The following is a 55,463-nucleotide window of genomic DNA, read 5'->3' as shown; positions in this document are numbered from 1 at the left end:
GGCCTCGCCGTTGAGGCGTTCGACGATCCACTTCAGGACCCGGCTGTTCTCGCCGAAGCCCGGCCAGACGAAGCGCCCGGCGGCGTCCTTGCGGAACCAGTTGACGTAGTAGATCTTCGGCAGCTTGGCGGCGTCGTGCGTCTTGCCGAGCGAGACCCAGTGGCCGAAGTAGTCGCCCATGTTGTAGCCGCAGAACGGCAGCATCGCGAAGGGGTCGCGGCGCAGTTCGCCGACCTTGCCCTCGGCGGCGGCGGTCTTCTCGCTGGCGACGTTGGCGCCGAGGAAGACGCCGTGCTGCCAGTCGAAGGACTCGGTGACCAGCGGTACGGCCGAGGCGCGGCGTCCGCCGAAGAGGATCGCGGAGATCGGGACGCCGCGCGGGTCCTCCCACTCGGGCGCGATGATCGGGCACTGCGCGGCGGGGACGGTGAAGCGGGCGTTGGGGTGGGCGGCGGGCGTGCCGGACTGCGGCGTCCAGTCCTGGCCCTTCCAGTCCGTGAGGTGCGCGGGCGGCTCCTCGGTCATGCCCTCCCACCACACGTCGCCGTCGTCGGTGAGGGCGACATTGGTGAAGACGGAGTTGCCGTACATCGTCTTCATCGCGTTGGAGTTGGTGTGCTCTCCGGTGCCGGGCGCCACGCCGAAGAAACCGGCCTCGGGGTTGATGGCGTACAGGCGGCCGTCCTCGCCGAAGCGCATCCAGGCGATGTCGTCGCCGATGGTCTCGACGGTCCAGCCGGGGACGGTGGGCTCCAGCATCGCGAGGTTGGTCTTGCCGCAGGCCGAGGGGAACGCGGCGGCGACGTACTTGACGGCCTCGGGTCCCCCCTTGGGCGGGGTGAGCTTGAGGATCAGCATGTGCTCGGCGAGCCAGCCCTCGTCGCGGGCCATGACGGAGGCGATGCGCAGCGCGTAGCACTTCTTGCCGAGCAGGGCGTTGCCGCCGTAGCCGGAGCCGTAGGACCAGATCTCGCGGCTCTCGGGGAAGTGCGAGATGTACTTGGTGGCGTTGCACGGCCACGGCACGTCGGCCTGGCCCTCTTCGAGCGGGGCGCCCAGGGTGTGCACGGCCTTGACGAAGAAGCCGTCGGTGCCCAGTTCGTCCAGCACGGCCTGACCCATCCGGGTCATGGTGCGCATGGAGACGGCGACGTACGCGGAGTCGGTGATCTCCACGCCGATGGCGGACAGCGGTGAGCCGACCGGGCCCATGCAGAAGGGCACGACGTACATCGTGCGGCCCTTCATCGAGCCGCGGAAGACGCCCTTGTCGCCGGTGAAGATCTCCCGCATCTCGGCGGGGGCCTTCCAGTGGTTGGTCGGGCCCGCGTCCGCCTCGTTCTCCGAGCAGATGAAGGTCCGGTCCTCGACCCGCGCCACGTCCGAGGGGTCGGAGGCCGCGTAGTACGAGTTGGGGCGCAGGGTCGGGTCGAGCTTGGTGAAGGTGCCCTTGGCGACGAGTTCTCCGGCCAGGCGGTGGTACTCCGCCTCCGAGCCGTCGCACCACACGATCTCGTCGGGCTGGGTGAGTTCGGCGATCTCGCCGACCCAGCGGGTCAGTTCCTGATGGTTGGTGGGAGCCGCAATACCGCGCGCCACGATCGCTCCGTCCCGCCGGGTCCGCACAGAACCGGCGTCACAAATTGAGGGTTTGGTTCTCGGCCCCTTGGGGGCTGCGGCCCGGACGCGTTCGTGGAGTGCTCATCCGGTACCGACCGCACTCATATGAGTGTGGGCCCCGTCAAATGATTCTGTCCAGGGCGCCGCGAGTGAGCATCACCACTCCGGGAGTGTCCCGCGCCACCTTTGAATCTACTAACAGGTAACTTACGCGACCGTAGGTAGGATTGACGGCATGGCCCTTGACAACGACACTTCAGAGGTGCTCCCCACCGTCGACGGCGTCGACTTGCCGATCCCCGTGAAACCCAAGCTCAGAGGGTGGTTGCACGCGGGGATGTTCCCCGCCGTGCTCGTCTCGGGAGTCGTGCTCACCGCCTTCGCCCAGAGCACCAGGGGACGGATCGCCTGCGGCGTCTTCACCGTGACCGCGTGCGCGCTGTTCGGCGTGAGCGCGCTCTACCACCGGGGCAACTGGGGCCCTCGGGGCGAAGCGATTTTGCGACGACTTGACCATGCGAACATCTTCCTGATCATCGCGGGCACGTACACGCCGCTGGCGATCCTGCTGCTGCCGGGCGACACCTCGAAGGCGCTGCTGTGGGTCGTCTGGGCGGGCGCGCTCGCCGGAATCGCCTTCCGCGTCTTCTGGGTCGGCGCCCCGCGCTGGCTCTACACCCCGTGCTACATCGCGCTCGGCTGGGTCGCGGTCTTCTTCCTGCCGGACTTCCTGCGCACCGGCGGCGTGGCCGTCATGGTCTGCGTCATCGTCGGCGGCCTGCTCTACAGCGGCGGCGCCGTCGTCTACGGCTTCAAGCGGCCGAATCCGTCACCGCGTTGGTTCGGCTTCCACGAGGTCTTCCACTCCTTCACGCTGGTCGCCTTCATCGTCCACTACGTCGGCATCTCGCTGGTCGCCTACCAGCACGCGTAATCCGCCGGGCCGCAGCCGGCCGCCCCTTCACCCACCCGCGCCCGTCCCCACGGGGGCGGGTTTTTTCGTACGCCCGCACGTCGGCGCGCGTCCGCGGGTGAGTGAGGGCGCGTACGCCGGTGCGTACGCGTACGCCGACACCCATCCGCGGACGCGCCCACCCGCACGGGTTCCCATGCGGCGATCTGACAGCTACTCTTTTTTAGGAGTCACTCTCATTTGACACAGACCTTCAGGAGCCGTCATGGCAACCTCTTCCTCCCCGGCCCCGCCCCCGGCGGACGCGCAAGCCCCGCCGCAGGCGGACCCGCGGCGCTGGCTGGCGCTGCTCGCGATCATCGCCAGCGTCCTCGTCCTCAGCTTCGACACGACGATCCTCAACGTGGCGCTGCCGACGATGTCCGCCCAGATCGGCGCCGACACCGGCGACATGCAGTGGATCGTGGACTCGTACACCGTCGTCTTCGCCGCCGCGATGCTCCCGGCGGGCCTGCTGGGCGACCGGTTCGGACGGCGCCGGATGCTGGTCACGGGCCTCGTCGTGTTCCTGGCCGGATCGATGCTCGGCGTGCTGGCGCACAGCCCGGGACCGGTGATCGCCGCCCGTACGGTGATGGGCGTCGGCGGGGCCTTCATCATGCCGCTGGCGCTGTCGGTGCTGCCGTCGATGTTCAGCGGGCAGGAGCGCTCGCGGGCGGTCGCGATCGTGTCCACCGCGATGGCGCTCGGCATGCCGCTCGGCCCGATCATCGGCGGCACGCTGCTCGAACACTTCTGGTGGGGCTCGGTCTTCCTGATCAACATCCCGCTGGTCGGCCTGAGCGTCGTCGCCTGCATGACGCTGCTGCCCGAGACCCGCGACCCCGCCGCGCCCCGGGTGGACGTCCCCAGCACGGTGTTCGCCGCCGGGGGCCTCGGCGCCCTGGTCTTCGGCATCATCGAGGCGCCCGACCGGGGCTGGGGCGACCCGCTGGTGCTGCTGATGCTGTTCGGCGGGGTCGCGCTGATCGCCGGGCTGGTGCTGCGCGAGCGCGGGGTGAGCAGGCCGATGCTCGACCTGACCCTGCTGCGGCAGCGCGGTTTCGTGTGGAACGCGGTCGCCGCCACCCTGGTCACCTTCATCCTCACCGGGCTGCTCTTCGTCCTGCCGTCCTACCTCCAGACCTCCCTGGGCTACGACGCGTTCGGCACCGGTCTGCGGCTGCTGCCGATGATGGGCGGGCTGATGTTCTCCGCCCGCGCGGGCTCCCCGCTGGTCAAGCGGTTCGGCCCGCGGCCGGTGATCGTCGGCGGACTCGCCGTCCTGGCGGGCGCGGCCTTCCTCGGCAGCACCACGCGCGTCGGTGACGGTTACGGCGTCACCGCCCTGTGGCTGTCGATCGCCGGGCTCGGCTTCGGCCTCGCCATCGTGCCCGCCATGGACAGCGCGCTCGGCGCGCTCCCCCGCGAGCGCGCGGGCAGCGGCTCGGGACTGCTCCAGACGCTGCGGCAGACCGGCGGCGCGATCGGCGTCGCCATCCTCGGCAGCGTCCTCGCCGCCGGGTACACCGGACGGCTGGACACCAGCGGCCTGTCCTCGGCCGCCGCGCACACCGCCAAGGACTCCGTCGTCGGCGCCCACGCCGTCGCCGCCTCCCTGGGCGACCGCGCGCTGGCCACCGCGGCCGACGCCGCGTACCTGCACGGCATGAGCGTCGTCCTCACCGTCTGCGGTGTCGCGTCCCTGGTGGCCGCCGCGCTGGTGTCGGCCTTCCTGCCGAATCCGCGCACCGGGAAAGCGACGGACGGGGGCGCGGCCGACGGGGGCGCGAAGGGGTCTGGAGACGGGTCCGGACACGGGTCCGGGTCCGGGAGCGACACCGCGCCCGGCATCGTGACCGGCGCCGTGACCGGCTCCGTGACCGCCTCCGACACCCGCGCCGGGGCATCGCTGCCCGTGGCAGAACGCACCACGGATGCCGGACAATGAGGCCATGTCCCCTCGCTCCAGCGGCATCATCCCGGCGAAGACCGGTCTGCGCGAACGCAAGAAGGCCCAGACCCGCCAGGCCATCCGCGCCGCCGCCTACCGGCTCTTCGCCGAGCAGGGGTACGACGCCACCCCCGTCGACCAGATCGCGGCCGAGGCGGACGTCTCGCCGAGCACCGTCTTCCGGTACTTCCCCACCAAGGAGGACATCGTCCTCACGGACGAGTACGACGCGGGCATGGCCGAGATGCTGCGGTCCCGGCCCGCCGAGGAGTCACCGCTGACGGCGCTGGAAATGGTCATGCACGAATCGCTCAGCCTGCTGCTCCAGGACCCCGAGGGCCAGGCCGAGATGGTTCAGCGCGAGGAACTGGTCCGCGACGTCCCCGCCATCCGCTCCCGCTCGCACGAAACCATGTCGGAGACCGGTCGGCTGCTCGGCGGCATCATCGCCGAGCGGTCCGGCCGCTCGGCCGACGACCTCGAGGTACGCGTCTTCACCGCCGCCGTCTTCAGCGTCATCCACGAGACGACGATGTACTGGGTCGAACAGGGCCGCACCGAAGAACTCCTGCCCCTCCTCGACCGAGCCCTCGGCCTGCTGCGCGGTGGCCTGGAGTTCTGACCCCGCGCGCCTCCCCCGGCACCAAGCCCCCAGCCCCCACCCCCCGGTGACCCGGCCACCACCGAACCGCCGGGACGGGCGGTGACCTGCGGGAGCGTCGTGGCTGAGCGCGCAGTTCCCCGCGCCCCTAAAAAGATCGGCTCGCCGCCCGGACGAAAGACAGTGCGCCCCGTCAGGGGCGCGAGGAACTGCGCGAGCAACCCACCACCGGCCGGTGGTCCGGGAACAACCGAAACGACCCGCCGGGACGGCCGGTGACCCGCGGGAGCGTCGTGGCTGAGCGCGCACCCCCGCAGGGGGGCCGGCTAGCTCGGGCGGGGTCCGGTCCACACGTCGGAGCGGAGCTGCGAGCGCAGGGTGCGGGCGTCGGACGTCGGCGCGTCGCAGACGAAGTTGCGGCAGACGTACGCGGCGGCCTGCCCGGCGCGCGTCGGCCGGGCGTGCAGCAGCGGGAATTCCGTACTGCCCTCCTCGCCGACCGCGACCACGGCGCCGGGCGCGGCGCCGAGCAGCGCGGTGAGGTGGAGTTCGTCGGTCAGGGGATCGCCGACCGCGCCGACGACGGCGACCTCGCGCGGCCCGTCGAGCGCGGCCTCGGCGACGGCCAGACCCCAGCCGACGAACCGCGGCGCGCGGGAGGCGAGCGCGCCGACGACACCCAACGCCCTTTCCGCGGCGGTGCGGTGGGCGTCGGAGCCGGTGTGGGCGGCGTAGGTGAGCAGCGCACCGGCGGCGGCCGTCCAGCCGGACGGCGTCGCGTTGTCGGTGGGGTCCTGCGGGCGGCGGATCAGGGTCTCGGCGTCGTCGGCGGTGTCGTACAGCCCGCCGTCGTCCGCGGTGAAGTGGACGATGACGGAGTCGAGCAGCAGCCCGGCGAAGTCCAGCCAGACGCCCTCGCCGGTCACCGACGCGAGCGCCAGGAAGCCCTCGGCGACGTCGCCGTAGTCCTCCAGCACACCGTCGTTGGCCCCGGCGACGCCGTCGCGCGAGGTGCGCGAGAGCCGTCCGCGCTCGTCCATGTGGACGCGTACGAGCAGGTCGGCGGCGTCGACCGCGGCCTGTACGAGGTCGGGCCTGTCGAAGTAGGCGCCGGTCTCGGCGAGCGCGGCGATGGCCAGGCCGTTCCAGGCGGCGACCACCTTGTCGTCGCGCCCCGGACGGGGGCGCGACGCGCGGGCGGTGAGCAGCCGTTCGCGTACGGAGGCGACCCGGTCGGCGTCCACCACGCCGTTGCCCTGCGGGAGTTGGAGTACGGAGGCGCCCTCCTCGAAGGTGCCCTCCTCGGTGACGCCGAAGTAGCCCGCCGCGAACTCCCCGTCGGCCGCGCCCAGTACCTCGGTGAGCTGCGCGGGCGTCCACGCGTAGTAGGCGCCCTCGGCGTGCTTGCCGGTGCCGTCGTCGCTGTCGGCGTCCAGCGCGGACGCGAACCCGCCCTCGTCCGTGGCCAGTTCGGCGATCATGAAGTCCGCGGTCTCCAGCGCGACGCGGCGCGCGAAGTCGGAGCCGGTGGCCCGCCACAGGTGCGCGTACACGCGGGTGAGCAGCGCGTTGTCGTAAAGCATTTTCTCGAAGTGCGGGACGGTCCAGGTGCGGTCGACCGCGTACCGGGCGAAGCCGCCGCCGAGTTGGTCGTAGATCCCGCCGCGCGCCATCGCCTCGCAGGTGTCGCGGGCCATCTGCAACGCGCCCTCGGCGCCGGTCCGCGCGTGGTGCCGCAGCAGGAACTCCAGCGCCATGGACGGCGGGAACTTCGGCGCCCCGCCGAACCCGCCGCGCCGCGCGTCGTATTCACGGGTCAGCCCGAGCAGCGCCGCCGACAGTTCGCCTTCACCCGGATGGACGGCCGCGCCGTACGCGTCGGCCCGCTCGGCCAGGTCCCGGACGATCCGCGTCGCGACATCCGCGACCTCCTCGCGCCGGTCCCGCCACGCCGCGACGACGCCCTCCAGCACGTCCCGGAAGCCGGGCATCCCCTGCCGCGCGGCCGGCGGGAAGTACGTACCGAAGTAGAACGGCTCGCCCTCCGGCGTCAGAAACACCGTCATCGGCCAGCCGCCCTGACCGGTGGCCGCCTGCACGGCCTCCATGTACACGGCGTCGACGTCCGGCCGCTCCTCGCGGTCCACCTTCACCGACACGAAGTGCTCATTGAGGTACGCGGCCGTCACCTCGTCCTCGAAGGACTCGTGCGCCATCACATGGCACCAGTGGCACGCGCTGTACCCCACGCTCAGCAGCACCGGCACACCGCGCTTGCGCGCCTCCGCGAACGCCTCCGCCCCCCACGGCCACCAGTCCACGGGATTCGCGGCGTGCTGGAGAAGATAGGGCGAGGTCGCGTCGGCCAACCGGTTCACGCGGCCTAGCCTCTCACAAAGCAAGGCCCGCGAGACGATCGCGCGCGGCGGCGGGAGGCTGTCGTTCGGGCATCTCGACGCACCGGGCGGGAGCGGGAGCGGGACCGGTGGGGACGGGGTCCGGCGGGGGGCGGGGCGATCAAGGGGCCGGGGCGGGGCGATCTCGTGGAGGAGGGTCTCGACCAGGGACTTGATCTCGTCGCGGATCGGTCGCACGGCTTCGACGCCCTGGCCGGCCGGGTCGTCGAGCTTCCAGTCGAGGTAGCGCTTGCCGGGGAAGACCGGGCAGGTGTCGCCGCAGCCCATCGTGACGCACACGTCGGACTCGCGTACCGCGTCCACGGTGAGGATCTTCGGGGCCTCGGCGGAGATGTCGATGCCGACCTCGGCCATGGCCCGGACGGCGGCCGGGTTGACGGCGGCGCCCGGGTCGGACCCGGCGGAGCGGACCTCGACGCGGCCTCCGGCCAGGTGGGTGAGCCACGCGGCGGCCATCTGCGAGCGGCCGGCGTTGTGGACGCAGACGAACAGGACGGAAGGCTTGTCGGACATGGGACTTCCCTGTTCCTTCCTCGGTTGAACGGCGTGGTGGGACGGGCGTGATGGGACCGGCGTGATGAGGCGGGCTTGATGCGACGGCTTGGCGGGACGGGTTCGCTGCGGCGACGTGGCGAGGCGAACGAACGATTCAGCCCGCGCTGGTATCAGCGGCGACTGATGTGTGACAGTATCAGTCCATGCTGACATCAGTCGACACTGATCTGATGCGGGTGCTGGCCGATCCGCTCAGGCTCCGGATCGTGACCCTGCTCGCCCGCGAGACCCTGTGCACCACGCACCTGGTCGAGGAGACCGGAGCCAGGCAGACCAATCTCTCCAACCACATGAAGGTCCTGCGCGAGGCGGGCGTGGTGGACACCGAGCCCTGCGGCCGGTTCGTCTACTACAAGCTGCGCCCCGAGGTGCTGGCCGGACTGTCCGAGCGGTTCGCCGCGCTCGCGGAGTCCGCGCGTACCGCCGCCGAGAACAAGCGGGCGTGCCCGTGACCTCGGCGGAACCCCGGCCCGCGCCCTCCGCGCAGCCCCGACCCGTGACCTCGGCGGAACCCCGACCCGCGCCCTCCGCGGAACCCCGGCCCGCGCCCTCCGCGCAGCCCGCCGCCGCCCGCCCACCGGACGGCGGTCCGGCCGCGCGCGACTCGGTCGTCGCGAAGCTCTCCGCCCTGGACCGCTACCTCGCGGTCTGGATTCTGGCCGCGATGGGGGCCGGTCTGGGGCTGGGCCGCGCCGTCCCGGGGCTGAACGACGCGCTCGCGAAGACCGCGATCGGCGGGATCTCGCTGCCGATCGCGCTCGGTCTGCTCGTGATGATGTACCCGGTGCTGGCCAAGGTCCGCTACGACCGGCTCGACCGCGTCACCGGCGACCGGAAGCTGATGGCGTCCTCCCTGCTCCTCAACTGGGTCGTCGGCCCCGCCATCATGTTCGCGCTGGCCTGGCTCTTCCTGCCGGACCTGCCCGAGTACCGCACCGGTCTGATCATCGTGGGACTCGCCCGCTGCATCGCCATGGTCATCATCTGGAACGACCTCGCGTGCGGCGACCGCGAGGCCGCCGCCGTCCTGGTCGCGCTCAACTCGGTGTTCCAGGTGCTCGCGTTCGCGCTGCTGGGCTGGTTCTACCTCGACCTGCTGCCGCGTCTGCTCGACCTCGGCGACGGCCAGGGCCTGGACGTCTCCGCCTGGCACATCGCGCTGAACGTCGTCGTCTTCCTCGGCGTGCCCCTGCTCGCGGGGTTCCTCACGCGCCGCGTCGGCGAGCGGCGCGTGAGGCGCGAGCGGTACGAGAGCGCGTTCCTGCCGAGGATCGGCCCGTGGGCGCTGTACGGGCTGCTGTTCACGATCGTCGTCCTCTTCGCCCTCCAGGGCGGGACGATCACCTCGCGCCCGCTGGACGTCGTACGGATCGCGGCTCCGCTGCTGGTCTACTTCGCGGTCATGTTCTTCGGCGCCTTCCTCCTCGGCAAGGGTGTCGGTCTGGCCTACGACCGCACCGCGACCCTCGCGTTCACCGCGGCGGGCAACAACTTCGAGCTGGCCATCGCGGTCGCCGTCGCCACCTTCGGGGTCACCTCCGGCCAGGCGCTGGCCGGGGTCGTCGGCCCGCTGATCGAGGTCCCCGTCCTGATCGGCCTCGTCCACGTCGCGCTCGCCTGGCGCCGGAGGTTCACCGCCGACGCGCTGACGACGGCTGATTGACGCTGATTGACCTACGCCTTACGCGTCCTGGCCGCGGGGCCAGGTCCTGACGGGGGCGCTGCTGCGGCCGGCCCGGCCGCTCAGCTCGGCGTCGAGGGTCTCCTGGGCCACGCGCATGGCCTCGGCGTACACGGGGTCCTCCAGCCGCTTCCACATGTCGTCCGCGGAGACGTCCTCCACGCGGCTGACCACCCACCAGATGTTGCCGAAGGGGTCCTTGATCCGGCCGCCGCGCTGTCCGAAGGCGTCGTCGGCCAGCTCCGTGACGATACGGCCGCCGGCCGCGACGGCCCGCGCGAACGCCTCGTCGGCGTCGGCGACGAACACCCGCAGCAGGCTCGGCACGACGGGCCAGTCCGCGTGCCGGTCGAAGGCCAGCACCACGGTGTCGCCGATACGGATCTCGCCGTGTCCGATCAGGCCGTCCTCCGTCGCCACCCGCCCGAGTTCCTCACCCCCGAACGCCGCGGCCACGAAGTCGAGGAACGCCCCCGTGTCGTCGGTGACCACCCAGGGCGCCACCGTGGTGTAGCCCTCGGGCGCGGCATTGGTCTTCTCGGGCATCGCGGTCCTTTCGCTGACATCGGTTGTCGACAGCGACGCTAGGCGCGATTGCGGTCAGTTCCGGTCCGCAACGGCGCAGCGGCGGTGCCGCGATCCGCCGATACCCCCGCCCGGGCCCGGTCGGTCACGGCCGGCCGGGGGCCACGGCCGGCTCGGGGCTCGGGGTGAGGTCGCGGCGGGGCAGCAGGAGCGGGGTGGTCAGGATGAGCAGGCCCACGACCGTGAGGGCGGTGCGCGGGCCGGTGACGTCGGCGAGCAGCCCGGCGAGCGCGGTGAGGACGGCGATGGCCGTCTGCTGGCCGATCGACCAGGCCGACAGGGTCCGGGCGACGAGGTGCCGGGGGGTGTGTTCGAGCCGGTAGGTGGCGAGCACCGGTGTGTACAGGCTCATGTTGACGATGATCGCCAGCTCGACGGCGATCACGGTGAGCAGGCCGACGACGCCGGGCCGGACGAAGGCCAGCCCGATCAGCCAGACGGCGCGCAGGGTGCCGACGGTCCGGAAGACCCACTGCTGCCCGTGGCGGGCCACCACCCGGCGGGCCAGCCGCGAGCCGATGAGCCCGCCGACGCAGGGCGCGGCGAAGGCGAGGCCGTACTGCCAGGGCGGGAAGCCGAGTTGGCGCAGCAGGAGCACGGCGAGCAGCGGTTCTGTGGCCATGATCAGACCGCCGACGAGCAGCTGGTTGAGGTAGAGCGCCCGCAGGCCGGGGTGGCCCAGGAGGTGCCGCCAGCCGTCGAGCAGCGTGCCCGCCCGGGTCGTCGGTGTGCCGGTGGGCCGCGGCGCGTCCTCCCGGCCGCGGATCGCGGTGACGCACAGCGCGGAGCACAAGTAGCTGAGCGCGTCGGCCACGACGGTGACGACCGGCCCGAACAGGCCGATGGCCGCTCCGCCGAGCGGCGGCCCGACCGCGATGGAGCTCCAGTTCGTGGACTCGAAGCGGGCGTTGGCCACGAGCAGGTCGTCCGGCCGGACGAGCGCCTTGAGGTAGGCGCCGCTGGAGGCGTTGAAGGCGATCTTGGCCGCGGCGGACACGGCGGAGACCACGAGCAGGTGGACGAAGCTGAGCCAGCCGAGGGCGTACGCGGCCGGGACCGTCGCCATGACCGCGAACCGGGTCAGGTCCATCGCGACCATGACCGGGCGCTTGCGCCGGAACTCCACCCACGGCGCGAGCGGCAGCGCGATCAGCGCTCCCACCGCGGGCCCCACGGCGGACAGCGCGGACACCTCGGCGGGGCCCGCGTGCAGGGCCAGCACCGCGATCAGCGGCAGCGCGCCGAAGCCCAGCCCCGACCCGTATGCGCTCACCGCGTACGCCGCCCACAGCCAGCCGAACGGCCGGCCCAGCGCTCTCCTGCCCCTCATGCGCGGCGCTCCCCCTTCGACGGGCCGACGTGGACCGGTGAGAGCTAAGCGAGCGGCACAACCGCAGGTCAAACAACCGCACCGCCCGCGATCCACAACCATTCGTTGTTCACTAAGGTGAATCGACGTGGACCTCGAAGCCGTACGCACCTTCGTCGCCGTCGCGGACGCGGGCCAGTTCCAGAAGGCCGCCGCCGACCTGTCGATCACCCAGCAGGCGGTCTCCAAGCGGGTCGCCGCGCTGGAACGCGCCCTGGGCATGCGGCTGTTCGCCCGCGCCCCGCGCGGCGCCGAACTCACCATCGACGGCCAGGCGTTCCTGCCCCACGCGCGCGAACTGCTGCGCGTCGCCGAACGCGCGGTCGCGTCCGTACGCCCCGGCCGCCGTCCGCTGCGCGTCGACGTGATGGCCTCGCGCGGCGCGCAGGCGGGCCTGATGCGCGGCTTCCACCGCGCGCACCCCGAGATCGACCTCGACGTGGTGATGCTGCTGGAATTCGGCACGGCCGTCGGCGCCGTCAGGTCCGGTGCGATCGACGCGACCTTCCGCGCCGTCGCCGCGCCCGGCCTGCCGCTTCCCGAGGACGTGGCGTCCGTACGGGTGCTCGACGAGCCGCTCCAGCTCCTCACCGGCCCGGCCCACGCGCTGGCGGGCGCCCGGTCGGTGACCGTCGAGCGGCTCGTGGGGCACCGGATCTGGATGCCCGGCATCGTCCCCGGCTCCGAGTGGGGCGCCTACTACGACGACCTCGTCGACGAGTTCGGCCTCACCATCGAGGCGACCGGCCCCAACTTCGGTTCCGACGCGCTCCTCGACACCCTCGCCGAGACCCCGGCGCTGGCCACCTTCATGGGCGAGCCCACCCGTCTCATCTGGCCCGCGGGCCACGGCCTGCGCCGTATCCCGGTGACCGACCCCACCCCCGTCTACCCGCACGCCCTCCTGTGGCACCGCGACAACCCCCACCCGGCGCTGGCCGTTCTGCGCGCCCACCTCGCCGCCGCGGCGACCGCCCACGACGCCGCCGGGACCTGGCGCCCCGACTGGGTGATCCCCCCGTCTCCGGTGTCACCGCCGACGAACTCCGGGCCGGATGCGCCGGGTGGCGGCTGACGGACGTGACGCCCGGTGCGCGTCCGGTCCGGAAAGCCGGGGGTCGGCGCGTACGCTTATGGGCGGATGTTCCGGAAGTGGCGGAAGTGGTGCCAATGGCACCAGGAGCGCCGACGGGAGCCGACGGGAGCGGTGCCGGGTGAGCGTGAGGGGTGGTCGCGGATGGCGGGGCGGATTCGGGTGCTGCTGACGGCCGTACTGGCGGCCGTGACGGGGATCGTGACGGCGTCGGCACCGGCCTCCGCGGTGATCGGCGGGTCGAAGAGCACGTACGGGCCGTGGGCGGTGCGGATGTTCGTCGACGGGAAGCCGGTGTGCACCGGGGCGGCCGTGACGCGCCGGTGGATTCTGACCGCGTCGCACTGCTTCTTCGAGCAGGCGCGGCCGGTCGCGGACAAGCGGATCACGTTCCGGGTGGGCAGCCTCGACGTCCGCAAGGGCACGACGGTCCGGCCGGTGCCCGGCGGGCGCGTGGGAAGCGCCGTCGCCGACATGATGCTGGTCGAGGTGCCGGCCATGAACGTCCGCACGGCGCGCCTGTCCACCGCGCCCGTCCGCCCCGGCCGGACCGTGCGGGTGTACGGGTGGGGCGCGACGTGCGCCGGGGACGAGAACTCCTGCCAGTCGCCGGTGCTCAAGCAGTCGCGGCTGCGGGTCGTCCGGCCGGACGACCCGCGGTGCGACGGCGCCACCGCGCCGGGCGGCTCGGACTTCTGCATGGTGAAGGTGTCCGGGATTCCCGCGGGCGGGGACTCCGGCGGACCGGTGATGAGCGTCGCCCCGCACGGCGCGGAAACCCTCCTCGGCGTCTTCGACGGCTCCGACCGGGAGAAGGTCGCCGAGGCCGGGGACGTCGGTCAGCAGCTCGCCTGGATCCGCTCGGTCACCCGCCGGTAGCCCCCATCGCACGCCTCGGTCCGCACCGATCCGCACCCGGCGGTGGCCGCCACCGCACGCCCAGGTCCGCCCCGTCACCCGGCGGTACCCGCCACCGCCACCGGGCCTGCTGGGTACGGAACAAGCGGCGACATGGCCTGGAAGTCGGCGGGGCGCGTGGCGGGGGCTTCGGCGAGGGGTCGGACAGCTGACGGACAGGTGCGGGACAACCGCCGTACACCGACCGGATAGACTGCCGCAATTCTGCACCTCACCCGTATGCACCGTTTTTCACGCCAAAGAGGGAGCGTCGTGGCGCTGCTCGACCACACCCGGCCGGCGCCCGCGGCGGAGCCCACCGGCCGGGGAGACGCGCTGCGGCGCGCGACCCGCGCGGCGGCGCCCGCGGTCCTCGGCTATCTGCTGGTGCGGCTCGCGGCGACCGCGATGCTCTGGATGTGGGCGCGGTCGGAACACAAGAGCCTGCTGGGGCTGCTGGGCCGCAAATGGGACTCGCTGTGGTTCCTGGGCATCATCGAGCACGGCTACGACCACGGCACCCCGGCGCAGAGCAACCTCGCGTTCTTCCCGCTCTACCCCCAACTGGTGCGCGGCACCGCCGCGCTGTCCCCCACCGGGCCCGCGACCACCGGCGTCGTCCTCGGCTGGCTCTTCGCGCTGGCCGCCGCCTGGGGCATCTACGCGGTCGGCGCGAAGCTGTACGGCCAGCGCGCCGGGGTGGTGCTCGCCGTGCTGTGGGGCGTCATCCCGCACGCCGTCGTCGAGTCGATGGCGTACACCGAGAGCCTGTTCACGGCGCTGGCCGCCTGGACGCTGTACGCGCTGCTCTGCGAACACTGGCTGACCAGTGCCTTCCTGTGCCTGCTCGCCGGGCTGACCCGGCCGACCGCCTCCGCGCTGGTGCCGGTGGTCTGCCTGGCCGCGCTGTTCGCGATCGTCCGCGCGCCGCGCGCTTGGCGCGCGTGGGCGGCGCTGCTGATCGCGCCCGCCGGCTGGATCGGCTATCTGGTGTGGGTGGGCCTGCGGGTGCACCGGCTGGACGGCTGGTTCCACATCCAGAAGGACGGCTGGGGATCGTCGTGGGACGGCGGCCGGTTCACCGTCGACAGCGCCCGGCACATCCTCAGCACGCCGTCGGCGCTCGACCTGTACGCGGTGACCGTCGTCCTGCTGCTGGCCGTGGCGCTCTTCGTCCTCGGCGTGCTCGACCGGCAGCCCTGGCCGCTGCTGCTCTTCAGCTTCCTGCTGCTGGCCACCTCGATCGGCGGCTCCGGCTACTACCACTCCAAGGCGCGCTTCCTCGTCGCGGCCTTCCCGCTGCTCATCCCGCCCGCCATCGCGCTGGCCAAGGCCAGGACCGGTACGGCCGTCACGGTCGTGACGACGCTGACGCTGGTGTCCGGGTACTTCGGCGGCTATCTCCTGCTGGTCTGGAACCACTCCCCGTGAGCCGGGCGGTTCACAAGCCGTAGCGCCGACGCCGTCGAAGACGCGCGGCATCGCGGACTGCCACGGCGCGCGGGAGAGCTGGGCGCCGACGCCGAGGCGCACGAGATGCTCGACCTCTGCCTCGGCGACAAGGCGCCCTACGGCCTGATCGGCCTGTTCACCGGCGCCGCACCACCGGAACCCGCCTCCCCGCGCGGGCCTGAACCGCGCGCGTGCGCGCGGCGGCGACGGCGGCTCCGCGCCCAGGAGGGGCGCGCGGGGACGGCGCTGTGGGATCCACAGGGCCGCGGGGGCTTGACGCGGGCGCTGGGTGGGCACCAAACCCACTCATGGGTTGTCCGCACGTCGAAGTTGTCGAAGCCGTACGCGGGAGGACATGTGCCGGAGTCACGGGCCGCGCTGCGCGCACCGCACCGGGCCGAGGTGGTGCGCCTGCTGGAGCGGGCGGTGGCCCAGCAGGGGCAGGGCGTGGACGGGAAGGCGCTGCTGGCGCGGGGGTTGGAGCGGCTGGAGGAGATCGCGGCCGCGGCGGACGAGGAGTACGGGGCGTACGTCAGGGCGCTGGAGGCCGGTCAGGCGGCCGGACCGCAGGAGCGCTCGGGGCGCGCCACCGCCGCGGTGCAGGGCCTGGTCGCGGGCGTAACGGCCGCGGTGGCCTTCGGAGTCGACCTCGGCTACGGCCTCGCGGCGGGACCCGCGCTGGTGACCGGCCTCGCGGTCGGCGCGGCGGGAGCGGTGACGCTGACCGGAGCGGGCAAGCAGGGAAAGGCGCGGCGCGCGGGCGCCGGCCAGGGCTTACCGGGCGGTCCGGAACAACTGCGGCTGCTGTGGCTGGCCGCGCTCGACCGCCGCGGCGTACGGCCGTTCATCGAGGCGCAGCGCGCGGTCGTCCCCGCGCCGCCCCGCAAGCAGTCCGCCAAGGTGCCCAACCAGCCCTCCCCGCCGCGCCGTTCGGGCAACGACCGCAGCGCGGCGGCCCGCACACGCGCCGTGCTGGAGCAGTCGTTCGGCCATCTCCCGGACGCGGAAGGCCCGTTCGCCGGGCGCCGCGCCCATGTCGCGCGGATCGCCCAGTGGGTGCACCAGGCCCGGGTGTCCACGGCGGTACGGCCCACCGTGGTCGTCCTGCACGGCCCGGCGGGCAGCGGCCGTACGACGCTGGCGGTGCGTACCGCACGGCAGTTGAAGGACCAGTTCCGCGGCGCGTGCGTGGTGGACCTGCGCGGCGCGAGCGACGGCAGGACGCCGCTGCCCACCAGGGAGGCGCTGCTGCACCTGCTCAACCGGCTCGGCGCGCCCCGCGACCAGCTCCTCTTCCGCGAGCGGCAGAATCAGGAACAGCACCTGCGACGGCTCAGCGAGCAGTACCAGCAGCACCTCAGGGACGTGCCCGTGGTGATCGTGCTGGACGACGCCACCGACGCGGCGCAGATCAGGACGCTGGTCCCCGAGCGGTCCGAGAGCCTGGTGCTGGTCACCAGCCGCGCGCCGTTCGACCCGGAGGAACTGGCGCTGCCCGGCGCCTTCGTGCACAGCCTGGACGTCGGCGCGCTCGACGCGGACGACACCTTGGAGCTGCTGGGCGAACTGGCCGCGGCGGGCGGCGGCGCCGCCCCGCTGCGGGCGGAGGCCGAGCGGCTGCGCGACCTGTGCGCGGGTCTGCCGATAGCCCTGCGGATCGCCGGAGCCGCGCTCCCCGACCACCACGGCGCGACCGAACTCGCCGCAGACCTGGAGGTGTTCGGCCCGCGCGACCCGGTCGACCGCGTCCTCGCACTGCGCTACCACGACCAGCCGGAGCCCAACCGCCGCCTGCTGCGCCGCCTCGCGCTGGCCGGGCGCGCCAGCTTCGGCGCCGCCGCCGCGGCGGCCCTGATGGCCACCGACGAACGCGAGGCCGCCCGCAGGCTCGACGAACTCGCCGCCGCGGGGCTGATCGAGAACGTCCGCGGCAGCCGCTACCGCCCACACGACCTCGTCCGCGCCTTCGCGGGCGAACGGCTGCTGGACGAGGAGGACCCGGTGGAGCGCGGCGCCGCCCACGAGCGGCTGATCCGCTCGTACGCGGACCTCGCGAACACCGTCATCCGGCTGGTCGAGGGCAAGACCTCCACCCGCGCCGGGCGCTTCGGCCAGCACGGCTTCGCCTCACTGGAGCTGGCGCTGCGCTGGCTGGACGAGGAGTCCAGCTTCATCACCGCCGCGCTGCGCGACACCGAGGGCGTCGACCGGGCCGCCGTACAGGCGCTGCTCGGCGCGCTGTGCGACTACTGCCTGCTGCGCGGCGACCTCTACCGGCTCGGCGAGATCAGCGAGATGGCGCAGGCCCAACAGGCCGCCGGGCAGCAGAAGTCGGGCCCCGACGAGGACCGCTCGGTGCTGGTGCGGTCGGTGCAGTGGCGTACGGGCATCGCGGCCCGGCAGCTCGGCGAGCTGGACAAGGCGCGGTCGACGCTGACGTCGGTGGTCGACCTGTACTTCGAGGCGCGGCACCCGTCGGGCGCGGCCCGCGCGCTGGACAGCCTCGGCATCACCCTGCACCACCAGGGCAACCTCAAGGAGGCCGAGCGCAGGCTGCGCGAGGCGCTGGAGATCCAGTCCGCCCCCGAGCTGGACGAGGACCGGGCCTGGACGCTGCACGCGCTGGCCGCCGTGCTGCGCGACATGGGCCAGGTCGGCACGGCGCTGGAGCTGCTGCGCGAGTCGCTGGCGCTGCACCGCGAGAACGAGAGCGTGCAGGGCGAGGCGTGGGCGCACCTCCAGCTCGGCCAGGTGTACCTGCGGCTCGGGCGGCTCGACCTCGGCGAGGCCGAACTGCGCGCCGCCGGGCAGTCGTACGCGCTGGCCCGCGACCCGCGCGGCGGCGCGTGGACCGCGACGCAGCTCGCCCGGGCCCTGCTGCTGCGCGGCGAGGCCCAGCAGGCCGCCCAGGACCTGGACGAGGCGGTGCAGCGGCACCGCGCCTGCGAGGACGCGCGCGGCGAGGCGTGGACGCTGTACTACCTCGGGCACGCGCTGGAGGAGTCCGGCGACACCGACTCGGCGCTGCGCACCCTGGAACGCGCCCGCACGATGTTCTCCCGCATGCGGGACGTCTACGGGCTGGCCTGCGCCCGGCACCACTCCGCGCGGGTCACCCGCGACCAGCGGGCGGCCCGTACCGGCAATCTGCGCAACAGCGGCTTCGCCCGGCAGCTCCTCCAGGACGCCCGCCAGGACTTCCGCCGGATCGGCGTCGAGCACGGCGAGGCGTGGTCGTGCGTCGAGCTGTCCGTCATCGACGCCGGGAACGGGCGGCTGCCCGAGGCCCTCGCCCTCCTCGACGAGGCCGTCGAGCTCTTCCGTGGGCTCGGCGACCGGCGCGGCCACGACTGGGCCGTCTTCCTGCGCGCCACCGTCCAGCCGCTGCTCTCCGAGGACGGCCTGCCCCTGGCCCGCTCAGCCCTCGCCGGGCTCCTCGCCGACGCCTATCCGGGGCGGGACCCGGACCTCGAGGAGTACGTCGAGGCGTACGCCCTCCTCCTGGAGCGCGGCACCGTCGCCCCCGGCGGACCCTGGGACACCTGGCGCCTCGGCATGACCCCCGGCCGCTCCGCCCGCATGGTCATGGCCGTCCCCGTCTGACCGTGCCCTTGCACACGACGTGCCCCGTCGGGGGCGCGGGGAACCGCGCGGCCGGCCACGACGCTCCCGCAGGTCACCACCCGCCCCGGCGGGGCAGATCGGTTGTCTCCGGACCACCGGCCGGTGGCGGGTTGCTCGCGCGGTTCCCCGCGCCCCTGAAAAGCACGCCCTGCGCAAGGGCCGCCCCCCGTCAGGGGCGTGGCGGCTCCGGGGCGGAGGAGGCGGAGGCGGAGGCAGCGGGAGAGGCGGAGGGAGAGGCCGCGGGGGCCTCATGCGGCGGGCGAGCCGCGGGCTCCTCGGTGAAATCGATCTTCTTCATCTGCTTGCCCATGTTCTTCATCAGCAGCCACAGCCCGATGGCGATGGCGGCGAAGATCACGAAACCGAGGAGCCCCGGCGTCACCTTGTCCTGGTTCAGCTCACCGGCGGCGTTCGAGGCGAGCGGGACCAGCGTATTGAATCCGTGGGAGGCGTTCACCCGCCCATTGTCGCCTAGGCCCTCTCGATCCCCGCAAAGAGGTCGTCCTCAGGGATCGAGGTGTCCACGCGGGACTGCGCCAGCTCGTAGTCCTCGGTCGGCCAGACCTCCCGCTGGAGGTCCATCGGGATACGGAACCAGCCGCCGTCCGGGTCGATCTGCGTGGCGTGCGCGAGCAGCGCCTTGTCACGGATCTCGAAGAAGTCCGAGCAGGGCACGTGGGTGGTGAGCTGCCGCTCCGGGCGGTCGAACTCCTCCCAGCGCTTGAGCCACTCGCCGTACGGGGACTCCATGCCGCGCGCGAGCAGCGCCTCGTGCAGCGCGAGGGTGCGCTCCTTGTTGAAGCCCTGGTTGTAGTAGAGCTTCAACGGCGTCCACGGCTCCCCGGCCTCGGGGTAGCGCTCGGGGTCGCCCGCGGCGTCGAAGGCCACCGCCGAGATCTTGTGGGTCATGATGTGGTCCGGGTGCGGATAGCCGCCGTTCTCGTCGTACGTGGTGATGACGTGCGGCCGGAACTCGCGGATCAGCTTCACCAGGGTGCCCGCGGCCACGTCCACGTCCTGGAGGGCGAAGCAGCCCTCGGGCAGCGGCGGCAGCGGGTCGCCCTCGGGCAGTCCCGAGTCGACGTAGCCGAGCCAGGACTGGCGGACGCCCAGGATCTGGCGCGCCTCGTCCATCTCCTTGGCACGTACCTCGTGGATGTTCTCCTCGATGTAGGGGTCGCCCTGGAGTTTGGGGTTGAGCACCGAGCCACGCTCGCCTCCGGTGCAGGTCGCCACCAGTACGTCCACCCCCTCGGACACGTACTTGGCCATGGTGGCCGCGCCCTTGCTCGACTCGTCGTCGGGGTGGGCGTGAACGGCCATCAGTCGAAGCTGCTCAGTCAAGGCTGGGTCCTCAGGTCTTCGGGGTCCGAGCGGCGCCGAGCCCCCGTCTTCTAAGCCCCCTCCGTCGGCCGAGAGGGCGCCTCCTATAGTGACCGAGTGAGGGGACGATTAATTCCGCCGTTCCCGCGCTCGGGAGGAAAAGCCTATGACCGCCGTGCGGCCCGGTGAGCCGGGCGCCCGCCCCGCCCTGCCCGACGGCAGGTACGGTCCGGGCGCCGACGCGCGGGCGGACCGCAAGCTGCGGATCGCCGCCGTCGTGCTGGGCGCGCTGATGGTCGTCGGCGTCGGCTGGTACGGCTGGCACGCCCTCACCGGCACCAAGGTCAGCGGTCAGGTCATCGCCTTCAAGGCCGTGTCGGACCAGGCCGTGGAGATCCACCTGGAGGTCCACAAGGACCCGGGGACCGTCGCCGTCTGCACCCTGCGCTCGGTGGACGTCGACCACAACGAGGTGGGCCGCAAGGACGTCCGCCTCGCGCAGCACGCCCGGCAGGTCGACACCGTCGTCACGGTGCGGACGACCTCGCGCGGTGAGACCGGTGAGCTGGTCAGCTGCCAGACCGCCCCGCGCGGCTGACCCCGGACCCCGGCACCCGCGTTCGTTTCTCGTCCCCTTGACCGACGAGTAATTGTTAGGCTCGTGGTTTCGTCCCGGCGACCGGTGGCAATGGACTTGTTCATCGGGGCGCACCCCGGCACCGGCCGTGGGGACGAGCCGTCGGCCCCACGGGTGCGACGGCACACACCGCCCCGCGGGGAGTCCGCGGGACAGGCACACGGCATGACCAGTACCGACGAGGAGCACCTGTGACCCAGACCAGCGAGAACGTCACCTGGCTGACCCAGGCGGCGTATGACCAGCTCAAGGCCGAGCTGGAGCATCTGTCTGGTCCGGCGCGCGCCGAGATCGTCGCCAAGATCGAGGAAGCCCGCCAGGAAGGCGATCTCAAGGAGAACGCCGGCTATCACGCGGCGCGTGAGGACCAGGGCAAGCTGGAGCTGCGCATCCGCCAGCTCAACCAGATCCTGGAGTCCGCGAAGGTCGGCGAGGCCCCGGCGGACGACGGTGTGGTGGCGCCCGGCATGGTGGTGACCATCGCCTTCGACGGCGACCCCGACGACACCATGACCTTCCTGCTCGGCTCCCGCGAGGGCGTCTCCAGCGACCTGGACACGTACTCGCCGCAGTCGCCGCTCGGCCGCGGTGTGGCGGGCAAGAAGCCGGGCGAGGACGCCACGTACGAACTGCCCAACGGCAAGAGCGCGTCGGTGAAGGTCCTCGACGTGAAGCCGTACCAGGGCTGAGCGGACAGCGGTGTGCCGCCCGTCCCCGTGGCACGGGCGGCACATGTGTGACGCGGCTCTCCGCGAAGGCGTCGGGCGTGACGCGATCGTCGAGCGTGAGGCGGTCGTCCGGCTCTCCGCGGTGACCGGCTGTTAAGCGGTCGCCGAGCGGTACTTGCGGACCGCGAGCGTACGGAAGACCACGATGATGAGCACGGACCAGATCAGCGACGCCCACACCGGGTGCTGCATCGGCCAGGCGCCGGACTGCGAGACGCCCGGGTTGCCGAAGAGCACGCGGCACGCCTGCACGGTGGCGCTGAACGGGTTCCAGTCGGCGACCGCCTGGAGCCAGCCCGGCATGTTGGACGAGTCCACGAAGGCGTTCGACACGAACGTCACCGGGAAGAGCCAGATCAGGCCGCCCGAGGTGGCCGCCTCCGGGGTGCGGACCGACAGGCCGATCAGCGCGCCGATCCAGGAGAAGGCGTAGCCCAGCAGGAGCAGCAGCAGGAACGCGCCGATCATCTTCGGCACGCCGTTGTGGATGCGCCAGCCGACGAGCACGCCGACCACCGCGAGGACGACGACGGTGAGCGTCGTCTGGACGAGGTCGGCGAGGGTGCGGCCGGTGAGCACCGCGCCGCGCGCCATGGGCAGCGACCGGAAGCGGTCGATGAGGCCCTTGTTCATGTCGTCGGCGATGCCCGCGCCCGCGCCGGCGGTGGCGAAGGTGACCGTCTGGGCGAAGATGCCCGCCATCAGGAAGTTGCGGTAGTCCGAGGCGCTGAGGGAGCCGCCGACGGCGACCGAGCCGCCGAAGACGTAGCTGAACAGCACCACGAACATGATCGGCTGGATCAGCCCGAAGATGATCATCTCGGGGATGCGCAGCATCCGGATCAGATTGCGCTTGGCGACGACCAGCGAGTCCCTGACGGACTGGACGACGCCGCCCGCGCCCTTGGGCGCGGCGGTGGTCACGATGTCGGTCGTGGCGCTCACTTGACTGCCTCCTTGCGGGACGCGTCGGCCTTGCGGGCGCCCGGGTCCTCGGTCTCCTCGTCGGCGGCGTTGTCCTGCTCGGCCGCGTGGCCGGTCAGGGAGATGAACACGTCGTCCAGGGTGGGTCGGCGCAGGCCGATGTCGTCGATCTCGATGCCCTGCGCGTCCAGGTCGCGGATCACCTCGGCGAGCAGCTTGGCGCCGCCGGTCACCGGGACGGTGATCTTCCGCTGGTGTTCCTCGATCTTCGCGTCGCCCTTGCCGAATCCGGCGAGCGCGCGGGCGGCGTCGGAGATGCGGTCCCGCTCGTGCACGACGACCTCGACGCGTTCGCCGCCGGTCTGCGCCTTGAGCTGGTCGGAGGTGCCGCGCGCGATGACCTTGCCGTGGTCGATCACGCAGATGTCGTGCGCGAGGTGGTCGGCCTCTTCCAGATACTGGGTGGTGAGCAGCAAGGTGGTGCCGCCCGCGACCAGTTCCTGGATGACCTCCCAGAGCTGCTGGCGGTTGCGCGGGTCGAGTCCGGTGGTCGGCTCGTCCATGAACATCACCGGCGGGCTCACCACGAGCGCGGCGGCGAGGTCCAGGCGGCGGCGCATACCGCCGGAGTAGGTCTTGGAGGGCCGGTTCGCGGCGTCCGCCAGATTGAAGCGCTCCAGCAGTTCGTCAGCCCGCGCGCGGGCCGCCTTGGCGCTCATCTGGTAGAGCTGGCCGACCATTTGGATGTTCTCCCGGCCGGTCAGATACTCGTCGACCGCGGCGAACTGACCCGACAGGCCGATGTGCCTGCGGACCTCGTTGGGGTGCTTCAGTACGTCGATGCCCGCGACGACGGCTCTGCCGCTGTCGGGTTGCAGGAGTGTGGTCAGGACCCGGACGGCGGTGGTCTTTCCCGCGCCGTTCGGCCCGAGCAGCCCGAGGACCGTGCCCTCCGGCACGTCGAGGTCCACTCCCCCCAGTGCCTTGACATCGCCGAAGGTCTTCACAAGACCCTCTGCATAGATGGCGCCCGGCATTTTGTCACTCCGTCCGTTGGTGCGGTGTGCAGCTCTCACGACTGGTGCGGTGTGCGGCTTCATGACTTCGACCGCCCGAACGGCCGAAACTCATCGCTCAGCGCGCGGCGGACCGCGCGGCGAACCGCGATGGAACGCGAGAATGACAGACGCGATATATCGCGTCAAGCCAATTTCGCGTCCGCCACGGAACCTGGTACACGGCGCGCCGCCGCGGGGCTCGGCGGGCGGTTCCCCCGCGGCGGCGGGTCGTACGACGGCGAGCTCCGCCCGCCGGGGCGGTCACCGGATGACGGTGTAACCCGCGTTCTCCAGTGCCTCGCCCACGGCGACACAGTGCTCAGGTCCCTTGGTTTCCAGGTGCACCTCGACCTCGGCCTCGGTGAGGCCGAGCCGCGGGTCGGTGCGCACATGGCTGACATCGAGGACGTTAGCGTCGACCACTGACAACACCCCCAGGAGCGTGGCGAGCGCGCCGGGCCGGTCGGTGAGACGCAGCCGCAGGGACAGGTAACGGCCGGCGGCCGACATGCCGTGCCGCAGGATGCGCTGCATCAGCAGCGGGTCGACATTGCCGCCGGAGAGCACCGCGACGACGGGCCCCCGCAGCGCCTCGGGCGCGGCCAGCAGCGCCGCGACCGGACTGGCCCCGGCCGGTTCCACGACCAGCTTCGCGCGTTCCAGGCAGAGCAGCAGCGCGGAGGAGAGCTGGTCCTCCGTCACCGTCACGACCTCGTCCACCAGGTCCCTGACCAGGGCGAACGGTATGTCGCCCGGACGGCCGACCATGATTCCGTCGGCCATCGTGGCGACCGTGCCGAGCGCCACCGGGCGGCCGACGGCGAGCGAGGGCGGATACGCGGCGGCGCCCGCGGCCTGCACGCCGACGATCTTCACATCGGGCCGCAGCGCCTTGACGGCGACCGCGAGACCGGCGGCGAGACCGCCGCCGCCGATGCCGACCACGATGGTGCCGACCTCGGGGCACTGCTCAAGGATCTCCAGGCCCACCGTGCCCTGCCCGGCGACGATGTCCGGGTGGTCGAAGGGGTGGATGAAGACCGCCCCGGTCTGCTCGGCGTACGCGATGGCCGCCCGCAGCGTCTCGTCGACGACCGCGCCGTGCAGCCGTACCTCGGCGCCGTAGTCACGGGTCGCGGCCACCTTGGGCAGCGGGGCGCCGACGGGCATGAAGACGGTCGAGCGGACACCGAGCAGGGAGGCCGCGAGGGCCACGCCCTGGGCGTGGTTCCCGGCGCTGGCCGCCACCACCCCGGCCGCGCGCTCCTCCGGGCCGAGGCCCGCGATGCGGACGTACGCGCCGCGAATTTTGAACGAACCTGTGCGTTGAAGATTCTCGCATTTGAGGTGCACAGGTGCTCCGACCAGCGACGACAGATGGCGGCTGCCTTCCATCGCGGTGATACGGGCCACCCCGGAGAGCATTTTGTGCGCTCCTCGCACGTCATCGAGGGTGATCGAAGGGGACGCTGCGGGCACCGAACTGTCCATGGGCCCAGTCTCCCAGCTCCGGCGGACCGCCACCGCCGGGGGCCAAGGGTGTCACCGGCGGCCGGAATACGTGTCAGGGCCGGGGCCGCGGCGGGCGGCGTATTGCCGGTGAAGGGTCACGGGGCCTTCCGCGCCGCGTACTCTTCTCCACAACTTCCGCCTTCCCGTTCCCCTTCACAGGACCGACAGAACGCGAGCTTCAAGGTCATGTCCAACCCCACGGAGACCTCGACCGAACTCCTTGAGCGCCTCCAGCACCAGGTCGCACTTTTCGCCCGTCGCGCGGAACAGACGCGGCTCGGCGGAGTCGGCAAGGCCCGCAACTCCATGGACCGCGCCGCCTACCTGCTGCTCAACCGGCTCGACCGCGAAGGCCCGATGGGCGTCAAGGCGCTCGCCGAGGCCATGGGCATCGACTCCTCCACGGTCACCCGTCAGGTCGCCCCGCTCGTCGACACCGGCCTGGTCAAGCGCACCTCGCACCCGGAGGACGGCCGCGCGGTCGTCCTCGCCCTGTCGCCGCGCGGCCGGTCCCGGCTCGACGCGGTACGCGACTCCCGCCGCCGGCTGATGGCCGAGGTCACCGACGAGTGGACCCCGCGGGAGCGGGAGATCTTCACCGAGCTGCTGGCCCGCTTCAACACCTCGCTCGCCGACTGGCACACCGGGGCGGGACAGCGCGAGGAGCCGGAGTCCGACGAGGCCGGTGGGACCGAGGGGACCGGCGGCGCGACGGGGTCGCGGGGAGACACGCAAGGGGCTTGACCCGGAACACCCGGTTGCCGTCCCATGGCCGCGTGGGGAAGCGCCGGGCGGCAGCGGAAAACCGACGGGACGCCGAATTCGCGGCGTTCACCGCGGGCGCGGCGGGCCGTCTGCTGCACGCCGCCACACTGCTGGCGGGCGACCCTGAGGCCGCCGACCGCCTCCTGACCGCGACGCTCGCGCACGTCTACGCCAACTGGCTCACGATGCGCGCGGAGGACCCGTACGAACGGGCCAGGAGCGAGCTGGTACGGCGGTTCGCCTACCGCCCGTGGTGGCGGCGGCCCCGCGGCGGCACCCTGGACCGGCTCAGCGGCCAGGAGCGGCTGATCGTCGTGATGCGGCACTTCGAGGGCGTCGCGGAGGAGCAGACCGCGGCCCAACTCGGCCTGCCCGTCGAGCGGGTGCGCGCCATCTGCGCCCGCGGGACGGCCACGCTGCGCAGCAGGCCCGAAGAGGACGATCCGGCGGCCGCGGCGGCGGCCAGGGCCGTGGCCGCCGCCGCGGCGCGGGCCCGCAGAGCCCCCGGGGAGACCGAACCGGCTTCCGAGGCAGCGGAGTTGGCCGAGTCCAGCGCGGTGGCGCCGTGAGCCGCCTGCCCAACCGCCGCGACGACGAGGTGCGCCGCCTGCTGGACACCCCGCACCCGGTGGTCCCGCTCGATCTCACCGCCCGCGCCGCCGCCCGCGGACGCCGGATCGTACGCCGCCGCCGGGTCGTCCGACTCGCCCTGTGGCTGGTGCTGTTCGCGGCCGTCGTGGCCGGTCTGGTCCTGGCCGCGGTGGCGTGGCCCGACCACTCGGCCCCTACGACGCCGACGGACGGCAGTTGGTGGTCGGCGACGGGCTGACGCCTTCCGTGGGAAAGGCGCCGGGCCCGTACGGTACGCGGCGCGCGCGACCGTACGGGCCCGGGAGTTCACGCTCTCACGACCGTGTCACGACCTCAGCCGAGGGCCTGCGCCAGGTCGGCCAGCAGGTCGTCCGCGGCCTCGATGCCGACCGACAGGCGTACCAGATCGGCGGGCACCTCCAGCGCGGAACCGGCCACCGAGGCGTGCGTCATACGGCCCGGGTGCTCGATCAACGACTCGACGCCGCCGAGGGATTCGCCGAGCGTGAAGAGCTCCGCGCGGTCGCAGACGGCGACCGCCGCGTCCTCGCCGCCCACGACGCGGAAGGACACCATGCCGCCGAACGCCTTCATCTGCTTGGCGGCCACCTCGTGCCCCGCGTGCTCCGGCAGACCGGGGTAGTACACCTGCGCCACCTTCGGGTGCGCGGCCAGCATGCCGGCCACCCGCGTCGCGTTGGCGCTGTGCCGGTCCATCCGTACCGCGAGCGTCTTGACGCCGCGCATCACCAGCCACGCGTCGAACGGCCCGGCGACCGCGCCCATCGCGTTCTGGTGGTACGCCAACTCCTCGCCCAGGCCCGCGTCCGAGGTGACCAGCGCGCCGCCGACCACGTCGGAGTGGCCGCCCATGTACTTGGTCGTGGAGTGCACGACGACGTCCGCGCCGAGCGCCAACGGCTGCTGGAGGTAAGGGCTCGCGAAGGTGTTGTCGACCACCAGCCGCACCCCGGCCTGGCGGGCGACCCCGGCGACCGCCGCGATGTCGGTGATGCCGAGCAGCGGGTTCGAGGGCGTCTCGACCCAGATCAGCTTGGTCTCCGGCCGGAGCGCGTCCCGTACCGCCTGGACGTCGGAGGTGTCGGCCACCGACCAGCGCACGCCCCAGCGCTCCACGACCTTCGCGAAGAGCCGGAAGGTGCCGCCGTACGCGTCGTTCGGGATCACCACGTGGTCGCCCGGCGCGAGCATCGTACGCAGCAGGCAGTCCTCGGCCGCGAGCCCCGAGGCGAAGGCGAGGCCGCGGCTGCCGCCCTCCAGCGCCGCCAGGTTCTCTTCGAGGGCGGTCCTGGTCGGGTTGGCCGACCGGCTGTACTCGTAGCCGCCGCGCAGGCCGCCGACACCGTCCTGCTTGTACGTCGACACCTGGTAAATCGGCGTCACCACGGCCCCGGTCTGCGCGTCCGCGGCCTGGCCGGCGTGGATCGCGAGGGTCTCGAAGTGCTGGTGGCCGATGTCCTGGTGCCCGATGTGCTTGTCGCTCATGGCCCCGAGCGTAGTGCCGCCGTCAGGCCCGCGCCGACAGCCTCGCGCGCAGCACGGCCGCGCTGCGCTCGCACCACTCGGCGTTTCCCCGCTCGAAGGCGAGGCCGCGCAGGCACGTCAGATACGGGCCGATGCGGGTGCCGTGGCGCAGGAAGTCCTCCTCGTCCCGGTCGCCGCGGAGCTTGCCGAGCAGGGTCGTGAACAGCTCGGCCTTCGCCGCCGCGAAGGCGGCGCGCTCCATGAGCTGGGCGATGACGGCCTCGGTGCCGAGGCGGTCGGCGGTCTGAACCTTCACAAGGAGTTCATCACGGATGAAGGACGGTTTCGCGGGCGCCGCCGCGAAGCGTTCCAGTTCGGCGAGGCCGGCGTCGGTCACCTGGAAGAGGCGCTTGTTCGGCCGCGTGTCCTGGACGACCTCCCGGCCGGTGACCAGGCCGTCGCTCTCCAGCCTGGTCAGTTCCGCGTAGAGCTGCTGGGGCAGCGCGTGCCAGAAGTTGGCCACGCCGACGTTGAACGCCTTGGCCAGCTGGTAGCCGCTCAGCTCCTCGTCCAGCAGCGCCGCGAGGACCGCGTGGCGCAAAGCCATCGCCCGGCCTCCTCCCGTCCGCCCGGTCCGTTGTACGCTCGACATGATACTCAAGAAAGTGACTAATCAGATGCACGACTAGGGGGTCCGCCCAGGGCAGCCCTCCAGAACCGAAGGAGCAGCCGCCGTGACCGCGACGGACGCCGTGACCGCAGACCCCTCCGCCTTCCGCGCCGCCGTCGAGTCGGGCGACGTCGAGGCCCTCAGCCGCCTGTTCACCGACGACATCCGGCTCTACAGCCCGGTGAAGTTCACCCCGTTCGAGGGCAAGCCGCTCGTCGTCGGCCTCTTCCACGTCCTGGTGCGCACCTTCGAGGACTTCCGCTACATCGGCCGGTTCGACGGCTCCGCCCGGACCACCGGTGACGGCACCGACGCCCCGTCCGCGATCCTGCTCTTCCGCGCCACCGTCAACGGCAAGGAGATCCACGGCATCGACATGCTCCAGTTCGACCCGGCCGGGCTGATCAAGGAGATCACCGTCATGGTCCGCCCTCAGTCCGCCGTCCAGACCCTCGGCGAAGCCGTCCTCGCCGGCCTCGTCGCCGACGGCCTGGCCCCGGCCCCGGCCCCGCGCTGACGGCCGACGGCTCGGCCCGCACAGGAGGCAGGGGGCAAGGGGTGGATGACGTGACCGGGGAAACGCCGCTCGCGGCGGATGAGGCGTTGCGCCACGTGACCGGGCTGGCGCGGGCCGGGACGCCGGTTGCCGCCGGGGTGCGGGTGAGTGTGAATTTCCATCCGGACCGCGGGGGGATGCTGGAGGCGCTGGGACGGGAGGGCGTGTACCGGTCGCAGTTCGTGACCGGTACGAGCAACGGGGGCCTGACCGCGTATCCGGGCGGAGACCGGTGGCGGTGGGAGAGCCGGATCTTCGGGGGCGCGTACGACCGGGCGGACGGGCGGGCACGGCCGGTGTACGGGGCGTTGAACTTCCGGCGCGAGCGGGTCGGCGCGGCCCCGCGCTTCGGGTCCGCGCACTTCCGGCTGCGCGCCGGGACGCTGGCACGGGCGACCTTCTGCTATCCGGACAGCGCCCGGGAACCGTCCGACTTCGGGGTCGAAGGGACGGTGTCGGCCCTGGTGGAGCTGGCCCGCGCGGACACCGCGGCCGGGCGGGGGGACGCGCTCGACGGCTATGTGGAGGCGCAGGTGCACGGTCCCGTGGTGCTCGCCGAGGACGTGGAGGCGCTGGTGCTCGACCCGAGCCACCGCGGCACCGCCGTGGAGGACGCCGCGCGCCTGCTGCCGTGCCCGCTGGAGTGGCACGCCGGTTTCCGCCTCGCCGTCACGGAGTTGCGCCGCCACCCGGACTACCGGGGGCCGGAATTCGTCGCGCTGGGCGCCGAGATCGCGGAGGGCGGATTCCTCGACCCGCGCGTCATCGGCGACGCCGCCCGCACCGGCCGCCACGACCCGCAGTCGCTCAAGCGCGTCTGGCACTGCGTGGCCCGCTTCGGGGCGCCGTCGGAGGGTCAGGCGGTTGTGGTGGGGGAGGTCGGGGAGGTGGGGAGGCGGTAGTCGGACAGGGAGAGCATGCGGCGGTGCTGGGGGCGCAGACCCGTGATGTGGAGCGGGAGCGCGAAGGCGGTGCAGCGGGCGTGCAGGCTGCTCAGGAAGCGCAGCGCCGTCGTGTCCATGAAGGGGACGGCGTCGAAGTCGAGGTGGACCCCCCGCAGGCCGGGGCGCAGCGCCAGTTGGGCCTGGGTCAGAGCCGGGCGCGCTTCGAGGTCGATGTCCCCGCACGGCCGGAGGGTGAGTATCCCGTCGTCGTCCAGCGCGGTCGGACAGGTGAAGGGAGCCGTGGCGTCCATGGCGGTCTGTGTCCTCTCTCGAATCTCGAAGGGTCTGCACCCTTGGACACCGTGGGCGGACGGACATCACGCGCGGGGACGTACCCGGTGAAAACGGGCGGTCTCAGACGATCGCGGTGACCGTCACCGACACCGTGACCGGCGTGGTCAGCGTCTGCGGATACGTCGCGTAGACCGCCTCGACGACCGCCTCCCGCACGTGCTGGGCGACCCGGGCCGCCTGGTAGCCGGTGCGTACGGCCAGCGAGACCGTGACCGCGCACTGCGCGGGGTCGGTCCGCCACCGCACGGTGACACCGGGGGCGGTACGGGAGCGCAGGCGGTCGGTCAGGCGCGGGCTGAGGTAGGCGACGCCGGGGACGTCGGCCGCGGCGGCGCCCGCCGCGGTCGCGGTCTCGCGCTCTTCCGGTGTGCGGGTCAGCGGGTTCATCGGGTCAGCCCTCCCCGGAGGTCGCGTCGTTGAGCGGGCGGTCGGCCGCCGCCCCGTCGTCCAGGACGTCCACCACCGACACGTCCACCGCGGCGACATCCAGGCCGATCACCGCGTGCGCCGCGTTCATGACGCGTTCGCGGACCGCCGCGGCGGCCTCGGGGACGGTACGGCTGAGGACGACGGCCACTTCCAGGCGGACCCGCAGCGGCACGCGCGGCAGCGGCAGCCCGGGCAGTACGTAGCGCGCGGGCTCGCGGGCCGCGGTGATCCGGCAGCTCCCGGCCACGACACCGGGAACCGCGTCCGCGGCCTGCCGGAAGAGCCGGGCGGCGGCGGTCTCGGTGATCCAGTCGTCGGCCGCGGGGTCGCCGAGCGGTACGAGGCGGCCGGGCCGCAGTTCGGTCCGCACCAGGTCCATCACGCGGGCGGCCAGATCGGGCGCGGGCAGGTCGCGTACCGCCAGCGCCTGGTGCACGGCCTGGTCGAGCTGGGCCAGTTCGGCGAGCGAGTCCCGGCAGTGCGGGCAGTCCTCGTGGCCGGGGGCGGGCTCGCCGCCCTCCCACAGATCGGCCAACGAGGCGTCGCAGGGCAGGAGTTCGTCGTCTAGCGCCATGTGTCCATCGCCTCCGTCAGATAGCGGCGGGCGCGGAAGATCCGTCCCCGGACGGCCGGTTCGCCGATCCCCACGGCGGCGGCAATCTCGTCGTACGACAGGCCGTGGAATTCGCGCAGCACCCAGCACGCGCGCTGCTCGGGGGTGAGCCCGGCCAGCGCGCGGTGCAGCGCCTCGGCCGACGCGGCGGACTCCGCGGCGCGGACGGGCGAGGACTGGTACTCGGGCGCGGCGGGTTCGACGATCGAGTCCAGCGGCTGGGTGGGGCGGCGGCCCCTGAGGACGTTGAGGCAGCGGTTGGTCACGATGCGGTACATCCACGTGCCGAAGGCCGCGTTCCTGCGGAACTCCGGCAGCCGCCGCCACGCGCTGACATACGCGTCCTGCACCGCGTCCTCCGCCTCGGCGTCGTTGCCGAGCAACCGGCGTGCCAGGCGCAGCAGTTCGCCGCTGTGCCGCCGTACCAGGATCTCGAACGCCTCGTCGTCGCCCTCGCTCGCGCGGGCGACCAGCAGGTCTTCCTCCCGCCCGGACGCCGGCGGCTCCGGCTCGGGCGGGGGCACATGCGACGGCGCCCCGTCGGACGCCTCACCGGACACGGCACCGCGCCGGGTCCTCGGCGGCGAGCAGAGGCACGTACAAGCAGGTCAACGTCGTCCGTCCAACAGGTGATCGCGGTCCACGGGGGTGTGCCGTACGGCACCGGGTTCGTGCGAGCGGCAGCGGCGTGCGGGGGCGCCGGGGTGGGACAGCCCCGGCGCCCCCGGAGAACGGCTACTGCACTCGTCCCTCGGCGGGGGTGTCGTCGTCCTCGTCGGGCAGGTGCACGTCGACGATCGAGACGTTGACTTCGACGACCTCGAGGCCGGTCATGCGCTCGACGGCGGAGATCACGTTCTCCCGTACGTCGGCGGACACATCGGTGATGGCGACGCCGTACTCGACCACCAGCTCCAGGTCCACGGCCGTCTGCCGCTCGCCGACCTCGACCTTGACGCCGCGGGTCACGTTGGGGCGGCCACCGGGGACGCGGTCGCGGATGGCGCCCATGCTGCGGGCGAGGCTGCCGCCGAAGTCGTGGACGCCGAGCACCTCGCGTGCCGCCATGCCCGCGATCTTCTCCACGACGGAATTGGCGATGGACGTACGGCCGCGCTCGGCGGGCACGCGGAAGGCGCCGTCGGCCCGCTTCTCCAGGCCCTGCCCCTTGCTGCCGTCGTCGTCGCGGTCCGTGCTGGTGCGCTGGGGCGAAACCGGCGCTTCGGCCTTCGTCGTGGTCATACCGGGTCTCCTGGTGTTCGCAAGTGCACCGGCCGGGTCGCGCGGATCCACTGACGCGGATCGCACGACGGTGGATCGTACGAATACGCCGACCCTACGGTGCATGTGGCGGCCTCATGGGCCCTGACATTCTTAAGACACCCCTGATCCGGAGACCTCACGCGCGAATCCGGGATCTTCTCGAAGAGATTCCCGCGCGGGTCGGCGGGAGCGGGCCCGGCCCGGGTCCTGAGGCTCCGCGGCCCCGGTCCCGGCGGGGCTCAGACGTCGGTGCGCACCCAGAGGCAGAAGGGGTGACCGGCCGGGTCGAGGAAGATCCGCGTGTCGTCCTCCGGCTGGTGCGCGGCGAGGGTGGCGCCGCAGGCCAGGGCGGTGGCGGTGCCCGCCGGGAGGTCGGTGACCTCGAAGTCGAGATGCAGCATCATCTGCTGCGCGGCGGGGGCGGAGGGCCAGGTCGGCGGGGTGTAGAGGGGCTCGGTCTGGAAGGACAGGCCCGTGCCGCCGCCGGGCGGGTTGAGCTTCACCCAGTCGGGCTCCCGCGCGGTGACCTCCCAGCCGAGCAGCCGCCGGTAGAAGTCGGCGAGCGCCGTCGCGTCGGGCGCGTCGAGGACGACGGCGGTGAAGGTCGTACGCAGTGGTGCGGTCGGCTCTGACATCGGTCTCCCCTGGTCGCGGCGGGCCGGGCACGGCGGCCCGGCTCTCGGGCGTGCGGCCCGTCCGCGGTCCAGCGTGGCACCGGGCACCGACAACGCGGCGCCGCCTCTCCGCCGCCGGACGGATCGACCGGCGGAGGGGAGGCGGGGGCCCGCCGCGCTCCCGACTCAGGCGGCTGTGCGCTCGCGCAGCGTCAGCGTCCCCTTCCTGATCGTCGCCAGCCGCGGCGCCCGCTTGGCGATGCCCGAGTCGTGGGTGACGAGGATGAAGGTGAGGCCGCGGTCGCGCCAGAGCCCTTCGAGCAGGCCCATGATGTCGTCGCGGGTGCCCTCGTCGAGGTTGCCGGTGGGCTCGTCGGCGAGCAGCACCTTGGGCTCCTTGACCAGGGCGCGGGCGATGGCGACGCGCTGTTGCTGGCCGCCGGAGAGCTCGGACGGCAGGTGGGTCAGCCGTTCGCCGAGGCCCACCGACTCCAGTGCCCGCGCGGCGCGTTCGCGGCGGGTCGCGCCCTTGACCCCCATGGGTACGAGGGCGGTCTCGACGTTCTCCTGCGCGGTGAGGGTCGGGATGAGGTTGAAGCTCTGGAAGATGAAGCCGATGTTCTCCGACCGCACCTTGGTGAGCTTGGCCTCGCCGAGCTTGGCGAGGTCGACGCCGTCCAGTTCCACGGCGCCCGATGTCGGGCGGTCGAGGCCGCCGAGCATCTGGAGGAGCGTGGACTTGCCGCCGCCGGTGGGGCCCTGGATGACGAGCTGGTCGCCGTCGGCGATGGCCAGGTCGATGCCCTTGAGTGCGTCCACGGTGGCCTTGCCGCGCCGGTAGCGCTTGGTCACGCCGGTCAACTGATACATGGTCAATTCCTTCTGGACGAGGGGCTATTCGACGCGGCGCAGGGCGTCGGCGGGGCGCAGCCGGGAGGCGCGCCAGCCGCCGAAGGCGCCCGCGATCAGGCCGCCCGCGACGGCCAGGCCGACGGCGAGGGCGATGGTGTGGACGCTGACCGGGGCGCTCAGCGCGATGTCGACGGTCTTGGCGGCGGAACGGGCCGGGCCGCCGAAGCCGCCGCCCCCGCCGCCGCCCGCACCGCCACCGCCTCCGTTGGAGCCGAGTTGAGCGCTGAGCGTCGGGCTGATCGCGGTGACCGCGTACGCCCCCGCCAGGCCGAGCGCGATGCCGAGGACACCGCCGAGCAGCCCGTTGACCAGCGCTTCGCCCATCACCTGCCGGGTGACCCGGCCGCTCTTCCAGCCGAGCGCCTTGAGCGTGCCGAATTCCCGTACCCGCCTGCTGACGGCGGAGGAGGTGAGCAGCCCCGCGACCAGGAAGGCCGCGACGAGGACGGCGATCGACAGCCACTTGCCGACGTTGGTGGCGAGCGAGGACGCCGTCGACAGCGAGCCGGAGACGGTGGAGGCCAGGTCGGCCGAGGTGGTGACCGTGGTCCCCGAAATGTTCTTCTGGATGGCCGACTTGACGCTGTCGATCTGCTGCGAGCCGGACGCCTTGACGTACACCGTGGTGATCTTGTCCGCGGAGTCCGAGAGCGTCTGCGCCTGTTTCAGCGGCAGGTAGAGGTTGGCCGCCGCCTGGCCGCTGTCGGCGGTCGCGATGCCGATGACCTTGTACTTCGTGTCCTTGACGGTGACCGTCGAGCCGACCGAGAGCTTGTTCTCCTTGGCGTACGCGGAGTCGGCCACGGCGACCTCGGCGTCCGCCTGGGCGGCGGTGAAGGTGGCGCCCGAGGTGATCTTCGACGAAGTCAGCGGTCCGAGCGCGAGGTTGGAGACATCGACGCCGTACAGCGTGTAGCTGTTGGCGTCGAACTGCGCGCCGCCGCCCCGGACTTCGCCCTGCGGCGGGGTGTTGCCGCCGCCGCGCCCGCCGCCGCTGCCGCCGGAGGTGCCCTGCTTCTGCTGGAACTGGCCTTGCGTGAACGAGCCGTCGATCTTGAGCACTTGGAGGCTGAGGCCGCCGACCGCGCCCGCGACGTGCTGCTGGCCGCTCACCTTGCCGACGACCGAGGACGCCAGCGTCTGGAAGCCCTGGACCATGACGCGGTCGCTGCTCTGCGTCTTTCCGTCGCTGTTCGCGTCGAAGTCGAACTTGGGGCGGGTCGTACCGCCGCTCGCGGTGGCGGCGGGCGCGGCCTTGGTGACGGTCATGTCCGTACCGAGGCCGTACAGCGACTGGAGGACCTTGTCCTGCGCCTGGCCCATGCCGGACGAGACGGAGTTGACGGTGATGACCAGCCCGATGCCGAGCGCGAGGCCCAGGGCGACGACGAGTGCCGCCTTGCGTCGGCGGCGCAGCTCGCGCCGGAGATACGTGAAGAACATCCGATTCCTCGTGGGTGGCAGTGGGTGGAGCCGGGAGTGGAGTGGACGCGAGGAGGGGGTGCGTCCACTCCGCTCCCGCTGCCGCGAACGCTAGGAATCAGCGGTGACGTTCCGGTGAGGCGGGTGTGAGGGAGTGCTGAGAAACAGGGTGCCGCGATGAGCCGGGGATAAAGCCCGGGTGAGGAGTTCCTTGAACAGCTCTCCCACGGGCCCTGCACAGGCCCGTGACAGTTCGCTCGGGAAGTCTGACGCGGGGTGCGACCCGCACCCCGCGGGAGTCACCGCGGGCCGGGCCGCCTGTCCCCGGTCAGCGGACACCCAGCAGGTGGTCCATGGCGAGCTGGTCGAGCGCTTCGAAGGCCATGCCCCGCTCGGCCGCCGCCGTGACGTCGAAGTCCTCGTACGCGCCGCGGTCGGCGAGCAGTCCGGCCAGCCGTCCGCCCAGCGTGTCCTCCGCGCCGAGCGTCGGCAGGGCCAGCTCGTCCAGGCGCGAGGCCCGCAGCGCGGCCTGCACCTCGGGGTCGGCGCGGAAGGCGGCGGCGCGCTCCTTGAGGATCAGGTAGTTGCGCATGCAGCCCGCGGCCGACGCCCACACCCCGTCGTAGTCCTCGGTACGCGGCGGCTTGAAGTCGAAGTGCCGCGGCCCCCGGTATCCGGCGGTCTCCAGCAGGTCGACCAGCCAGAAGGCGGAGCGCAGGTCGCCCGCGCCGAAGCGGAGGTCCTGGTCGTACTTGATGCCGGTCTGGCCGTTGAGGTCGATGTGGAAGAGCTTGCCGTGCCACAGCGCCTGGGCGATGCCGTGCGGGAAGTTGAGCCCGGCCATCTGCTCGTGGCCGACCTCGGGGTTGACGCCGACGATGTCGGGGCGCTCCAGCGAGTTGATGAAGGCCAGCGCGTGGCCGACGGTCGGCAGCAGGATGTCGCCGCGCGGCTCGTTCGGCTTCGGCTCGACCGCGAACCGCAGGTTGTAGCCCTGCTCGGTGACGTACTCGCCGAGCAGGTCGAACGCCTCCTTCATCCGGTCGAGCGCCAGCCGTACGTCCTTGGCGCCGCCGGACTCCGCGCCCTCCCGGCCGCCCCACGCCACATACGTCTCCGCGCCCAGCTCGGCGGCGAGGTCGATGTTGCGGAGGGTCTTGCGGAGGGCGAAGCGGCGGACGTCGCGGTCGTTGGCGGTGAAGGCGCCGTCCTTGAAGACGGGGTGCGTGAAGAGGTTCGTGGTCAGCATCGGGGTGGTCATCCCGGTGGTGTCCAGCGCCTGCCGGAACCGCTTGACCAGCGCGTCGCGCTCCGCGTCCGTCGAGCCGAACGGGATCAGGTCGTCGTCGTGGAAGGTGACGCCGTACGCGCCCAGCTCGGAGAGCCGGTTGACGGACTCGACCGGGTCCAGCGGGGCGCGGGTGGCGTCGCCGAACGGGTCGCGGCCCTGCCAGCCGACGGTCCACAGGCCGAAGGTGAACTTGTGCTCGGGGGCCGGGGTAAGACTCTCGGAAGTCATTGCGACTGGCTCCTATTCGTCAGACTGTTAAACAAATTAGTATGCGAGACCAGCGATGGGAAGTGGCGCTCGCGAAGGGATCGGGAATCGCATGGGGTCGAAAGCAGGGACGGGACGGGTCGTGCTCGGGGTGGACAGCTCCACGCAGTCCACGAAAGTGCTGGCCGTCGACGTGGACAGCGGCGCCGTCCTGGCCGCCGGGCAGGCGCCGCACACGGTCAGCTCGGGGGCCGGACGCGAGACCGACCCCGAGGTGTGGTGGACGGCGCTGCGCGACGCGATCGGGCAGACCGGGGAGTACGCGGCGCGCGCCGAGGCGATATCGGTCGGCGGGCAGCAGCACGGGCTGGTCGTCCTCGACGCCGCCGGCCGCCCGCTGCGGCCCGCGCTGCTCTGGAACGACGTACGGTCCGCGCCGCAGGCCGCCGCGCTCGTCGAACGGCACGGCGCGCAGTGGTGGGCCGAGCGCTTCGGCTCCGTGCCCGCGGCCAGCTTCACCGCCGCCAAGTGGGCATGGCTCACCGAGCACGAGCCCGAGGTCGCGGCGGCCGCCGCGGCCGTACGCCTCCCCCACGACTTCCTCACCGAGCGGCTCGGCGGTGCCGCCGTCACCGACCGCGGCGACGTCTCCGGCACCGGCTGGTGGGCCTCGGGCACCGAGACCTACGACGACGGGCTGCTCGCCGAGATCGGGCTCGACCCCGCGCTGCTCCCGACCGTCCTCGGGCCCGGCGAGGAGGCGGGCACCGTCTCCGCCGGTCTGCCCCTGCGGCCCGGCACCCTTGTCGCCTCCGGCACCGGCGACAACGCCGCCGCCGCGCTGGGCCTCGGCCTCGAACCCGGACGCGCCGTCCTCAGCCTCGGTACCTCCGGTACGGTCTACGCCGTTTCGCGGCGGCGGCCGACCGACGCGTCCGGGACCGTCGCGGGGTTCGCCGCCGCCGACGGGGGCTGGCTGCCGCTGGCCTGCACCCTCAACTGCACGCTGGCCGTCGACAAGGTGGCCGCGCTCCTGCGGCTCGACCGGGAGGAGGTGGAGCCCGGCGGCTCCGTCGCCTTCCTCCCCTTCCTCGACGGTGAGCGCACTCCCAACCTGCCGTACGCCTCGGGGCTGCTGACCGGCCTGCGCCACGACACGTCCGCCGGACAGGTGCTCCAGGCCGCCTACGACGGGGCCGTCTACGCGCTACTCTCCGCCCTCGACCAGGTGCTCGCCGTGGACTCCGCCCCCTCCGACCAGCCCCTTCTCCTCATCGGCGGCGGCGCCCGGGGCGCGGCCTGGCTCGACACCGTCCGCCGCCTTTCGGGGCGGGCCGTTCAGGTGCCGCGTGCCGCGGAGCTGGTCGCGCTGGGCGCCGCCGCCCAGGCCGCGGCTCTCCTCACCAAGGAGTCTCCCTCCGCCGTCGCGCTCCGCTGGGGTACCGCGGCAGGGGCTCTCCACCCGCCCCTTCCCCGCGATGACGCTGCGCTCGCCCGCCTCTCCTCCGCGCTCCCGCTGGCGGCCGGCCGCTGACCCCGCCGCCTTTCTGGGGGCGGCGCCCGTTTCTTTCCCACCCGCCCACCCGTGCGAGTGCTTTCTTCGTCTGCGGGTGCCGCTTGTGCCCGGTCGGTCCCGGCCCGGGGCACCTCCTCGGGCGACGAACCTGCGGCCACTTCCACTCGCTTCTGCCCTTGCCCGTTCGTCCCCCTGCGGGGGCACCCCGCACCGTCCCCTCCGGTACGTCGGCGCCCGCCTGTCCGCTGTGGCTGGGGAGGGGGTGGGTGGTAGGGGGGCCGGGCCCTGCGCCACCCGACGTCCAGTCGGGTGGGCGGGGGGTGCGGGTGCTGGGGGGGTTGGCAGGGGCTTCGTTGGGCTGTTGGAGGAAGGGCCCGAGCATTCCGACTCACCGGGAGGGGGCACCGGCGCAGGGCGGCACGCCGAAAAGAACCCCCTCCCCCGGCCACCCCCACCGGACCGTCGGACGCCGACGGACCGGGAGGGGACGGGCCGGGGTGCCCCCGCAGAAATGCGGTGACAGGGAGGGTGCCGGATACAGGAGACCAGGTAGCCGCATTTCGAGGAGGTGCCCCGGACCGGCACCGACCCAGGCACAGGCGGCACCCGCAGACGAAAAAGCACCCGCACGGGTGGGCGGGCGGGCAGAGAACACCGCCGCGGCGCAGCCGCACATACTTGGGGGGATGGGATGGAGGACGGCGTGGGTAAGGGAATGGGCGCGCAAGCGGGCCTGAGGCGCCGCAACATGGCACTGGTCATGCGTGCCCTCGCCGCAGGCGAGAACGTCACGCGCGCCGCCGTCGCGGCAGAGGTCGGCCTGACGAGGGCGACCGTCTCGACGCTGGTGGACGAACTGCTGGCGGCCGGCCTGGTGGAAGAGCGCGGCGCGCAGCGCCCCGGCACCGTCGGCCGCCCCGGCACCGCTCTGGCCCTGAGCGAGCGCGGCCCCGCCGGCCTCGGCGCCGAGGTCGGCGTCGACCACCTGGCCGCCTGCGTGGTGGACCTGCGCGGCACCGTCCGCTGCCACGCCGAGGCGAAGGCGGCGAACCGCGGCCGCCCGGCCGCCGAAGTGCTGGCGGAACTGGCCGAGTTGACGGCGAAGGTGACCAGGGAGGCGGCCGGGAGCGGCCTGCGCCCGGTCGCCACGACAGTGGCGGTCCCCGGCCTGGTCGGAAAGGACCGCGGCACGGTCCTGCGCGCCCCGAACCTGGGCTGGGAGGACGTGGCCGTCGCGGCCCCCCTCGGCGAGGGCACGGTCGTGGAGAACGAGGCGAATCTCGGCGCACTCGCCGAATTGTGGCTCGGCGGCCACGAGAGGCTCGCGGACTTCGTGCACGTCTCCGCGGAGATCGGCATCGGCGCCGCCCTCGTCGTGGAGGGCCGCCTGTTCCGCGGCGCCCGCGGCTTCGCGGGCGAGCTGGGCCACGTACCGGTGCACCCGGACGGCCCCTTGTGCTCGTGCGGCGCGCACGGCTGCCTGGAGACGTACGCGGGCGAGGAGGCGCTGCTGCGGGCGGCGGGGGTGGGCGCGGGCGGCGGCCCGGCACTGCGGGCGGCGGCGGCCGACGGCGACCCGGCGGCGCTGAAGGCGCTGGAGGAGGCGGGCGCGGCGCTCGGCATCGCGCTGAGCGGCGCGGTGAACCTGCTGGACCCGCAGGCGGTGGTGGTCGGCGGCCCGCTGGCCGAACTGGCGCCGTGGCTGCTGCCGGGCGTCCGGCGGGAGCTGGCGGCCCGCGTCACCGACCGGCAGTGGCGCCCTGAGGACGTGGTGACGTCCAGGCTGGGCCGCGACGGGGTGCTGCGGGGCGCGGCGTACAGCTCCGTCCGCACGGTGCTGGAGGACCCGGCGAGCTGGGCCCTCCAGCAGGAGGCGTGAAAGCCTTACGCCTGCGGAGCCGTCCACGCCGCCCAGGACAGGTTCCAGCCGTTGAGCCCGTTGTCCGGCTGGATCGTCTTGTCGGCGGAGTCCTTGACGATGACGACGTCACCGACCATGGAGTTGTTGTAGAACCAGGCGGCCGGGGTGTTGGGGTCCTTGCCGCCCTTGGTGTCGCTCAGGCCCACGCAGCCGTGGCTGGTGTTGGTGGCGCCGAAGATCGACTTGCTGCCCCAGTAGTTGCCGTGGATGAAGGTCCCGGAGTTGCTGAGCCGCATGGCGTGCGGGACGTCGGGGATGTCGTACTCGCCCTTCCCGTCGTCCTCGGTGAAGCCGACCGTCGCGCCGTTCATCCGCGTGGTCTGGTACTTCTCGGAGATGACCATCTGGCCGTTGTACGTGCTGTGGTCCGGGGCGCCCGCCGAGATCGGGATGGTCTTGAGGACCTTGCCGTCGCGGACGACGGTCATCTGGTGGGTCGCGGCGTCGACGGTGGAGACCTGGGAGCGGCCGACGGTGAAGTTCACCGTCTTGTCCTGGACGCCGTAGATGCCCGCGCCGCCCTTGACGCCGTCGAGTTTGAGCTTGAGGGAGACGTGCGAGCCCGCCTGCCAGTACTGCTGGGGGCGGAAGTCGAGCCGGGTGGAGCTGAACCAGTGGCCCTCGACCCGCTGGCCGCTGCTGGAGGTCACCGAGACCGCGGCCTCGACGGCGGCGCGGTTGGTGATCGCCTTGTCGAAGTTGATCGAGACCGGCATGCCGACGCCGACGGTGGAGCCGTCCTCCGGCGTGAAGTAGCCGATGAAGCTGCTGGCGGCGGAGACGGTCGAGAAGGTGCCGTTCGCCGCGGCCGTACGGCCCTGGGAGTCGGTGGCGGCGGCCGATATCGCGTACTGCGTGCCGCGGGCCAGCGCGACGTCCGGGGTCCAGCTCGTGCGGTCGGCGGATATGGTGCCCGCGATCTTGTTGCCGGTGGCCTTGGACGTCATGGTGACCGAGGTCAGGGTGCCGCCCGCCACCGTGACCTTGGCGTCGTTGTGGATGCTCGCGCCGGTGCTGCCGTCCTTGGGCGTGATGGTGATCTTCGCGTCGGACGCCTGCTTCGCCGCCGCGGCGTCCTCCTTGGACTGGGCGGCGGCCGACGGGGACTGGCCGCCCGACGGGGACGAGCTGGCGGAGCTGGTCGGTTTGTCGCCGCCCGCGGCCTTGTCGCCGCCGCCTCCGCCGCCGCACGCCGTCAGCGTGACGGCACCGCCGATCAGCACCGCGGCGGCCGCGAGTGCGCGGCGGCGGGTGAAGGGCGAGCGCTTGGCGGGGGCATGTGCGTTGTCGGGCGGCGTCACGCGTGTCTCCAATGGGCTGGGGTCGCTCGCGGGTGAATGACGAGCTTCGTCCACATGCCATGAAAACAGGCCGACACCGGTAACCGTGCCCCGAGTGCCGGAATTGTGGGGTAACGCACGCGGGCCGGTTCCGGCCGCACGCGACGGGAGGCGGCGCGTTCGCGCAGGTGGGAGGGGTTGTCCCGGCGCCGCCTCCGGGCCGGTCGGCGCGGAGCGTCCGGCTCCGCTTCCGGCGCCGCCGGACCCCCGGACACGCCCTAGTCCTCGGCGTCCGCGTCCTCCTCGTCGAGGTCCCACTCGTCGGAGTCCGGGTCGTACTCGGTGTGCGCGCACGACCACGACGCCTGGACGAGGTCGACGCCCGGCACGGCCGAGAGCAGGTCGGCCGGGTCGACGAGGTACGCCAGCGCCTCCGACTCGTCCTTGCCGACGGCGTCGCGGGCGTGCAGGCGTTCCTGCGGCGGCATGAACTCGTCGGCGCCGATGTGGTCCAGGGCCGCGCCGCGCAGCTCGTCGGGCCCGGAGACCTCCAGGACGAGTTCCACCTGGAGCCGTACGTACCGCGGACCGCTCTCGCCGCGGGGAATCTCAGTAGCGCTCATGCCACGGAGCGTAAGCGCCTTCGCCGCGGCTTCCCACGAGCCACACCAAGTCACTACCATCTGCCCCTACGGTCAATTCGCCGCACCAGCTGGGGGATCCGTTGACCTCGCCCCGTCCCTATGTCGCCGCAGCAGCGGCCGCCGCTCTCGCGGCGCTGTTCTTCGTCCCGTCCGCGAGCGCGAGTCCCGACGACGCCGCGACCTCCGCGCACACGAAGACCGCGGCCCACACCCGTACGACCAGCACGGCCAGTACGGCCAGTACGGCCACCACGCGCTCCGCCGCGGAGCAGATCGGCCTCGCCGACACCGGCAGCATCGACACCAAGCCGTATCTCATCGGCGGTGCCGCGTTCCTGGTGGCGGGCGCGGGGCTGATCGTCAACGCCGGCCGCCGCACCCGCCAGAGCTTCTGACGGCGTCGCTCACACGGTCGCCGTTCCGCTCACGGATTCACGCGAGCGGGCCGGTGACCGACTCCGCCGCGCGCGCCAGCTCTCCGGCCCGTACGAAGCGGTAGGCCGCCTCCAGGTCCGGCGACAGGAAGCGGTCGGGGCCCGCGCCCAGCACGCCCGCCGCGCGTACCGCCGCCAGGACCGCGGCCGAAGCGGGCGCCGGGCGCTGCTCGCCCGTCGTGGTCCTGATCTCCAGCGCGCGGGTGGCCGCGTACATCTCGACGGCGATGATCCGGGTGAGGTTGTCGACGGCCGTACGGAGCTTGCGCGCCGCCGACCAGCCCATGGAGACGTGGTCCTCCTGCATCGCGGAGGACGGGATCGAGTCCACCGACGCGGGCACCGCGAGCCGCTTCATGTCGCTGACCAGCGCGGCCTGCGTGTACTGGGCGATCATCAGACCGGAGTCGAGGCCGGGGTCGTCGGCCAGGAACGGCGGCAGGCCGTGCGAGCGGTTCTTGTCCAGCAGCCGGTCGGTGCGGCGCTCCGCGATGGAGCCGAGGTCGGCCGCGGCGATGGCGAGGAAGTCCAGGACGTACGCGACCGGCGCGCCGTGGAAGTTGCCGTTGGACTCGACCCGGCCGTCCTCAAGGACCACCGGATTGTCGACGGCGGCGGCCAGTTCGCGCTCGGCGACCAGGCGGGCGTGCGCGAGGGTGTCGCGGCCCGCGCCCGCGACCTGCGGGGCGCAGCGGATGGAGTACGCGTCCTGCACGCGCGGCGCGTCGTCCTGGTGGTGGCCGGTGAGCCCGGAACCCTCCAGCACCCGGCGCATGTTCTCGGCGCTGGCCGCCTGGCCGGGGTGCGGGCGGATCGCGTGCAGCTCGGGGGCGAGGACCTTCTCGGTGCCGAGCAGGGCCTCCAGGGTCAGCGCGGCGGTGATGTCGGCCGCGGTGAAGAGCCGGGCCAGGTCGGCGCAGGCCATCACCAGCATGCCGAGCATGCCGTCGGTGCCGTTGATGAGGGCCAGGCCCTCCTTCTCCCGCAGGACGACCGGCTCGATGCCGTGCTCCGCGAGGAGTTCCGCGGCGGGGCGCACCGTGCCGTCCGGGCCCTCCGCCTCGCCCTCGCCCATCAGCACCTGCGCGCAGTGCGCCAGCGGGGCGAGGTCGCCCGAGCAGCCGAGCGAGCCGTATTCGTGGACGACGGGCGTGATCCCGGCGTTCAGCAGCGCCGCCATCGTCTCCGCGACCACCGGGCGCACCCCGGTACGGCCGGACGCCAGCGTCTTCAGCCGCAGGAACATCAGCCCGCGGACCACCTCGCGCTCCACCGCCGGGCCCATCCCCGCCGCGTGCGACCGTACGAGGCTGCGCTGCAACTGGGCCCGCAGCTCCGGGCTGATGTGCCGTACCGCCAGGGCCCCGAAGCCCGTCGACACCCCGTAGACCGGCTCGGGCTTCGCCGCCAGCGCCTCGATCACCTCACGCGCCCTGGCGATCCCCGCCAGCGCTTCCGGCGCCAGCTCCACCCGCGCGCCGTCGCGCGCCACGGCGAGTACGTCGTCGGCGGGGGCGCCGTGCGCACCGATGACCACGTTATGCATATTCATATTCACGCACCCTAAGCACTGAAAGCCGCCCTGTCACTCCCCTCTGCGACCAGCACTCTCCGGCCCCGCCCCCGCGGGTCCCGGCCGGACGGGACGTCGCGGACACGCCCTAAGGACGGTTGCCGCGGATGCGGCGGCGCTCGCCCTCGCGGGCCGGCGGCGAGTCGGCGAGCCGCACGACGGGGTCCTCGGGCCCGGCGCGCCCCGCGACGACGGGGTGCGCCGCGCGCAGCGCCTTGGCCTGGTACTGCGCCGCGTCGGCCAGCCGGAACAGCCGCCGCGCCGAGCGCACGGGCCCGATCGGATCGCCGGTGGACGCCACACCGCAGGCCACGCCCTCGCCGACTTCGAGCTGCGCGGCCCGCCCGCACAGCTCGTCGGCCGCCGCGACCACCTCGTCCGGCTCCTGCCCGACGGCCACGACGCAGAATTCGTCACCGCCGAGGCGGGCGGCCAGGCTGCCGGGGAGCATGGCGCCGCACAGCGAGAGCAGCGAGCCGAATCGTTCCAGCAGCCGGTCGCCGACGGCGTGCCCGAGCCGGTCGTTGACCTTCTTCAGACCGTTGAGGTCGCACACCACGAGGCTGACCACGGCCCCGTCCGCCCGGTGCCGTTCCAGCGCCTCGTCGAGGCGTACGTCCACGGCCCGGCGGTTGCCGAGCCCGGTCAGCGGGTCGGTGAAGGCCAGCCGCTGCACCTCGGCGAGCCGTTCGGTCTGGGCGATCCCGGAGGCGATGACGGCGGCCAGCACCGTCGCGAAGTCGGCGTCCCCGCGGTCGAAGCCGGACACCCCGGCGCGTCTGGCCACGTACAGCTCGCCCCACGCCCTGCCGTGCAGCACGATCGGCGCGACCACGCAGGAGCCGCGTCCGCGCCGCCGCAGTGCCGCGGCCCGGCCCCAACTGCTGCCGCCGGGCGACGCGCCGGTTCCTTCGGCGGTCTCGACCCAGGCGTGCGGCTCGCCGCCGCGCGCCCACTCACCGTGCAGGAACTCCACGATCTCCGGGAAGTCGTGCACCGAGTACGACTCGTCGTCCGGCTCCGGCTCCTCGCCGGGCGCCAGCTCCCCGTCGTTGACCAGGACCCGCAGCCGCCCGGTCTCCCGCTCCCACGTCGAGATCGCCGCGAAGGACGCGTCCATCGCGAGCCGCGCCCGCCGCGCCCCGGCCCGTACCGCGGCCAGCGGCGTCTGTTCGGTCGCCAGTGCCTGTGCCAGCTCGACGACCGCTCGAAGCCGGAGATCGGCCGTCCCGTCCACCATCTGTCCAGGCTAGGGAGGTTTGTCCGGTTTGGAGCGCTGGCTGCGCCGAACGGAGCCCGTTCGGCGCTGCGCCCGCCCGTCGGCGACTACGCACAGTGGCCGCGCGCGGCGATCACGCGCCGGGCCACCGCGGGGGCCGCTTGTCGTTGAAGGCGGCCACGCCTTCCGCGCGGTCGGCGGAGAAGGCGGTGGCGCGCCAGGCGGCGTCCTCGATCTCCAGCCCGGCGCGCAGGTCGAGGCCCTGGCCCAGGCGCAGCGCGCGCTTGGCCGAGCGCAGGCCGACCGGCGAATTCGCGGCGATCCGGTCGGCCAGCGCCAGCGCCTCGGCGCGGGCGCCGTTCCCGGCCGCGAGCTGGTCCACCAGGCCGAGAGCGAGCGCCTCGGCGGCCGGTACGCGGCGGGCGGTGAAGACCAGTTCCGCCGCGCGGGCGGCGCCGACCCTGCGGGGCAGCAGTTGGGTACCGCCACCGCCGGGGATGACGCCGACCGAGACCTCGGGCAGGCCGACGACGGCCGTCTCGTCGGCCACGATCACGTCACAGGCGAGCGCCAGCTCGAAGCCGCCGCCGAGCGCGTAGCCGTGCACCGCCGCGACGGCGGGCATCGGCAGTTCCAGGACGCCGGTGTACGCGGCCCTGGTGTGCGGGCGCTGGCGTACGAGGTCGGCGTCGGTGAACGCGTTGCGCTCCTTGAGGTCGGCGCCGACGCAGAACGCCTTGTCGTGGGTGGACGTCAGGACCGTGACGCTGACGCCGGGGTCGGCCGCCAGCGCCGCGCAGGCGTCGCCGATCGCGACGGCCATCCGCGTGGAGACGGCGTTCATCGCCTTCGGCCGGTCGAGCACCAGTTCCGCGACGCGCTCGCCGTGCCGGCGGACCGCCACCCACTCCCCGAACCGCCGTTCCGCCGTCCCCTGCGCTTCCATTCGCCCGCCCTCCGGTTAACGACCGTGAACCCCCATCCTGCCATCCCCCTCCCCGCGGGGGACGGCACGGTCGCACCGGTCCGGACGGCGCTCGCACCGCACCGGGCCGGACGGCGCTCGCCTCACGCCGGATTCATACGGTCATACGGTGGACGGTCGCGAATCCCCCGGCCAGCAGCACGGCGACGACGGCCGCGAGGACCCCGGTGACCCCGAGGGCGGTGAGCCCGGCGAAGAAGTGGCCTATGCCCTTCCAGCCGTGCGCCCATGTGGCGATCAGCGCGACCAGGGCCAGCACCCCGAGCTGCGCCCCGCCGAAGGCCGTGGCGCCGGGCAACCCGGCGCGGCGGAAGACCAGGCCGTACCACATCCCGTAGACGAACAGCAGGAAGAAGGCGACGGCGGCGGTGAGCCACGAGACGTACCAGGCGCCGTCCAGCAGGAACGGGACGCGGAAGTAGGCCATGCGCATGCCCCAGCCGCCGGTCGCGCGTTCGAGGACCTGGCCGACCGCGACGACCAGCCCGAAGGCCACGGCGAGGGCCCCGGCCAGGGCGGTGACACCGCGCAGGTAGGTGCGTCTGCTGACACCGAGGGTGAGGGCGAACGGCAGCGCGCGGGCGACGGTCTGGAGGCCCACGGCGAACATCACGAGGAAGGCCGCGGCCAGGCCGCCGACCCAGCGGTGGTCGGCGTGGGCCGCCGGGGTGAGCCGCAGGATCACCACGTCCAGGACGAAGCCGAAGGCGGCCCACTCCCAGGGCAGGACGAGGTAGGTGAAGCGGTCCAGCAGCAGATACCGGACGACGGAGAGCACCGGGGTGGGACGCATCAGGATGCCCTCGCAGTCGTGAGGCCGGACGGGTCGTGGGGTCCGGCGTCGGCCGCGCCGTGGCGCTCGGCCGCGTGGACCGCGAGCTGCTGGAGGGTGCACTCCTCCAGGCGCAGGCGCAGGTGTGCGGCCAGTTCGCGGTCGCGGTCGTCCAGGCGGCCTACCATCACCGCCCTGGTCTGCGCGCCCATCGTGCGGCGGCTCAGCGTCGCACGGGCGGCGATGAAGCGGTCCACGGCGGTGGCCGGGCCGGTGACGGTCGTGGCGGTGCCGCGCAGTTCCTCGGTCGGCGCGTCGAGGACCAGCCGGCCGCGGTCCAGGACCAGGACGCGGTCGAGGAGTTCGGCGGCCTCGTCGATGAGGTGGGTCGAGAGCACGACGCACCGGGGGTGGGCGGCGTAGTCGGCGAGGAGCTGGTCGTAGAAGAGCGAGCGGGCGACCGCGTCGAGGCCCGCGTACGGCTCGTCGAACAGCGTGAGTTCGGCGCGGGCGGCCAGCCCGATGATGATGCCGAGGGCGGTCCGCATGCCGCGCGAGAGCTTCTTGATCGGCCGGGTCGGCGGCAGCTCGTACGCGTCCAGCAGCGTGCCCGCCAGCTCCTTGTCCCAGTTCGGGTAGAGCAGCGAGGCCGCCGCGACGGCGTGCCGCACCTTCAGGTCGGGGTACGTCTGGTCCTCGCGGACGAGGATCATCCGGCGCAGCACCGCGTCGTTCTCCAACGGCCGGGCGCCGAAGGCGTGCACGGTCCCGGAGGTGGCGATCTCCTGGCCCGCCAGGATGCGCAGCAGCGTCGTCTTCCCCGCGCCGTTGCGGCCCACCAGTCCGGCGATGCACGGCGTGTCCAGCTCGAAGCTGACGTCGGTGAGCGCCTGGTGGTCGCGGAAGGCGCGTCCGACGCCGGTCAGCGAGACGACCGGGCTCATACGTCGCCCCCGACCGTCGCCGCCGTGGTCGTGGTGGCGGCCGTGGTACCAGGCGGGGCGGTCGCGCCGGCGGTCGTGGCGGACGGCGCGGAGTGCGGCGCGGAGTGCGGCGCGGTGGCGCCCGCCGCCTGCGACGTCACCGCGACCGAGGCCAGCTCGTCGCGCAGCAGGCCGAGCAGTTCGTCCTGCCCGATCCCGAGGCGCGCCGCCTCGACCGCCAGCGGCCGTACGTACCGGTCCGCGAAGCGCCGCCGCCTGCCCCGCACCAGCCGGTCCCGCGCGCCCTGGGCGACGAACATGCCGACGCCGCGCCGCTTCTCCACCAGATCCTCGTCCGACAGGACGGTGAGCGCGCGCGCCGCGGTGGCCGGGTTGACCCGGTAGAAGACCGCGAGCTCGTTGCTCGACGCGACGCGCTCGCCCTCGCCCACCGTCCCGTCGGCGATCTGATTCGCCAGCTCGGCCGCGATCTGGGCGAAGATCGGCCCGCCCTCTTCCAGGAGTGACATCCTGCCTCCGTTGCTGTAGTGGTTCCCTACCGTACTAAGGAACCAACGGGGCGGACAAGAGGGCACGCCAAATGGGGCGGGGAAAGTCGGGTGACCCGGCGGAAGCGGGGCACGGCGTCAGGGACGCGGCGCGCGGGCAGGCCGGAGCGCGCGCCTGTGGCGCGGTCGGGGCGGAGCGGACCTCAGTCCCGGCGGGAGAGCAGCCAGGGCTCGACGACGCCGAGGCCGCGCACGGGGCGGCGCCACATCGGCTGGAGGGCGAAGCGGTACTTCTCCGCCTCGGTGGCGTCCACGTCCGCCTCGGACAGCGGCGCGTCACCGGCCTCGCCCAGCGCCTCGGCGAAGTCGCCGTCGACGAGGACGGCGTCGCGCGGCGCTATCGAGGTGAGCCGGGAGGCGAGGTTCACGGTGGTGCCGAAGACGTCGCCCATGCGGGTGGTGACGGTGCCGAAGGCCATGCCGACGCGCAGGGCGGGCATGCTGTCGTCGCCGGTCATGGTCTCGATGAGGCGTATGCCGATCTCGGCGGCGGTGCCGGGGTCGTCGGCGACGAAGAGGACTTCGTCGCCCAAGGTCTTGATCAGCCGTCCGCCGTACGCGGCGACCTGGTCGGCGGCCGTGGTCTCGAACGCCTCGACCAGCTCGCCCAGTTCCTCCTCCTCCAGGCGCCGGGTGAGCCGGGTGAAGCCGACGAGGTCGGCGAAGCCGACGGCCAGCCGCCGGTCGACGGCCTCCTCGTCGTCGGACTGGACGACCCGGCTGGTGGCGGCGGCGACCTGGCGGCGCCAGACGTAGATGAGGAACTCCTCCAGTTCCGGCAGGAGGAGTTCGACCAGCGGATACGCGACTTCCGCGCGGGTCATCCCCGGCTCGGGGGGCTCGGTGAGACCTTCGAGGAAGGAGTCGGTCTGCCAGTCGGCGAGCCGGGCCGTGGTCTGGCCGGTGGAGCGGGCGACCTGGATCGCCATCGACTCGCTGAGCAGCCCCGCCTCGACCAGGCCGGCCAGCCGCCGCAGGGCGAGGACGTCCGCCTCGGTGAGCGCGCGCGCCTGGCCGATGTCGGCGAAGCCCATGGCCCGCCAGAAGCGGGAGGCCAGGTCCATGGAGACGCCCGCGGTGCGGGCGGCCTGGAAGGGGGTGTAGCGGCGGGGCGCGCCGAGGATGAGCTGTTCCAGGCGCAGCGCCAGCGGGTGCTCCCCCGACTCGCCCGGCTCTCCCTGCTCCTCAAGATCGACCGGATCCACTGGATCCACTGGATCGGCCGGGTCGGCCGGGTCGGCCGGGTCTGACGCGTCCGTGCCATCGACGGAATCGGCCGGATCCGGCGCGTCCACGGGGTCGGGTACGTCCGCGGCGTCCGGTGCGATCGGAGGGTCGGCGGGATCGACGCCGTCCGGCTCCGGGGCGGCACCCGGATCCGAGTCGTGCGGCTCGTCTGGCGGGGTGCCCGCGTTCTCCACGCTCACCGCCCAGCCCTTGAGGAATCCCTGCGCACAGCCCTTCCGATCATCGAGACGACGCAGCCCCTCAACGATACGGCAGGTGTGCCGTGGCTCACTCTCACCAGGGCGCCGGTGAGACACCCGTGACGCGCGACGGAACGGCGCGCGAGCCGGTCTCCGCGGCGGTGTCCCGCCGCGTCAGCGCGCGGGCCTGAGGTGGACGACGTCGCCCGCGGCGACCGGCTGCTCGGCGCCGTCCGGGGTGGCGATCACCAGGCGGCCGTCGCCGTCGATCCCGACCGCGGTACCGGCCAGTTCCTTGTCGCCCGGCAGCTCCGCGCGGACCTCCCGGCCCAGGGTGGCGCAGCCCGCCGCGTAGGTCTGCTGGAGCCGGGACGCGGCGGGGTCGCCGTCCTCCGCGCGCCAGGCGCCGTACCAGTCGGCCAGCGAGCGCAGGACCGCCCGCAGCAGCGGGTCGCGGTCGGTGCCCTTGGCCCCGGCCAGGGCGAGGGACGCGGCGGTGGGGACGGGCAGCTCGGCGGCGCGCAGCGACACATTGAGGCCGATGCCGATGACGACGCCGTCGTCGCCCGCGCGCTCGGCGAGGATGCCGCCCGCCTTGCGTTCCTCGCCGTCCACGGTGACCAGCAGGTCGTTGGGCCACTTGAGTGCCGTGTCGACGCCCGCGGCCCGCGACAGGGCGGTGGCGGTGGCGACCCCGGCGAGCAGCGGCAGCCAGCCCCAGCGGTGCACCGGCACCGGGGCGTGCGCCGGGAGCGGCGTGCCGTCGGGCGCGGTACGGGCGGCCATGGCGCCACCCGGTCGGAGCAGTACCGAGAAGAAGAGCCCGGAGCGCGGCGGCGCCGACCAGCGGCGGTCCAGCCGTCCGCGGCCCGCGGTCTGCTCCTCGGCCACGAGGACCGCCCCCTCGGGGGCGCCCCGCGCGGCGCGGGCGGCCAGGTCGCTGTTGGTGGAGCCGGTGGCGTCCACCACGTCCAGCGCGGTCCACAGCGCGTCGGGGGTGACCACGGCGCGCCGCAGCGCGGCGGCGTTGAGCGGCGGTCGTTCCAGGTCGGACCAGCGGCTGGGCGTCATGTCCTCACCCTATGAGGCGGGTACCGGAGTGTGTCCAACGCCGCACTGCTCGTACCCCAGAGTCGCCACTACGCTACGGAACAGCGTTACCGGCCAGTCAGCAAGTCCCGCCGAGAGCAGGAGAGCCGCCTCCATGTCCGAGCAGGAACACGACATCCACACCACCGCGGGCAAGCTCGCGGACCTGCGCCGCCGTATCGAGGAGGCGACGCACGCGGGCTCCGGGCGCGCGGTGGACAAGCAGCACGCCAAGGGGAAGGGCACGGCCCGCGAGCGGATCGAACTGCTCCTGGACGAGGGGTCGTTCACCGAGCTGGACGAGCTGGCGCGGCACCGCTCGACCAACTTCGGCCTGGAGAGCAACCGGCCGTACGGCGACGGTGTCGTCACCGGCTACGGCACGGTCGAGGGCCGCCCGGTCGCGGTGTTCTCGCAGGACTTCACGGTCTTCGGCGGCGCGCTCGGCGAGGTCTACGGCGAGAAGATCGTCAAGGTGATGGACTTCGCGCTGAAGACCGGCTGCCCGGTGATCGGCATCAACGACTCCGGCGGCGCCCGCATCCAGGAGGGCGTCACCTCGCTCGGCATGTACGGCGAGATCTTCCGCCGCAACACCCACGCCTCCGGGGTGATCCCGCAGATCAGCCTGATCATGGGCCCGTGCGCGGGCGGCGCGGTGTACTCCCCCGCGATCACCGACTTCGTGGTGATGGTCGACCAGACCTCGCACATGTTCATCACGGGTCCCGATGTGATCAAGACGGTGACCGGCGAGGACGTCGGCATGGAGGAGCTGGGCGGCGCCCGTACCCACAACTCGACGTCGGGGAACGCGCATCACCTGGCCGGTGACGAGAAGGACGCCTTCGAGTACGTCAAGGCGCTGCTGTCGTACCTGCCGAGCAACAACCTCCAGGAGGCGCCGTCCTTCGCCGCCGAGGCGGATCTGGCGGTCACGGACGAGGACCTCGAACTGGACACGCTGATCCCGGACTCGGCGAATCAGCCGTACGACATGCACAAGGTGATCGAGCATGTCCTGGACGACGGCGAATTCCTGGAGACCCAGGCGCTGTTCGCGCCGAACATCCTCACCGGTCTCGGCCGTGTCGAAGGCCGTCCCGTGGGTGTGGTCGCCAACCAGCCGCTCCAATTCGCGGGCTGTCTCGACATCAACGCCTCCGAGAAGGCGGCGCGTTTCGTGCGGACCTGCGACAGCTTCAACATCCCCGTGGTCACTTTCGTCGACGTTCCCGGTTTTCTCCCCGGCGCCAGTCAGGAGTGGGACGGCATCATCCGCCGCGGTGCCAAATTGATCTACGCGTACGCCGAGGCCACGGTTCCGCTGATCACGATCATCACTCGAAAGGCGTACGGCGGCGCGTACGACGTGATGGGCTCCAAGCACCTGGGCGCGGACCTGAACCTGGCCTGGCCCACGGCCCAGATCGCGGTGATGGGCGCGCAGGGCGCCGTCAACATCCTGCACCGCCGCACGCTGGCGGAGGCGGCCACCCCGCAGGAGGCGGAGGAGCTGCGGGCGCGGCTCATCGCGGACTACGAGGACACGCTGCTGAATCCGTACATCGCCGCGGAGCGCGGCTACGTGGACGCGGTCATCGCGCCCTCCCAGACCCGCGCGCAGCTCGTGAAGGCGCTGCGGACGCTGCGCAACAAGCGGGAGAGCCTGCCGCCGAAGAAGCACGGCAACATCCCGCTGTAGACGGACCGCGCGGGGCCCGGGGCGAGGACCCGCGGGACCCGCCGGACACAGACCCGCGAGCCGAGGAGGAGAGCGCTCATGGTGATCAAGGTGGAGCGGGGCAGCCCGACCCCCGAGGAACTGGCGGCCGTCGTCGCCCTCGTCCAGGCGCGGGCCGCGGCGGCCGGGAAGAGCGCAGACGGCCCGGCCCCGCTGGACGGCTGGGCCGACCCGGCGCGCAATGTGCCGCGCGGCGTACCGGCGCCGGGGCCCGGCGCGTGGCGGGCGTCGGCCTGGCCCGCGTGAGCGGAATGTCGGGTCGGCGGCGGATGTCACACCAGTAACAGGGTGATCCTGAGTATCCGTACTCAGGCGCTCCGGTTCGCCGGGGCGCAACCCTGGAGACATGTTGTGGTCGGACCCGCGGGACGAACCGCCGGAGGAGATGCGCAAGGCGCAGGCGATGCTGCGCCGCGCGATGCTGGTGATCGCGCTGGCAGCCGCCGTGGTCATGCTGGTGGCGACCTGGAGGTCGTGAACCCGCGCGTCCCGGCCAGGACCGGCCCGGAGAACGGCCCGCACCGGCCAGGACCAGCCCGGAGAGCGGCACCGGCGCCGCCAGCCGCCCCGGACGCGGCCGTGAACCCGCGTCCCCCGTACGGGTGTCGGTGCCTACGATGGGCCGATGAGCAGCTCCAGAACCCTTGTCCTCGCGTCCGCCTCGCCCGCCCGGCTCGGGCTGCTGAAACAGGCGGGCCTCGACCCGCGCGTGATCGTCAGCGGTGTCGACGAGGACGCGATCACGGCCGCCACGCCCGCCGAACTGGCCCGCGTACTGGCCGAGGCGAAGGCCAACGCGGTGGCCGGGAGCGGCGCGCTCGACGGCGGCGAGCTGGTGATCGGCTGCGACTCCGTACTCGAACTCGACGGCCAGGCGCTGGGCAAGCCCGCGGACGCGGCCGAGGCGGTGGCGCGCTGGCAGGCGATGCGCGGGCGCAGCGGGGTGCTGCGGACCGGGCACTGCGTGATCGACACCGCGAGCGGCAAGCAGGTCGCCGAGACCGCGTCCACGACCGTACGGTTCGGGACGCCGGACGACGACGAGGTCGCCGCGTATGTGGCGAGCGGTGAACCCCTGTACGTGGCGGGCGCGTTCACCCTCGACGGCCGCTCCGCGCCCTTCGTGGAGGGCATCGAAGGCGACGCGGGCAACGTGATCGGCCTGTCCCTGCCGCTGCTGCGGCGGCTGCTGGCCGAGCTGGGGGTACGGATCACCGATCTGTGGGTCTGAGCCGCCGTCAGCGGGCGCGGGAGGCGGGGTCCGGGGTCGGTCCTGGGCCGGTTCCGGGGTCGGTTCCGGGTCTGGGGCCGGTTCCGGGGGCGCTCAGGCCGTGGCGGGCGGCGGGAGTTCGCCGCCGTTGCCGTTCGCGGTCCCGCTCTCGGCGGCCTCCCGCGACTGGTCCTCGGGCGCGTACATCAGCAGCGTGGCGACGAGGCCGCCCAGTATCACCATCATCAGCACGAACGCGTACCAGCCGATCAGGCCGACGACCAGCGCGCCGACCACGCCGTGCACCACCGCGCAGACGATGAGCACGATCCTGGCGACCCGGCCGGTCATCTCGTCGCGGCGCACTATCCGCACGACGAGCACCGCGCACAGGATGAGGAAGAGGCCGAACAGCGCGCCGCCCACCCACGATCCGATGGCCATGGCGTCGGAGTCGAGACCGGCGAGCGACATGGACTGATGGCGTACGGCGAGGCCGAGTATCCAGTTCACGAAGGCGATGGTGAGGGCTTCGAGAACAAGGACCACGGCGGTGCCGACGGCTATACCTCTGCGCACACTGTCCCCTTCGGCCGTCGTCCGGGGCCCGGTTACCGCTGGTACCCCCGCCTGTCGCAGGCTACTCACCGGTACAACCGGCGGCAAGGGGTCTGGCCACGCCGGTCGTTCCACCCGTACGGGGAGTCCGGCGCGCGCGATCCGGAACGTCACCCCACTCGTTCGGGGACACCGGCGGCCGGTCGGGAAACACCGACGGCAAAGATTCCGCTCGCTATTCGTAGGGTTTCCACAAAAGAACGTCAGGTCTCTTCGCAGACTTACAGGGAGATCTCCCCCACACCGATGAGTGCGGGACATCGGCCCGAGCGGGGCCGTACCGTGGACTGAGCAGGCGTTCACGGGTTCTTCAGGCCCATGGATCACCCTCCGTGTGGGGAAGCTCACGTGCAGGGGTGCCTCGGCACCAAGTGTGGCCAGTACCTAAACTCGGCTTGTTTCAAGGAGGGAGCCATCGTGCGCAAGGTGCTCATCGCGAACCGCGGTGAAATTGCTGTCCGCGTTGCCCGTGCCTGCCGGGATGCGGGGATCGCGAGTGTG

General features: G+C 72.8%; 55 protein-coding genes and 1 pseudogene (1 of these 56 running past the window's edge). 24 read left to right on the top strand and 32 right to left on the bottom strand.

From position 1 onward, the window contains the following. Positions 1 to 1,599: the 5' portion of a phosphoenolpyruvate carboxykinase (GTP) gene (locus ACIO6U_RS22795; protein ID WP_401721709.1), read on the bottom strand. 222 nt of this gene lie to the left of the window's left edge; 1,599 of the gene's 1,821 nt are visible here — the first part of the coding sequence; the start codon lies at positions 1,597 to 1,599; its stop codon lies off the left edge, out of view. A gap of 256 nt (positions 1,600 to 1,855) precedes the next feature. On the opposite strand from ACIO6U_RS22795, the gene ACIO6U_RS22790 reads away from it, so the two are divergent. From ACIO6U_RS22790 to ACIO6U_RS22780, 3 genes are all read left to right on the top strand, one after another. Further along, the gene (locus ACIO6U_RS22790; RefSeq protein ID WP_401721706.1) at positions 1,856 to 2,554 is read left to right on the top strand and encodes a hemolysin III family protein; all 699 of its coding nucleotides are present in this window, start codon (positions 1,856 to 1,858) and stop codon (positions 2,552 to 2,554) included. A 244-nt stretch (positions 2,555 to 2,798) separates the two neighbouring features. Next, complete coding sequence (locus tag ACIO6U_RS22785) at positions 2,799 to 4,523, top strand: DHA2 family efflux MFS transporter permease subunit (RefSeq protein WP_401721704.1); 1,725 nt, start codon at positions 2,799 to 2,801, stop codon at positions 4,521 to 4,523. A gap of 4 nt (positions 4,524 to 4,527) precedes the next feature. Next, a complete protein-coding gene (locus ACIO6U_RS22780; RefSeq protein WP_401721701.1) occupies positions 4,528 to 5,148 on the top strand; it encodes a TetR/AcrR family transcriptional regulator in 621 nt (206 codons plus the stop codon). A gap of 305 nt (positions 5,149 to 5,453) precedes the next feature. Here ACIO6U_RS22780 and ACIO6U_RS22775 read toward each other — a convergent pair whose 3' ends face one another. Continuing rightward, complete coding sequence (locus ACIO6U_RS22775; protein ID WP_391049134.1) at positions 5,454 to 7,505, bottom strand: DUF255 domain-containing protein; 2,052 nt, start codon at positions 7,503 to 7,505, stop codon at positions 5,454 to 5,456. A 180-nt stretch (positions 7,506 to 7,685) separates the two neighbouring features. After that, positions 7,686 to 8,057: pseudogene (locus ACIO6U_RS22770) on the bottom strand (arsenate reductase ArsC); the annotation flags it as partial. Positions 8,058 to 8,242: 185 nt separating this feature from the next. Here ACIO6U_RS22770 and ACIO6U_RS22765 point away from each other — a divergent pair. After that, entirely contained in the window at positions 8,243 to 8,551 is a 309-nt protein-coding gene (locus ACIO6U_RS22765) for a metalloregulator ArsR/SmtB family transcription factor (RefSeq protein ID WP_355350097.1), read from the top strand. A 44-nt stretch (positions 8,552 to 8,595) separates the two neighbouring features. Beyond that, complete coding sequence (arsB, locus tag ACIO6U_RS22760) at positions 8,596 to 9,762, top strand: ACR3 family arsenite efflux transporter (protein WP_401721698.1); 1,167 nt, start codon at positions 8,596 to 8,598, stop codon at positions 9,760 to 9,762. Positions 9,763 to 9,780: 18 nt separating this feature from the next. Here the strand turns inward: arsB and ACIO6U_RS22755 are convergent, their stop codons facing one another. Further along, a complete protein-coding gene (locus tag ACIO6U_RS22755; protein ID WP_391049126.1) occupies positions 9,781 to 10,326 on the bottom strand; it encodes a VOC family protein in 546 nt (181 codons plus the stop codon). Positions 10,327 to 10,450: 124 nt separating this feature from the next. Then, complete coding sequence (locus tag ACIO6U_RS22750; protein ID WP_401721695.1) at positions 10,451 to 11,695, bottom strand: MFS transporter; 1,245 nt, start codon at positions 11,693 to 11,695, stop codon at positions 10,451 to 10,453. Between the two features lie 127 nt (positions 11,696 to 11,822). On the opposite strand from ACIO6U_RS22750, the gene ACIO6U_RS22745 reads away from it, so the two are divergent. The 4 genes from ACIO6U_RS22745 (at position 11,823) to ACIO6U_RS22730 (ending at position 18,779) form a co-directional block, all read left to right on the top strand. Beyond that, positions 11,823 to 12,809 carry a LysR family transcriptional regulator gene (locus tag ACIO6U_RS22745; RefSeq protein WP_355350109.1) on the top strand — a complete coding sequence of 329 codons (987 nt, stop codon included), beginning with the start codon at positions 11,823 to 11,825 and terminating at the stop codon, positions 12,807 to 12,809. A gap of 162 nt (positions 12,810 to 12,971) precedes the next feature. Beyond that, entirely contained in the window at positions 12,972 to 13,706 is a 735-nt protein-coding gene (locus tag ACIO6U_RS22740) for a S1 family peptidase (protein WP_401721693.1), read from the top strand. 291 nt (positions 13,707 to 13,997) lie between these two features. Beyond that, on the top strand, positions 13,998 to 15,155 hold the full coding sequence (locus tag ACIO6U_RS22735) for a hypothetical protein (protein WP_401721690.1): 1,158 nt from the start codon (positions 13,998 to 14,000) through the stop codon (positions 15,153 to 15,155). A gap of 378 nt (positions 15,156 to 15,533) precedes the next feature. After that, a complete protein-coding gene (locus tag ACIO6U_RS22730; protein ID WP_401721688.1) occupies positions 15,534 to 18,779 on the top strand; it encodes a tetratricopeptide repeat protein in 3,246 nt (1,081 codons plus the stop codon). 190 nt (positions 18,780 to 18,969) lie between these two features. On the opposite strand, the gene ACIO6U_RS22725 is transcribed toward ACIO6U_RS22730, so the two are convergent. Then, on the bottom strand, positions 18,970 to 19,257 hold the full coding sequence (locus ACIO6U_RS22725; RefSeq protein ID WP_355350121.1) for a hypothetical protein: 288 nt from the start codon (positions 19,255 to 19,257) through the stop codon (positions 18,970 to 18,972). A 14-nt stretch (positions 19,258 to 19,271) separates the two neighbouring features. Further along, entirely contained in the window at positions 19,272 to 20,144 is an 873-nt protein-coding gene (gene mca / locus ACIO6U_RS22720; RefSeq protein WP_355350124.1) for a mycothiol conjugate amidase Mca, read from the bottom strand. A gap of 145 nt (positions 20,145 to 20,289) precedes the next feature. Between mca and ACIO6U_RS22715 the strand changes: the two genes are divergently transcribed. Together ACIO6U_RS22715 and greA are read left to right on the top strand one after the other, a co-directional pair. Continuing rightward, positions 20,290 to 20,721, top strand: coding sequence for a DUF4307 domain-containing protein (locus tag ACIO6U_RS22715; protein WP_355350127.1), 432 nt, complete (start codon positions 20,290 to 20,292; stop codon positions 20,719 to 20,721). Between the two features lie 230 nt (positions 20,722 to 20,951). After that, entirely contained in the window at positions 20,952 to 21,449 is a 498-nt protein-coding gene (gene greA, locus ACIO6U_RS22710; protein ID WP_188280881.1) for a transcription elongation factor GreA, read from the top strand. A gap of 132 nt (positions 21,450 to 21,581) precedes the next feature. Here the strand turns inward: greA and ACIO6U_RS22705 are convergent, their stop codons facing one another. The 3 genes from ACIO6U_RS22705 to ilvA form a co-directional block, all read right to left on the bottom strand. Next, on the bottom strand, positions 21,582 to 22,433 hold the full coding sequence (locus ACIO6U_RS22705) for an ABC transporter permease (protein ID WP_355350130.1): 852 nt from the start codon (positions 22,431 to 22,433) through the stop codon (positions 21,582 to 21,584). Then, entirely contained in the window at positions 22,430 to 23,449 is a 1,020-nt protein-coding gene (locus tag ACIO6U_RS22700; protein ID WP_391049111.1) for an ATP-binding cassette domain-containing protein, read from the bottom strand. Before ACIO6U_RS22700 ends, ACIO6U_RS22705 begins: the two co-directional genes overlap by 4 nt. Before the next feature lie 282 nt (positions 23,450 to 23,731). Continuing rightward, the gene (ilvA, locus tag ACIO6U_RS22695; protein WP_401721682.1) at positions 23,732 to 24,961 is read right to left on the bottom strand and encodes a threonine ammonia-lyase; all 1,230 of its coding nucleotides are present in this window, start codon (positions 24,959 to 24,961) and stop codon (positions 23,732 to 23,734) included. A 207-nt stretch (positions 24,962 to 25,168) separates the two neighbouring features. Between ilvA and ACIO6U_RS22690 the strand changes: the two genes are divergently transcribed. Genes ACIO6U_RS22690 through ACIO6U_RS22680 form a run of 3 tightly spaced genes read left to right on the top strand, consistent with a single transcriptional unit; the run spans position 25,169 to position 26,576 of the window. Continuing rightward, entirely contained in the window at positions 25,169 to 25,726 is a 558-nt protein-coding gene (locus tag ACIO6U_RS22690) for a MarR family transcriptional regulator (RefSeq protein ID WP_355350139.1), read from the top strand. Between the two features lie 32 nt (positions 25,727 to 25,758). Then, complete coding sequence (locus tag ACIO6U_RS22685; protein ID WP_401312843.1) at positions 25,759 to 26,316, top strand: sigma factor-like helix-turn-helix DNA-binding protein; 558 nt, start codon at positions 25,759 to 25,761, stop codon at positions 26,314 to 26,316. Next, a complete protein-coding gene (locus tag ACIO6U_RS22680) occupies positions 26,313 to 26,576 on the top strand; it encodes a hypothetical protein (RefSeq protein ID WP_391049106.1) in 264 nt (87 codons plus the stop codon). The genes ACIO6U_RS22685 and ACIO6U_RS22680 overlap by 4 nt, the downstream gene beginning before the upstream one ends. A gap of 95 nt (positions 26,577 to 26,671) precedes the next feature. Here the strand turns inward: ACIO6U_RS22680 and ACIO6U_RS22675 are convergent, their stop codons facing one another. Both ACIO6U_RS22675 and ACIO6U_RS22670 read right to left on the bottom strand, forming a co-directional pair. Further along, positions 26,672 to 27,844 carry a cystathionine gamma-synthase gene (locus tag ACIO6U_RS22675; RefSeq protein WP_355349930.1) on the bottom strand — a complete coding sequence of 391 codons (1,173 nt, stop codon included), beginning with the start codon at positions 27,842 to 27,844 and terminating at the stop codon, positions 26,672 to 26,674. 22 nt (positions 27,845 to 27,866) lie between these two features. After that, positions 27,867 to 28,430 (bottom strand): PadR family transcriptional regulator, encoded by a 564-nt coding sequence (locus tag ACIO6U_RS22670; RefSeq protein ID WP_355349927.1) that lies wholly within the window; start codon positions 28,428 to 28,430, stop codon positions 27,867 to 27,869. Between the two features lie 127 nt (positions 28,431 to 28,557). On the opposite strand from ACIO6U_RS22670, the gene ACIO6U_RS22665 reads away from it, so the two are divergent. Next, entirely contained in the window at positions 28,558 to 29,010 is a 453-nt protein-coding gene (locus tag ACIO6U_RS22665; RefSeq protein WP_391161718.1) for a nuclear transport factor 2 family protein, read from the top strand. Between the two features lie 50 nt (positions 29,011 to 29,060). Continuing rightward, the gene (locus tag ACIO6U_RS22660; RefSeq protein WP_401721676.1) at positions 29,061 to 29,951 is read left to right on the top strand and encodes a DUF3626 domain-containing protein; all 891 of its coding nucleotides are present in this window, start codon (positions 29,061 to 29,063) and stop codon (positions 29,949 to 29,951) included. Here ACIO6U_RS22660 and ACIO6U_RS22655 read toward each other — a convergent pair. The 9 genes from ACIO6U_RS22655 to xylA form a co-directional block, all read right to left on the bottom strand. Beyond that, on the bottom strand, positions 29,906 to 30,244 hold the full coding sequence (locus ACIO6U_RS22655) for an STAS domain-containing protein (protein WP_355349918.1): 339 nt from the start codon (positions 30,242 to 30,244) through the stop codon (positions 29,906 to 29,908). The genes ACIO6U_RS22660 and ACIO6U_RS22655 overlap by 46 nt on opposite strands. 103 nt (positions 30,245 to 30,347) lie before the next feature. After that, positions 30,348 to 30,674, bottom strand: a complete 327-nt coding sequence (locus ACIO6U_RS22650; RefSeq protein WP_401721673.1) for an Asp23/Gls24 family envelope stress response protein — start codon at positions 30,672 to 30,674, stop codon at positions 30,348 to 30,350. 4 nt (positions 30,675 to 30,678) lie between these two features. Beyond that, positions 30,679 to 31,290 (bottom strand): hypothetical protein, encoded by a 612-nt coding sequence (locus ACIO6U_RS22645; protein WP_355349913.1) that lies wholly within the window; start codon positions 31,288 to 31,290, stop codon positions 30,679 to 30,681. Further along, on the bottom strand, positions 31,281 to 31,853 hold the full coding sequence (locus ACIO6U_RS22640) for an RNA polymerase sigma factor (RefSeq protein WP_355349938.1): 573 nt from the start codon (positions 31,851 to 31,853) through the stop codon (positions 31,281 to 31,283). The genes ACIO6U_RS22645 and ACIO6U_RS22640 overlap by 10 nt, the downstream gene beginning before the upstream one ends. 211 nt (positions 31,854 to 32,064) lie before the next feature. Next, entirely contained in the window at positions 32,065 to 32,571 is a 507-nt protein-coding gene (locus ACIO6U_RS22635; RefSeq protein ID WP_355349910.1) for an Asp23/Gls24 family envelope stress response protein, read from the bottom strand. A gap of 260 nt (positions 32,572 to 32,831) precedes the next feature. Then, positions 32,832 to 33,227, bottom strand: coding sequence for a VOC family protein (locus ACIO6U_RS22630; protein WP_401721670.1), 396 nt, complete (start codon positions 33,225 to 33,227; stop codon positions 32,832 to 32,834). 165 nt (positions 33,228 to 33,392) lie between these two features. Beyond that, positions 33,393 to 34,076, bottom strand: a complete 684-nt coding sequence (locus ACIO6U_RS22625) for an ABC transporter ATP-binding protein (protein WP_401721667.1) — start codon at positions 34,074 to 34,076, stop codon at positions 33,393 to 33,395. Between the two features lie 24 nt (positions 34,077 to 34,100). Next, positions 34,101 to 35,561, bottom strand: a complete 1,461-nt coding sequence (locus ACIO6U_RS22620) for an ABC transporter permease (protein WP_401721664.1) — start codon at positions 35,559 to 35,561, stop codon at positions 34,101 to 34,103. A 307-nt stretch (positions 35,562 to 35,868) separates the two neighbouring features. Beyond that, a complete protein-coding gene (xylA, locus tag ACIO6U_RS22615; RefSeq protein WP_401721661.1) occupies positions 35,869 to 37,059 on the bottom strand; it encodes a xylose isomerase in 1,191 nt (396 codons plus the stop codon). Between the two features lie 91 nt (positions 37,060 to 37,150). Here xylA and xylB point away from each other — a divergent pair, with 91 nt between their 5' ends. Both xylB and ACIO6U_RS22605 read left to right on the top strand, forming a co-directional pair. Continuing rightward, positions 37,151 to 38,572, top strand: coding sequence for a xylulokinase (gene xylB / locus ACIO6U_RS22610; RefSeq protein ID WP_355349895.1), 1,422 nt, complete (start codon positions 37,151 to 37,153; stop codon positions 38,570 to 38,572). 697 nt (positions 38,573 to 39,269) lie between these two features. Continuing rightward, a complete protein-coding gene (locus ACIO6U_RS22605; protein ID WP_401722236.1) occupies positions 39,270 to 40,433 on the top strand; it encodes an ROK family protein in 1,164 nt (387 codons plus the stop codon). Positions 40,434 to 40,438: 5 nt separating this feature from the next. On the opposite strand, the gene ACIO6U_RS22600 is transcribed toward ACIO6U_RS22605, so the two are convergent. Both ACIO6U_RS22600 and ACIO6U_RS22595 read right to left on the bottom strand, forming a co-directional pair. Further along, the gene (locus ACIO6U_RS22600; protein WP_401721658.1) at positions 40,439 to 41,776 is read right to left on the bottom strand and encodes an Ig-like domain-containing protein; all 1,338 of its coding nucleotides are present in this window, start codon (positions 41,774 to 41,776) and stop codon (positions 40,439 to 40,441) included. A gap of 257 nt (positions 41,777 to 42,033) precedes the next feature. After that, positions 42,034 to 42,378, bottom strand: coding sequence for a hypothetical protein (locus tag ACIO6U_RS22595; RefSeq protein WP_401721655.1), 345 nt, complete (start codon positions 42,376 to 42,378; stop codon positions 42,034 to 42,036). Between the two features lie 101 nt (positions 42,379 to 42,479). Here ACIO6U_RS22595 and ACIO6U_RS22590 point away from each other — a divergent pair, with 101 nt between their 5' ends. Beyond that, the gene (locus tag ACIO6U_RS22590; RefSeq protein WP_401721652.1) at positions 42,480 to 42,794 is read left to right on the top strand and encodes a hypothetical protein; all 315 of its coding nucleotides are present in this window, start codon (positions 42,480 to 42,482) and stop codon (positions 42,792 to 42,794) included. 37 nt (positions 42,795 to 42,831) lie between these two features. Here the strand turns inward: ACIO6U_RS22590 and hutH are convergent, their stop codons facing one another. The 8 genes from hutH to ACIO6U_RS22550 all read right to left on the bottom strand — a co-directional run bounded on the left by hutH (position 42,832) and on the right by ACIO6U_RS22550 (position 51,372). Beyond that, positions 42,832 to 44,385, bottom strand: coding sequence for a histidine ammonia-lyase (hutH, locus tag ACIO6U_RS22585; RefSeq protein WP_355349880.1), 1,554 nt, complete (start codon positions 44,383 to 44,385; stop codon positions 42,832 to 42,834). A gap of 109 nt (positions 44,386 to 44,494) precedes the next feature. Continuing rightward, a complete protein-coding gene (locus ACIO6U_RS22580) occupies positions 44,495 to 45,646 on the bottom strand; it encodes a sensor domain-containing diguanylate cyclase (RefSeq protein WP_355349877.1) in 1,152 nt (383 codons plus the stop codon). A gap of 112 nt (positions 45,647 to 45,758) precedes the next feature. Then, the gene (locus tag ACIO6U_RS22575) at positions 45,759 to 46,571 is read right to left on the bottom strand and encodes an enoyl-CoA hydratase/isomerase family protein (protein WP_401721648.1); all 813 of its coding nucleotides are present in this window, start codon (positions 46,569 to 46,571) and stop codon (positions 45,759 to 45,761) included. Between the two features lie 133 nt (positions 46,572 to 46,704). After that, positions 46,705 to 47,403 carry a hypothetical protein gene (locus ACIO6U_RS22570; protein WP_401721645.1) on the bottom strand — a complete coding sequence of 233 codons (699 nt, stop codon included), beginning with the start codon at positions 47,401 to 47,403 and terminating at the stop codon, positions 46,705 to 46,707. Continuing rightward, positions 47,403 to 48,326, bottom strand: a complete 924-nt coding sequence (locus ACIO6U_RS22565) for an ATP-binding cassette domain-containing protein (protein ID WP_401721642.1) — start codon at positions 48,324 to 48,326, stop codon at positions 47,403 to 47,405. Before ACIO6U_RS22565 ends, ACIO6U_RS22570 begins: the two co-directional genes overlap by 1 nt. After that, positions 48,323 to 48,835: a GntR family transcriptional regulator gene (locus ACIO6U_RS22560; protein ID WP_401721639.1), complete on the bottom strand. Its 513-nt coding sequence runs from the start codon at positions 48,833 to 48,835 to the stop codon at positions 48,323 to 48,325. Before ACIO6U_RS22560 ends, ACIO6U_RS22565 begins: the two co-directional genes overlap by 4 nt. 182 nt (positions 48,836 to 49,017) lie before the next feature. Further along, the gene (locus tag ACIO6U_RS22555; protein WP_401722233.1) at positions 49,018 to 50,088 is read right to left on the bottom strand and encodes an adenylate/guanylate cyclase domain-containing protein; all 1,071 of its coding nucleotides are present in this window, start codon (positions 50,086 to 50,088) and stop codon (positions 49,018 to 49,020) included. Positions 50,089 to 50,475: 387 nt separating this feature from the next. After that, positions 50,476 to 51,372, bottom strand: a complete 897-nt coding sequence (locus ACIO6U_RS22550; RefSeq protein ID WP_391049059.1) for a biotin--[acetyl-CoA-carboxylase] ligase — start codon at positions 51,370 to 51,372, stop codon at positions 50,476 to 50,478. 133 nt (positions 51,373 to 51,505) lie between these two features. Here ACIO6U_RS22550 and ACIO6U_RS22545 point away from each other — a divergent pair, with 133 nt between their 5' ends. The 4 genes from ACIO6U_RS22545 to ACIO6U_RS22530 all read left to right on the top strand — a co-directional run bounded on the left by ACIO6U_RS22545 (position 51,506) and on the right by ACIO6U_RS22530 (position 54,365). Beyond that, complete coding sequence (locus ACIO6U_RS22545) at positions 51,506 to 53,095, top strand: acyl-CoA carboxylase subunit beta (RefSeq protein WP_401721636.1); 1,590 nt, start codon at positions 51,506 to 51,508, stop codon at positions 53,093 to 53,095. A gap of 78 nt (positions 53,096 to 53,173) precedes the next feature. Further along, on the top strand, positions 53,174 to 53,380 hold the full coding sequence (locus tag ACIO6U_RS22540) for an acyl-CoA carboxylase subunit epsilon (protein WP_355349856.1): 207 nt from the start codon (positions 53,174 to 53,176) through the stop codon (positions 53,378 to 53,380). Positions 53,381 to 53,480: 100 nt separating this feature from the next. Further along, complete coding sequence (gene mmpB / locus ACIO6U_RS22535; protein ID WP_262928358.1) at positions 53,481 to 53,612, top strand: morphogenic membrane protein MmpB; 132 nt, start codon at positions 53,481 to 53,483, stop codon at positions 53,610 to 53,612. Positions 53,613 to 53,759: 147 nt separating this feature from the next. Beyond that, positions 53,760 to 54,365 carry a nucleoside triphosphate pyrophosphatase gene (locus ACIO6U_RS22530; RefSeq protein WP_355349852.1) on the top strand — a complete coding sequence of 202 codons (606 nt, stop codon included), beginning with the start codon at positions 53,760 to 53,762 and terminating at the stop codon, positions 54,363 to 54,365. Between the two features lie 93 nt (positions 54,366 to 54,458). On the opposite strand, the gene ACIO6U_RS22525 is transcribed toward ACIO6U_RS22530, so the two are convergent. After that, positions 54,459 to 54,923: a hypothetical protein gene (locus ACIO6U_RS22525; RefSeq protein WP_401721632.1), complete on the bottom strand. Its 465-nt coding sequence runs from the start codon at positions 54,921 to 54,923 to the stop codon at positions 54,459 to 54,461. Between the two features lie 456 nt (positions 54,924 to 55,379). Between ACIO6U_RS22525 and ACIO6U_RS22520 the strand changes: the two genes are divergently transcribed. After that, positions 55,380 to 55,463 (top strand): biotin carboxylase N-terminal domain-containing protein (locus ACIO6U_RS22520; protein ID WP_355335748.1); only part of this gene is annotated, 84 nt, incomplete at its 3' end.

The sequence above is a fragment of the Streptomyces sp. NPDC087422 genome, assembly GCF_044744145.1.
Lineage (GTDB): Bacteria > Actinomycetota > Actinomycetes > Streptomycetales > Streptomycetaceae > Actinacidiphila.
The sequence above is the reverse complement of the archived record's forward strand: the minus strand, read 5'-3'. Positions and strand labels throughout refer to the sequence as shown.

Bases quoted from the DNA above. Each gene is read 5' to 3' on its own strand.
- ilvA (WP_401721682.1), bottom strand. From the start codon at position 24,961: ATGGACAGTTCGGTGCCCGCAGCGTCCCCTTCGATCACCCTCGATGAC.
- ACIO6U_RS22575 (WP_401721648.1), bottom strand. From the start codon at position 46,571: ATGGAAGCGCAGGGGACGGCGGAACGGCGGTTCGGGGAGTGGGTGGCG.
- ACIO6U_RS22595 (WP_401721655.1), bottom strand. From the start codon at position 42,378: ATGAGCGCTACTGAGATTCCCCGCGGCGAGAGCGGTCCGCGGTACGTA.
- ACIO6U_RS22565 (WP_401721642.1), bottom strand. From the start codon at position 48,326: ATGAGCCCGGTCGTCTCGCTGACCGGCGTCGGACGCGCCTTCCGCGAC.
- ACIO6U_RS22690 (WP_355350139.1), top strand. From the start codon at position 25,169: ATGTCCAACCCCACGGAGACCTCGACCGAACTCCTTGAGCGCCTCCAG.
- ACIO6U_RS22620 (WP_401721664.1), bottom strand. From the start codon at position 35,561: ATGTTCTTCACGTATCTCCGGCGCGAGCTGCGCCGCCGACGCAAGGCG.
- xylA (WP_401721661.1), bottom strand. From the start codon at position 37,059: ATGACTTCCGAGAGTCTTACCCCGGCCCCCGAGCACAAGTTCACCTTC.
- ACIO6U_RS22750 (WP_401721695.1), bottom strand. From the start codon at position 11,695: ATGAGGGGCAGGAGAGCGCTGGGCCGGCCGTTCGGCTGGCTGTGGGCG.
- ACIO6U_RS22715 (WP_355350127.1), top strand. From the start codon at position 20,290: ATGACCGCCGTGCGGCCCGGTGAGCCGGGCGCCCGCCCCGCCCTGCCC.
- ACIO6U_RS22635 (WP_355349910.1), bottom strand. From the start codon at position 32,571: ATGACCACGACGAAGGCCGAAGCGCCGGTTTCGCCCCAGCGCACCAGC.
- mmpB (WP_262928358.1), top strand. From the start codon at position 53,481: ATGTTGTGGTCGGACCCGCGGGACGAACCGCCGGAGGAGATGCGCAAG.
- ACIO6U_RS22630 (WP_401721670.1), bottom strand. From the start codon at position 33,227: ATGTCAGAGCCGACCGCACCACTGCGTACGACCTTCACCGCCGTCGTC.
- ACIO6U_RS22545 (WP_401721636.1), top strand. From the start codon at position 51,506: ATGTCCGAGCAGGAACACGACATCCACACCACCGCGGGCAAGCTCGCG.
- ACIO6U_RS22560 (WP_401721639.1), bottom strand. From the start codon at position 48,835: ATGTCACTCCTGGAAGAGGGCGGGCCGATCTTCGCCCAGATCGCGGCC.
- ACIO6U_RS22580 (WP_355349877.1), bottom strand. From the start codon at position 45,646: ATGGTGGACGGGACGGCCGATCTCCGGCTTCGAGCGGTCGTCGAGCTG.
- ACIO6U_RS22700 (WP_391049111.1), bottom strand. From the start codon at position 23,449: ATGCCGGGCGCCATCTATGCAGAGGGTCTTGTGAAGACCTTCGGCGAT.
- ACIO6U_RS22605 (WP_401722236.1), top strand. From the start codon at position 39,270: ATGGGCGCGCAAGCGGGCCTGAGGCGCCGCAACATGGCACTGGTCATG.
- ACIO6U_RS22785 (WP_401721704.1), top strand. From the start codon at position 2,799: ATGGCAACCTCTTCCTCCCCGGCCCCGCCCCCGGCGGACGCGCAAGCC.
- ACIO6U_RS22625 (WP_401721667.1), bottom strand. From the start codon at position 34,076: ATGTATCAGTTGACCGGCGTGACCAAGCGCTACCGGCGCGGCAAGGCC.
- ACIO6U_RS22540 (WP_355349856.1), top strand. From the start codon at position 53,174: ATGGTGATCAAGGTGGAGCGGGGCAGCCCGACCCCCGAGGAACTGGCG.
- ACIO6U_RS22790 (WP_401721706.1), top strand. From the start codon at position 1,856: ATGGCCCTTGACAACGACACTTCAGAGGTGCTCCCCACCGTCGACGGC.
- ACIO6U_RS22550 (WP_391049059.1), bottom strand. From the start codon at position 51,372: ATGACGCCCAGCCGCTGGTCCGACCTGGAACGACCGCCGCTCAACGCC.
- ACIO6U_RS22755 (WP_391049126.1), bottom strand. From the start codon at position 10,326: ATGCCCGAGAAGACCAATGCCGCGCCCGAGGGCTACACCACGGTGGCG.
- ACIO6U_RS22570 (WP_401721645.1), bottom strand. From the start codon at position 47,403: ATGCGTCCCACCCCGGTGCTCTCCGTCGTCCGGTATCTGCTGCTGGAC.
- ACIO6U_RS22655 (WP_355349918.1), bottom strand. From the start codon at position 30,244: ATGGACGCCACGGCTCCCTTCACCTGTCCGACCGCGCTGGACGACGAC.
- ACIO6U_RS22645 (WP_355349913.1), bottom strand. From the start codon at position 31,290: ATGGCGCTAGACGACGAACTCCTGCCCTGCGACGCCTCGTTGGCCGAT.
- xylB (WP_355349895.1), top strand. From the start codon at position 37,151: ATGGGGTCGAAAGCAGGGACGGGACGGGTCGTGCTCGGGGTGGACAGC.
- ACIO6U_RS22740 (WP_401721693.1), top strand. From the start codon at position 12,972: ATGGCGGGGCGGATTCGGGTGCTGCTGACGGCCGTACTGGCGGCCGTG.
- hutH (WP_355349880.1), bottom strand. From the start codon at position 44,385: ATGAATATGCATAACGTGGTCATCGGTGCGCACGGCGCCCCCGCCGAC.
- ACIO6U_RS22650 (WP_401721673.1), bottom strand. From the start codon at position 30,674: ATGAACCCGCTGACCCGCACACCGGAAGAGCGCGAGACCGCGACCGCG.
- ACIO6U_RS22670 (WP_355349927.1), bottom strand. From the start codon at position 28,430: ATGGCTTTGCGCCACGCGGTCCTCGCGGCGCTGCTGGACGAGGAGCTG.
- ACIO6U_RS22765 (WP_355350097.1), top strand. From the start codon at position 8,243: ATGCTGACATCAGTCGACACTGATCTGATGCGGGTGCTGGCCGATCCG.
- ACIO6U_RS22780 (WP_401721701.1), top strand. From the start codon at position 4,528: ATGTCCCCTCGCTCCAGCGGCATCATCCCGGCGAAGACCGGTCTGCGC.
- ACIO6U_RS22675 (WP_355349930.1), bottom strand. From the start codon at position 27,844: ATGAGCGACAAGCACATCGGGCACCAGGACATCGGCCACCAGCACTTC.
- ACIO6U_RS22530 (WP_355349852.1), top strand. From the start codon at position 53,760: ATGAGCAGCTCCAGAACCCTTGTCCTCGCGTCCGCCTCGCCCGCCCGG.